Raw genomic sequence first — 56150 nt, 5'->3', positions numbered from 1 at the left:
ACATGTCGGCCCCGGTGGGGAACGACGGATCGGTGAATCCCTCGCTGAAGTCGACGACGACCACGGCCGGGCGGTGGCCGCGACGTACGGGCCGTCCGAACCCGGCCTCGGTGTAGGTGGCTTCCAGCATGTCCCGCTCTCCTCACTCCGACGGAACGTAGGGCCAAAGTGAACACACTTCATCCAGCGAAGTCAACCCTTTGGCCAACAAAGTGGATCCACTTAATCTACTGGCTCGGAGGTCGCGGTCGCCGCGGGCGCATCGCCGAAGACTCGGCCGCCACGCCGGAGCCGAGTCGCGAAGGTACAGGTCAAGGGAGTGCGGGAGGCGGGTAGGGCGCCAGGGAGTAAAGGTGAGAGCCCGCTCCGTAACCGCCCATGGACGGTGACGGAGCGGGCTGTCAGTCCTGCGCGGTGCCCAGCACCATGCGCAGCGCCGTCCGGACGCCGACCGGCTCGTACTCGGGCGCGGTGTGCGCCATGGTCGTCAGGACGGTCCTCGCGAGATGCCTGACGATCGACTCGACCGCCGTGGACTGGTCGCCGCTCTCCAGCGCCTCGAGCAGCTTCGTGTGCTCCCGGTGCGCGACGTCCAGTGTCTGCACCTCATGAACCCGGTTCTGCGTGATGTACCGCTGGCAGTGCTCCGCCAGGCTCGACATGATCTGCCGCACCTGACCGCCGACGCGCGCGCTGTGTACCGCATGGAAGTCGTGGTGCGCCTGCTGCCACGACTTCCAGTCGCCGGCCTCGGCCAGCGTCTCCATCCGCTCTAGGAGCGCCCTCATCTGCGCAAAGCGCTCCGCGTTCAACTCGGGAAGGGTGAGCGCGACGCCCAGGGACTCCAGGAGGATCCTCGCGCCGTAGACCTGGTCGACGTAGGCGATGTCGATGTCGCTGACGCGTGCGCGCTGGTTGGGCGCGATCTCGAGCAGCCCCTCCTCCTGCAGCATCCGGAAGGCCTCGCGCAACGGCGTGCGGCTGACTCCGAGCGTCCTCGCCAGCTCGGCCTGGGCCACGGTCGACCCCGGCGGCAGCGTCCCGTCGAGGATCAGCCGGCGGACGTGGGCGTGGATGTCGACGACCAGCCGTCGGCCGTCGGCTCGCTGGGGCGACCCGATTTCAACGCTCATCACCATGTCTCCCGGTACGTGGACGGCACACCCGAGCACGGCGAGTCACGGCCGCGTCGTTTCGCGCCCCCAACTGTACTCAACTCTCCACCGTTCCGGAGGAATACTTGACTTTCTCCACGCAAAGTGGATCCACTTCTCCCATGAAACATCAGTTGAAGGCGCCGGTCGGCTCCGATCGCCGGGCCCCGCAGTGACGGGGGAGGGAGGTCCCGCGCCGGAGCCGCGCGGGGACAGCCTGCCGGTGGACGCCGGCGGCCTCCGGCTGCGGGTGCTTCGCTACGGCGGCGGCGGAGGCGCCCCGCCGCTGCTGGTGCTGCCGGGGATCACCACCACGGCGCACGCGGCGGAGTTCATCGCCCTCGCCCTCGCCGACCGGTACACGGTTTACGTGCCGGACCTGCGCGGCCGCGGCAGATCCGGGCGGGCCCCCGCGGGCCACTACACGCTCGGCCACCATGTGGACGACGTCGCCGCCATCGTCGCGTCCCTGCAGCTGGACGCGCCGGCGCTGCTCGGCCACTCGTTCGGCGCGCGCATCGCGGCGGCGTATGCGGTGCGGCACCCCGGACGGCACGGCCGTGTCGTTCTGGTCGACCCGCCGCTGTCGGGTCCGGGCCGGCGGCCCTACCCGACCACCCGGGAGGACTTCCTCGCGCAACTCGGTGAGGCCCGCCGGGCGGCGGGCCTTACCGAACTGATCCGAGCGCGCTACCCGCGCTGGCCGCGGCGTGAGATCGCCATCAGGGCACGGGAACTGCCGACCTGCGACCCCGTTGCCGTCCTGGAGACTCTCGACGGCTTTCACCGCGACGACTTCCACGACCTCTGGCGCCGGCTGCTCCCACCGGTCGCCCTGGTGCGCGGCGAGGCGAGCCCGGTCGTCACCGCCGCCGACTCCGCCGAGCTCGCGCGCGCCAACCCCGCACTCCCGGTGATCTCCGTTCCGGACGCCGGTCACATGGTGCCGTGGGACAACCCGGACGGGTTCTGGGCCGCCCTGCGGAACCACCTCTGAGAGGAATGACGATGTACGACCAGAGCCTGATCCAGGGACTGTTCCGCGGCCAGCTGACACTGTGCGGCGTCCACGAAGGCGAGCGGGTGACCGTGCTGTCGCGGGGGCGCGAACGGCTCGACTACGCCGACGCCTTCATGTACGCGGCCAGAAGCCTCGGCGCCACCACCTTTCACCTGCGCCTGCCGCACCCGCTCCCGGACACGGGAACCTGGTCGGTGGGATCGACCGAGCTCGCCGCGAGCCCCCAGGCGGTCGAGGCGCTGAAGCAGTCGGACATGCTCGTCGACCTGGCGTTCCTGCTCTTCTCACCCGAGCAGTTCGCCGTCCAGGCGGCGGGCACCAGGATCCTCACGGTCGTCGAGCCGGTCGAACTGCTCGCGCGCCTCGCCCCCAGCCCGGCACTGCGCGAGCGGGTCGAGGCCGCCGCCGGACTGCTGGAGAAGGCATCGACGCTGCGCTTCACCAACGAGCACGGCACCGACGTGACCTACCGGCTCGGCGCGTACCCGACCGTTCCCGAATACGGGTACACCGACACACCGGGACGGTGGGACCACTGGCCGGCGGGATTCGTGTTCACCGGGGCCGCGGACGACGGCGTCGACGGCCGGATCGTCCTCGGCCCCGGTGACGTGCTCCTGCCACAGAACCTGTACGTGACCGGCCGCGTCGAGTTCACGATCGAGAAGGGATTCATCACCGACATACGCGGAGGGTTCGACGCGGACCTGATCCGCTCCTACATCACGTCGTTCAACGACCCGCGCGGCTACGGGATGTCCCACATCGGGTGGGGTCTCGACGAACGCGCGCACTGGCACGGGCTCGCACAGCCGTCGTTCCCAGGCGGAATGGGGATGGAGCTGCGCTCCATTTACGGCAACGTCATGTTCTCGATCGGCCCGAACAACGAACTGGGCGGTCCCAACGACACCGCCTGCCACCTCGACATTCCGATGCGCGGGTGCAGCCTGTTCCTCGACGACGAGCCGGTCGTCATCGACGGCGACATCGCGGACCCGGATCTGCGGGCGCCGTCCCGCCGGTGATCCGGACGTCTTCTCGCTCCTCGTCCCCCTCCCCCCGGGACTCTCACCGACACCAACGGAGGTAAGACATGACCGTGGTCGACAGCCAATGGCACTGGTACCCCACCGCGTTCCTCGACGCGCACATCGGAAGGGCACACGGCCCCCGAGCGGTACGGACCGCGGAGGGGTACGTCTATGAAGTCTCGCCCGACGAGGTCTGGAAGTACGACCGGCGGTTCACCGACCTCGACCATCAGGTCAAGGTGCTGGACGAGGCCGGGATCGACATGGCCGTCGTCAGCGTGGCGGCAGCGGGCGACGTCAACGACCGGGAGCGCGAGGAGGCGCACGACCTGTGCCTGCTCCTCAATGAGGAACTGTCCCGGGCCCAGGCGACTCATCCCGGGCGCTTCGCAGGGCTGGCGCACCTCCCGCTCAAGCATCCCGACCTGGCGCTCGACATGCTGGAGGACGCCGTCGGCCGGCTCGGCCTGCGCGGGATCTACCTGCCGGGCAGCATCGACGGGATGTCGGTCGCGGACGAGCGGGTGTGGCCGGTCTACGAGCGGGCGGAGGAACTCGGGCTCCCCCTGTTCCTGCATCCGACCCGCTCCTTCCGGGAACCGAGGGTCACGCCTTACAAGATGGAAGTGACGATCGGATACATGTTCGACACGAGCTTCGCGTCGATGTCCCTCATCGTCGGAGGCGTCCTCGATCGCTATCCACGGCTCAAGATCGTCCATCCGCACGTCGGGGGGACGCTGCCGTATCTGCACGGCCGGATCGACGTTTACCGGGGTAAGGGATGGTGGCCCGACCTGGACCGGCCGTTCGCGGACTACCTGCGCCGGATGTGGTTCGACACGGTCTGCAACCAACCCGAGTCCCTGAGCCTGCTGGCGGAACTGGTCGGGCCTTCGCGGCTGCTGTTCTCCAGCGACTACCCGTACTGGTCGACCCGGCACGGAATCGATCTGGTGCGGAAGGTCATACCGGACGACCAGGTCGCGGGCGTCCTCGGTGGGAACGCCATCGAACTGCTGTCTCCGACGGCAGGGGCGGTGACCTCCCCCGCCTCACCGCCGGCGCCGGTACCGGACTAGGGCGCCCTCCTGCGCCGCGGCCGGTCACTCCACCAGTTCGCGCATGACCAGAGAGGTGTTGGTCCGCTCGACGCCCGGGACCGCGAGGATCTCCCCGGCGATCCGGTAGAGGTCGTCTGCGTCGATCCCGCCCGCTGGGCCAGCGCGATCATGGTGGCCCGCGGCGTGTCGTTCAGGGCCATGAGCAGCCGCGCATCGGTCTGGTCGATGCGGTCCTCACTTCGCATGATGCTCACTTTCTACGCAGGAGATGCCACACGAGCGTGCATTCTGCCCAATGCCTATCGCACATGTTGTGCACCACTGACCTTCATGTTCTTCTTCTAGCAGTCGTATGCACGGTCAGGAGAACGCTGATGAAACAAATGGCAAGCGTGCCGGTCGCCGCGCGGCAGCCCGCCGGGGACACGTTGCGGGAGATCGAGCGCCGGGTGCTGTGGCTGGCGAGTTCGATGATCCACGAGGCCAACCGGGTGCGCCCGAACCCGTCCGGTCTCAAGGTCGGCGGCCACCAGGCCTCGTCGGCGTCCATCGTGTCGATCATGACCGCGCTGTGGTTCGGCCACCTGAGGCCGCAGGACCGGGTGTCGGTGAAACCGCACGCCTCCCCGGTGCTGCACGCGATCAACTACCTGCTCGGCGAGCTGGAGGAGTCCCACCTGCCGACGCTGCGCGCGTTCGGCGGGCTGCAAAGCTACCCGAGCCGCACCAAGGACCCCGATCCGGTGGACTACTCGACCGGCTCGGTCGGGATCGGCGCCACCGCCCCGATCTGGGGTGCGCTGGCCCGCCGCTACGTCGACCATGCGTTCGGCGGCGCCGGGACCGGCCGGCAGTACTCGCTGGTGGGCGACGCGGAGCTGGACGAGGGCGCGGTGTGGGAGGCGATCCTGGAACCCGGCGTGCGCGAGCTCGGGGAGATCGTCTGGATCGTCGACCTGAACCGCCAGTCGCTGGACCGGGTGATCCCCGACATCGCCGCCGAACGGTTGCGCGGGATGTTCGCCGCCGCCGGGTGGCAGGTGCTGACCGTGAAGTACGGGGACCTGCTGGAGGATCTGTTCGGCCGGCCCGGCGGGGACGCGCTGCGCGAGCGCATCGACCGGATGTCCAACCCGGAGTACCAGCGGCTGCTGCGCTGCGGGCCCGGCGAGCTGCGCGAGCGCCTCCCGGGAACCGGTCCGGGGCGCGAGCGGCTCGCCTCACTGATCACCGGGCTGGACGACGCCACCTTGGCGGCCGTCATCGCCGACCTGGGCGGGCATGACCTGGCGGCACTGGACCGCGCCTACTCCGCCATCGATGACGATCGGCCCACGGTCGTCTTCGCGTACACCGTGAAGGGGTACGGGCTGCCCACCCACGGCCACCCGCAGAACCATTCCTCGCTGCTGACCACCGCCCAGATGGAGGAGCTGGCGGCCGAGGTCGGCGCCGACCCGGCCCATCCCTGGACGCGGTTCGACCCGGACAGCGCCGCGGGGCTGCTGTGCGCCGAGACGGCGCGTCGGCTGCGCCGCCCCGGCGTCCGGGCGCCCAAGGTGCCGGACCCTCCCCACGACTTCGGCCGCACCCCGACCGGAACGGCGACGACCCAGGCGGCACTGGGCCGCGTGCTGATGGACCTCACCCGTTCGGCGCCCGAGATCGCCCGCAGGGTGGTGACGGTGAGCCCGGACGTCAGTTCCAGCACCAACCTGGGCGGCTGGGTCAACAAGGTGGGCGTCTGGTCGGCTCGGGAACGTCCCAACTGGTTCGCCGACGACTCCGAGACGATCCTGCACTGGCGTGAGCGACCCACCGGACAGCACATCGAGCTGGGCATCGCGGAGACCAACCTGGTCGGGTTGATCGGTGAGCTCGGCACCACCTGGAGCCGGTGGGGCGAGCCACTGCTGCCGATCGGCGTGCTGTACGACCCTTTCGTGCAGCGGGCGGCGGAGCCGTGGTCGTTCGGCATCTACGCGGGCGGCCAGTCGATCCTCGTGGGGACGCCGTCCGGCGTGAGCCTGGCACCGGAGGGCGGCGCGCACCAGTCGATCACCACCCCGTCGCTGGGCATCGAGCAGCCGGGCTGCGTCTCGTACGAGCCGGCGTTCGCCATCGACGTCGAATGGACGCTGCTCGCGTCCATGGCCCGGCTGGGGCGGCCGGACGGCGGCTCGGCGTACCTGCGCCTCTCCACCCGGCCGGTGGACCAGTCGCTCGCCGGCGTTCCACGGGATCCGGCGGCCCGCGAACGGCGCCGGGCGCAGGCGGTCGCGGGAGGCTACCTCCTGAGGCGCACCGAGTCCCCCGCGGTCACCATCGCGGCGATGGGCGCGGTGGTGCCCGAGGCCCTGATCGCGGCGGACCGGCTGGCCGGCCACGGCGTCGACGCCGACGTGGTGTGCGTGACCAGCCCCGGCCTGCTCATGAGCGCGGTGCGCGCCCGCCAGGGCCACGAGGAGGCGTCGAGCTGGATCCTCGACCGCCTCTTCCCCGCCCACCGGGCCGCCCCGCTGGTCACCGTGCTGGACGGCCATCCGCACACGCTGGCGTTCCTGGCGACGATCAACCGGGTGCCGACCACCTCGCTGGGCGTCACGCGGTTCGGCCAGTCGGGGTCCATCGAGGACGTGTACCGCCATCACGGCCTCGACGCCGACGCCATCGTCCGCGCCGGACTCGACCTGGCCGACGGCTGACGCCGGGGCGAGCATCAGCGTCGCGGCGTGCTCTGGGTCATGACCAGCAACCGCGACGGCCGGCGGCGAAATCCAGCGCGCCGCCCTCGCCCGCGCCCTCCTCGCCCGGCCCCGGATCCTCATCTGTGACGAGATCACCTCCGGGCTGGACACGCTCACCCAGGCCACCATCCTCGACCTGCTCGCCGCCTCACCATGGCACTGCTGGGCGACCCGACCGGAACCGGAGTGACCACGTGACCTACGAGATCCGCCCCGCACGCGTCGACGACCTCGACGGCGCGCAGCGTCATGCTCGACACCTTCTACCGCGGGCTCGCCCCTAGTCGCTCTCCGGCCCGAGGCGTGACCAGATCCGCGTGAGGTCGCGCAGGTCGTCGTCGTCGAGACGGTCGAGGAAGAATCGGCGCACGTCGGCATGCTGCTGCTTCCATGCCCTGCGCAGGAGGTTGCGCCCATCGGGTGTCAGGACGGCGACGTAGCCGCGCCCGTCCTCGGCCGCACGCCGGCGCTCGATGAGCCCGCGGCGCTCCAGCCGGTCGGCGAGCCGGGTGAAACCGCCGGTCGACATCAGCCGATCCCTGGCCAGCTCGGACATCCGCATGCCGGAGCGGCCGGCTCGGCCGAGCAGGGACAGGACGCTGTACTCGGCCATGCTCACGCCCAGCGGCGCGATCCCCGCCTCGATCTCACGCCAGATGCGGTCGTGGGCATACAGGAAGCCCTGCCAGGCCTCGTTCTCAAGGTCGCTCAGACGTGGAGTCGCCACGTCCGGAGCGTACCGCGCGCGACCGCCGTCCTCATCGCCGGGCATACATGTCTGCGCAGGCAGCACGCCGGGGTGGAATATCTGCCTGCGCAGACATCTTGTTATGGGTCGGGACGCCGAACGGCGTCCGCACAAGAGACCGTAAGGAGAGCACGTTGCCTACCACCGTCACCGGCGGGCGATCCCCCTTCGAGATCGGCTTCATGACGTTCGCCGAGATCACCGCCGACCCACATACCGGCACGCTTCCCTCCGCACACCAGCGCGCCCGGGAGACCATCGAGCAGGCGCGGCTCGCCGACGAGGCCGGGCTCGACCTGTTCGCCGTCGGCGAGCACCACCGCACCGACTTCGTCGGCTCGGCCCCCTCCGTCGTCCTGGCCGCGGCCGCCCAGGCCACCACGAACATCAGGCTGACCAGCGCGGTCACCGTCCTCGGCTCCGACGATCCGGTGCGGGTCTGGGAGCAGTTCGCCACGCTCGACCAGATCTCCGGGGGCCGGGCCGAGATCATCGCCGGCCGCGGCTCCTACACCGAGTCCTTCCCCCTCTTCGGCTACGACCTGGCCGACTACGCCGACCTGTACCGCGAGAAGCTCGACCTGCTGCTGCGGATCCGCGCACAGAACCCCATCACCTGGAAAGGACGGTTCCGCCCCGCACTGGACGCCGCCGACGTCGGTCCCCGCGCGCTGCAGGAGGAACTGCCGATCTGGGTCGGCGTCGGAGGAACCCCCGCCTCCGCCATCAGCACCGGCCGGCTCGGCCTCCCCATGGCCATGGCGCTGCTGCTCGGGCCGATCACCCACCACCGGCAGACCGTCGACCTGTACCGAGAAGCCGCAAAGCAGGCCGGGCACGACCCCGCCGCGCTGCGCACCAGCATCAACCTTCACGGCCACGTCGGGCGTACCAGCCAGGGCGCCCGCGACACGATGTACCCCTACTTCGCGAAGGGCATGATGGCCAACAACCACCAGCGCGGCCGCGGGTTCGCGATGCCGCGGGCCGCCTTCGAAGCCCAGACCTCCCCCAGCGCCGGTCTCGTCGTCGGCAGCCCGCAGGAGGTCATCGAGAAGCTGCTGGCCTACCACGAGCTCTACGGCCTGGACCGCGCCCTGATCCAGATCGGCTTCGGCGGGATGCCGCAGAAGGACGTCCTCGATGCGATCGAACTGCTCGGCACCGAGGTCGCCCCCGTCGTACGCCGCGAGGTCGGCGCCCGGAAGGAGCAGGCGGCATGACCACCACCGCGAGCGACCAGCGGGCTCTCACCGGCGGCCGCACCGGCCGTGCCCCCTCCCAGGAGGAGGCTCGGACACTGCGGGTGGTGGTCGTCAACGGCAGCCCGAGCGAGAAGTCCAAGACCGCCGGACTGGCCGGCGTCGTGCTGCAGACGCTCACCAGCGTGCTCGCCGTCCACGACGTCGCGGTCGAGCACACCCGGATCGACGTCTACCGGCTCGGCCCCGCCTTCACCGGAGCCTTCGAGAGGGAGGGCATCGCCCCCGAGATCGAGGACGCGCTCCGCCGCGCCGAGGACGCCGACCTGCTCATAGCCGCCACCCCGGTGTTCCGCGGCTCGTACACCGGCCTGTTCAAGCACTTCTTCGACCTGGTCGACCAGTACGCACTCGCGAACAAGCCGGTCTTCCTCGCCGCCACCGGCGGCGGGGATCACCACGCGCTGGTCCTGGAGCACGCCCTTCGCCCGTTGTTCGGGTTCTTCCAGTCGATGACCCTCCCGGTCGCCGTCTTCGCATCCTCCGGCGACTTCGACGGCACCACGCTCCTCACCCCGCGCGTCTACGGCCGCATCGAGATGGCCGTCGAGGACGTGAGCGACATCCTCACGCTCGTGGCGACTCGCGGGAAGCCGGCTGACTGACAGGTCACTTGCTCGGCTGGGGAACCTTGCAGTTGCGGTGGGGTCTCCCCGGCGACGCGCTAATCCTGCTCTCAGGTTGATCGGGGACAATGAGCGGCAAAAGCATCGACTGGAGGGGGCGGGCCGGCGTGCGGATCATGATCGCGGATGATGAGAGGGCCATCCGTGAGTCGCTGGAGCGGGTGCTCCAGGTCGAGGGTTACGACACCAGCACCGTCGCCAACGGTCTCGCCGTGCTCGACGGGGTCGGGGGGGCCGGCGGCGGCACGCTGGATCTGCTGATCCTCGACGTGATGATGCCCCGCCTCGGCGGGTTGGAGACCTGCCGGCGGTTGCGGGCCGCGGGCCGGGATCTGCCGGTGCTGATGCTGACCGCCCGTGACCAGGTCTCCGACCGGGTCGCGGGACTGGACGCGGGCGCCGACGACTACCTGCCCAAGCCGTTCGCCACCGAGGAGTTGCTGGCCCGGGTGCGGGCCCTGCTGCGCCGGCGCACGCCGCCCGACGGGGAGTCGCAGGTCCTGTCGTTCGCCGACGTCCGGCTCGATCCCGACAGGTTCGAGGCGTGGCGGGGCGAGCGGCCGCTGCGCCTGACCCGGACCGAGTTCTCCCTCCTGGAGGTCCTCCTGCGCAACGCGACCCGGGTCTTGACCCACGACGCGCTGTTCGAGGCGATCTGGGGCTTCGACATGTGCGCCAGCGCCAACAACCTCCAGGTATACGTGAGCTACCTGCGCCGCAAGATGGAGGCCGAGGGTGAGCCGCGATTGATCTACACGCTGCGCGGCCTGGGATACACGTTGCGGGAGACTCCTCCGTGAGCAGGCCCGCCGGCCGGGAACCGCGCCGGCTGACCCGATGGTGGCGCCGGCGGTCCCTGCGGACCAGGCTGACGATGATCGCGGCGACGGCCATCGCGGTCAGCGTGTTCGTGGCCTTCCAGGTGGGCATCGAGCTCCTGAACTGGGAGCTGCAGGACACCGCCGAGAATCGGCTACGCGCCGACTCCCGCGTCCTGGCGACGGACGCGGAGCGCGCCGGTCTGGCGCAGGTCCAGCTACCGCCGTATCCCGGATCCGGTCAGCTGGTGCGGGTCATCCTGCCCGACGGCTCGACCCGGACGCCGGCCGGCCAACCCGCGCTGCCCCCGGTCAGCGAGCACGCCGGGCGCGTGGCGCAGGGCGCGTCGGCCGGCCTGATGGAGTCGAACGACAGCGACGGCTACTTCATCTACACGTTGCGGGCGGGCGACGGCGCGGTCCAGGTGGCCCGCATCGCCGACGACGACAGCCCGATCACCCGGTTCGGGTTGGGCATGCTGCTGATCGGGCTGCTCTGCGTGGTCGGCGGCGCCCTTGTCGGGCGGGCCGTGGCGCGGACCGGGCTGGCACCGATCGACCGGCTGACCGCCGCCGCGGTACGTGTCGCGCACACCCGGGATCTCGACGCCGACATCCCGGATGAGGGCGGTGGGGAGATCCGGCGGCTGATTCAGTCGATCAACGACATGCTCGCCGCGCTCCGGGACTCCCGGCGGGCTCAGCGGCTGCTCGCCGAGGACGCCGCCCACGAGCTCAAGACCCCGCTCACCAGCCTGCGCCTCAACGTCGAGCTGCTGATCCGGCTCGATCGGCGCGGCACCCTGGACAGCGCACTGCCGGCGGAGAGCCGGACCCGGCTGCTCGACGATCTCGGCGCCCAGGTGGCCGAGTTGAGCACCCTTGCCGCCGAGCTGACCGACCTGGCGCGCGGTGACGTCAGCGACGAGAGCACCGAGCTGCTCGACCTCGCCGACGTGGTGGTGGCCGCCGCGACCCGGGCGCGTTCCCGCGTGCCCGACATCGAGGTCGCGCTCGACGAGACCTCCGTGTGGGTGAGCGGGCGTCCCGCCGCGCTCCAGCGGGCGGTGCTCAACCTCATCGACAACGCCGGCAAGTGGTCCCCCGCGGACCAGCCGGTCCAGGTCCGGCTCCGAGCCGAGGGCGCGTCGGCGGTGCTCGAGGTCGACGACGCCGGGCCGGGCATCGACGCCGCCGACGTACCGCGGGTGTTCGACCGGTTCTACCGTGCCGACAGCGCCCGGGCGTTGCCGGGATCCGGTCTGGGGCTGTCGATCGTGCAGCGGGTCGTCGACGCCCACGGCGGCCGGGCCACCGTCGCCCGCTCCGCACGCGGTGGCGCGCTGCTTCGGGTCGACCTTCCGGCCGCGGCCCCGCCCGCCCCGACCGCGCGGCTCACCGCCGGATAGGACACCGCGGTGCGCTGACCCGCCCCGGCGCGTGGCGCAGGCCCGAAGGGCGGCCGTCGGGCCCATGACGAGATCCGGGACGGGCCTGGGTCCCCGTCCCGGATCTCGTCCGTGCCGACGCGCTCACCGTTGCAGCGTGGGCTCCTGGTCGTCGGCGAGCGGCTGTCGACCGTCCGGCAGTTCCGCCGCTGGACGGGACAGCCGGTTCGGCCACCAGATCCGCCGGCCGATCAGCAGGGTGAGGGCGGGCACCAGGACCGACCGCACCAGCAGGGCGTCGAGCAGCACGCCGAAGGCGACCAGGAACCCGACCTCGATCAGCATCACCAGCGGAAGTGTCGTGAGGACCGCGAACGTGGCCGCCAGGACCACGCCTGCCGAGGTGATGACGCCACCGGTGGCGGAGAGGGCTTTGAGCATGCCCTCCCTGGTGCCGAGACGCACGGTCTCCTCCCGGGCCCGGCTGGTCAAGAAGATGTTGTAGTCGACGCCGAGCGCCACCAGGAACAGGAATGCCAGCAGCGGCACCGAATAGTCGATGCCCTTGAACCCGAGGATCGTGTCGAAGACGAACACGCTGCCGCCGAAGGCCGCGGCGAATGAGACGATCACGGTGGCCATCAGGACCAGCGGGGCCACGATCGCGCGCAGCAGCAGCCCGAGGACGATCAGGACGACGGCGAGCACCAGCGGCATCACCAGCCTCTCGTCGCGGCTGGTGGTCACCTCGGTGTCGAGGTTCTCCGCGCTCGGCCCGCCGACGATCGCCTCCGCCCCGCTCACCGCGTGCACGGCGGTGCGCACCCGCTTGATCGTGTCGTACTCCGCGGCGGTTTCCGGCGCGTCCGCCGGGAACGCGGAGATGTTGGCCCAGCCACCGCTGGTCTCCTCCGGGACGGCCAGGGCCACACCGCGAGTGTCCTTGACGATGTCGAGCACCCGCTCCTGGTGCGCCGGCCGCGTCAAGATCGTCATCGGCTGGCCGCCGAGCTCCGGGAAGTGCTGGCTGAGAACGGTGAACCCGGTGACCGACTCCGGCGCGGACAGGAACTGGTCCTGCTCCCGCAGGGTGCCGGTGTCGCCCGCCAGCCCGATGGCGAGCATGCCGAGGATTCCGAACGAGCCGAGCGTCGCAACCCACCGGCGGCGGTTGATGGCGGTGCCAAGCCGTCCCCACAGCCCCGGCTTCTCCTCCACGGCCGTGCTGAACCGCGGGATGGCCGGCCAGAAGATCCGCCTGCCGAGCACCACGAGCACCGCCGGGAACAGCGTCAGCATGGCCACCAGCGCGCACAGGATGCCGGCCGCACCGATCGGGCCCAACCCGCTGGTGCTGTTCAGGTCCGCGACGAGCAGGCAGAGCAGGCCGGCGACCACGGTGGCCGCGGACGCGACGATGGCCGGCGCCGCGCTGCGTAGCGCGTGGACCATCGCGACCCGGACGTTCTCGTGGTGGTGCAGTGTCTCCCGGTACCGGGAGATGAGCAACAGTGCGTAGTCCGTGCCGACGCCGAATACCAGGATCGTCAGCAGCGCCGAGTTCTGGCTGTTGACCACGATGCCGAAGCCCTTGACGAGCAGGTAGACGGTCGCCATCGCGGTCAGTGCGGCCGCGCCCACGGCCACCAGCGGGATCAACCACAACACCGGGCTGCGGTAGGTGAGGATGAGCAGGAGCGTGACGACGACGACGGTGGTGAGGAGGACCTGCAGGTCGATGCCGTCGAAGACGGCGTCCATGTCGCCGTCGATTGCGGCCGGGCCGGTCACGTCGAGTTCCAGGCCGGCGGGGCGGTCCTTCGCGGCGTCACGCAACGGGCCGACGACGGCCTCCGGTTCGCCGTAGGTCGTGCTCACCGGGAGGGTGAACATCATCGCCTCGCCGTCGGTGGAGGATCTCGTCGGTGGGCCCTCGTCCTCGCCGCCGGCGGGGTCCGCCTCCTTCGGCGGGTACCGCTTGGCAAGGGTGTTGTAGTGGCGCTCGACCGTCGTGCGGTCGGCGTCGGTCATGCCGCCGGCGCGGTGGTACACGAAGACGAACGTGTTGTCGTCACCCCCGGGGAGACCGTCCTCCAGCACCGCCACCTTGGTGGACTCTGCACTGGCCGGCAGGGTGTCCGCGGCGCTGTCGGTGGTGACCGAGCTCAACTTTCCGCTCAGCGGCACCATGAACGCCGCCAGCACCATCCACAGGCCGATCACCAACCACGGCACCCACCGACCGGCCAACCGACCGGCCGGCGCTTTCCCGGACGGCGCTGCGTTGACTGCCATCACTGGCCTCCTACATACGGGTCACTCCGCTGATCTGATGCCTGATTCCTACCGAGCGAACCTGAGACGACCGTTAATACCGAGGTGCCCCGGCTTCTGTGATGGGAGGCGAACCAGGAGGAGCTCGTGTCGCCCTATCCCGAGGCTGCGCTGTCGTGCTCGGCAGCCCAGAGGCGTTGGTGCGGTTGCGTGGTCCGGCCGGGAGTCCGCTGACGGTGGCCGAGTGGCTGGTGCGCTGGCCGGGCGGATGTTCCGAAACCCGCGGCGGACGCGGGCGGGGGTGAGGCGGCCGGGCTCGGCGGGTTTCTCCCAGGGCCGTCGTAGGTCCTTGGCGAGCCGCCGAGCGAGCCGGAGCTGTGTTTGGGAAGGATCTTGTCGCCGGGTTGCGCCGTGAGGACGTCGCCGTCCTGGCCGGGGTGAACGCCGACTACTACACCCGCCAGGTACCGGCTCCGCCGTATCGTTGAGGGATGCGGAGCGGGCGTGAGTCGCCGCGAGGTGCTAAGCCGACGCGTCCGGGACCACGTCGGTGCCCCCAGACGCCCGGTCGAGGGCGGACAGGTCCGCACTCCCTGCGCTGGTCACAGGTCGACCGGTCACTCGGGGAGGAGGATGGGCTCCGGATAGTCGAGCGTGCGCCGCACGGGCGCGGGTAGGGCCCATGGGCGGTGGACGCGCGAACCCTCGACGCCGGCGAGTTCGGGCACGTACCTGCGGACGTAGTCGCCGCGCGGGTCGAAACGGGACGCCTGCCGGAGCGGGTTCATGACCCGTTCCGGCCGGGTGCTGTTTCCGGTGCCGGCGACCCACTGCCAGTTCCCCGCGTTGTCGGCGATGTCACCGTCGGCGAGCCATTCCTCGAAGTGCCGCAGGCCGGCGCGCCAGTCGATCTGGAGGTTGCGGGTCAGGAAGGAGGCGGTGATGAGCCGTGCACGGTTGTGCATGAAGCCTTCGCGGTGCAGTTGGCGCATGCCAGCGTCCACGATCGGGATTCCGGTTCTGCCGGCGCGCCATGCGGCCAGGGCGTCCCGGTCGTCGTTCCAGTGCTGTCCGCGCGGCCGGTAGTCCTGGTTGCGCAGTCCGGGGAAGGCCGAGGCGACCTGGTGGTGGAAGTCGCGCCATGCCAGCTGGCGGCGGAACGCGTCCGGCCCGGCGCCCGCCAGTTCCCGAGGTGAGACGCAGCCGAATTTCACGTACGGGCTGAGCCGGGACGTCCGGTCGGCGGCGAGGTCGTCGTGGACCTTGTCGTAGGCGGCGGCGTCCCGGTGCAGCCAGTCGGCCACGCGCCGGCGTCCCTTCCGCTCGCCGCCGGGCGCGAGGTCGGGGGAGGTCTGGCCCGGCGTCAGCTCGGCGAGCGGCGGCAGCCGGCCCGCCTCGACACCGGACGGCAGGCGGACCGCCCCGGGCACGTCCGCGAGCGGACGCCACCGGGCCGCCTCCCAGGCCCGCCAGTACGGGGTGAACACCCGGAAGTGGTCCCCGCTGAGGGGCGTGAGTTCGCCCGGCGGGACGACCGTGATGCCGGGGTGCACCGAAATGTCCAGTGCGAGTCGGCGCAGCTGGGCGAGGCGCCGGGTCGCGTACGCCGACCGCTCGTCGGCCAGGAACAGTGACCCGGCGCGCGTGTCCTCGGCCAGCCGGGCGACCTCGGCGACCGGGTCGCCGCGCGCCACCACCAGGTCGCCGCCCAGCTCGCGCAGCGACCCGCGGAGGTCCGCGAGGCAGTCCAGGAGGAACCGGACGCGGTTGGGCGCGGCGAACGGACCGTCCAGGATCGCCCGGTCGAAGACGAATACCGGAACGACGCGGCCGGCCTGGCAGGCGGCGGCCAGCGCCGGGTTGTCGCGCACCCGCAGATCGCGGGTGAAGAGCATGATCGAGGTGCTCATCGCCGGCGATCGCGACGGTTGCGGTAGGCGATGTCGCCGTTCAACGCCGTGGCGAACGCGCACCACACCGCGTACGGGACCAGCGCGGCCCCCGCGGCGGTTCCCCCGTACGTCCTCCACCGGCTCCCCATCGGCCCCCACCTTGCTCGACCTCCAGTGTCATGCACCCGGCCCTTCCCACTGAGGCGGCGTCCTCACACCCGCGCCACCACTTCACGATGACGCGGTCGCAGAGCCCGACGTGTCATGTGCTCGGCTGGGGGACCTTGCAGTCGGCGGTGGGGTTGAGACCGATGTAGTTGAGCGGACCGGAGGCCAGGGTGATTCCGATCGTGGCGATTCTGGCGCAGCTGCCGTCGAACTGGGTGTAGTAGTGGCGCTGTCCCGCGGCGAGCGCTCCTATGATCAGCCAGGCGACGAGCATCCACCGTCCGGACCTCATCACTACCTCCGGTGACCGCTTCGCCGACTCTGGGGGTACGACAGTAACGACAAGGTCGTCCATAGTTAAGCAAGTCGGGCCGGGTGTGTCATGTCGCCAACGTCTCGCGCGGCCCGGCGACGGGCTCGGGAACCCGGATGGTCAGGCGTTGGTGCGCTGCTGCTTGAGGCGGAGTTCCTCCTTGCGGACCTCGGCTTGGACGGCCTGCTCGCGTTCCAGCCAGTCGGGCCCTTCGGCCTTCAGGTTCTCGATCTCGGCCGTGGTGAGCGGGCCCGTGATGCCGCCGCGGGCCAGACCTGAGATGGAGACGCGGAGCCTGGCGGCCACGACCTGGCGGGGGTGGGGCCCCTCACGGCGCAGGTTCGCCAGCCATGAGGGCGGGTCGGCTTGGAGCGCGTTCAGTTCGTCCCGGGAGACAGGACCTTCCTGGAACTCGGCGGGTGCTGCCGACAGCAGGATCCCCAGCTTCTTGGCCGCCGTCGCGGACTTCATGGTCTGCGGGGTCTTTGCTTTGGACGTGCCCATGTCTCAAGGGTAGCCAGCGAAAGGGAACCGTCTGGACGTGACTAGGGTGGCGGAGTGACCGATGGTGAGTTCCGGCTGGCCTACGTGCCGGGGGTGACGCCCGCGAAGTGGGCCGGGGTGTGGGCCGAGCGGGTCCGGGAGGTGCCGCTCCGCCTGCTGCAGATGCCGGCGGCCGAGGTCGTCCCCGTGCTGCGGAACGGCGGCGTGGACGCGGCGTTCGTACGCCTGCCCGTCGACCGCGAGGCCCTCCATGTGATCCCGCTGTACCTGGAGACGACCGTGGTCGTGGTGCCCAAGGATCACGCGGTGGCCGCGGTGGAGGAGGTGGAGCTCGCCGATCTCGCCGACGAGGACGTTTTCGAGCCGCTCGACGACGTCCTGACCTGGGACGGCCGTCCCGGGCAGTCTGCCTTCACCCGTCCTGAGAGCACCGCCGGCGCGATCGGGTTGGTGGCGTCGGGAACCGGCGTCCTGCTGCTCCCGCAGTCTCTGGCCCGCCTCCACCACCGCAAGGACCTCACCTACCGAACCGTGACCGACGCTCCTCAGTCCCAGATCGGCCTGGCCTGGCTCGAGGCCGAGACGACCGACCTCATGGAGGAACTGATCGGCATCGTCCGCGGCCGCACCCCCAACAGCTCCCGCGGCCGCAATCCCCGGCAGCAGCCCGCCCGTAAGAAGCCACCGCAACAGCGCCCCGCCTCCAAGCACCGCCGCCAGAAGCGCCGCCGGAGATGAGGAACCCGTAGCTTGGAGCGGACGGCATGCCGGCCCGTGGATCGGGATCTGAACTCCGGTGGCGGCCGGGGAAGGGCCCTCCTATCCTGCTCTTGATCTTGGAACAGGGGGGACGCGTGGAGGCTTTGAAGCCCGGCGATCCGCAGACGATGGGCGAGTACCGGCTCCTCGGCCGGCTGGGCGCCGGCGGCATGGGACGGGTCTTCCTGGGCCGCTCCCGCAGCGGGCGGACGGTGGCCGTCAAGGTGGTGCACCCCGAGTTCGCCCGGGACCCGCAGTTCCGGCGGCGGTTCCGCCGCGAGGTGAAGGCGGCGCAGCGCGTCGGAGGGGCCTGGACGGCGCCGGTCCTGGACGCCGACACCGACTCCGACACCCCCTGGGTCGCCACCGGCTATGTGCCGGGTCCCTCGCTCGAAGACCTGGTGGAGCGGCACGGCCCGCTGCCCACCGCGTCCGTCCTGGCCCTGGCGTCCGGGCTGGCCCACGCGTTGCAGGCCGTGCACGCCGTAGGGCTGATCCACCGCGACCTCAAACCGTCCAACGTGCTGGTGACCATCGACGGGCCGCGGGTGATCGACTTCGGCATCGTCAAGTCGGTCGATGACAGCGTCGTCACCCGCACCGGCGCCCTGGTCGGCACGCCCGCCTTCATGTCGCCCGAGCAGGTGCGCGGTAGCGAGCTCGGCCCCGCCAGCGACGTCTTCAGCCTGGGCTCGGTGCTGGCGTACGCGGCGACGGGCCGCCGACCGTACGGGACGCGCGTGCACGGTGTGCACGCCCTGCTCCTCCAGGTGACGCAAGGCCGCCCCGACCTCGGTGATCTGTCCGGGCCGGTCGGCGATCTCGTGGAGTCCTGCCTGGTGCAGGCACCGCAGGAGCGCACCACGCCGGCCGCGATCCTGGACGCGCTACCGCCGATGCCGCCCTCCTGGCTGCCCGCCGAGGTCGTCAGCGAACTGGGCCGTCACGCCGTCGGCCTGCTCGATCTGGAGAACCCCGCGGCTGCGCCGTCCACACCGGACCCGGCGCCGGCACCGTCCCGACCGGTCCCGGAGTCTGCCGTGGACCAGTCCTCCGCAATGGCCGTGCCCACGCCGGAGGGGTTCCCCACGTCTTCGGGCGGGCCCGCGGCCGCCGTCCCGCCCGCCGTGCGCCGTACCCCGCGTACCAGGATCTATCTGGCGACCGGGGCCGCCGCGACGACCGCCGTCGTCGCGATCGGAGCCGCCATCGCCCTCAACAGCGACCGGACCGCCGCCGATGGGGCTCCGCGGCCGTCCCGTACGGTCCGGGGCGACGTCCCGGCGGGCATGCTCGGGACCTGGGAAGGATCCACCAACAAGGCCGACACTGAGTCGGGAACCCTGAGCCGCGTCCGCCGCAACTCGGTGCCCGGCGCCCTGCGCGGACGCTGGACCGGGACCTCCGGTGCGATCACCGCCGTCCCCACCGAAGGCGCGGGCATGCGCCGGACATTCGTCCTGACCGACGGCACCGTCGGCACCGAAGCCGTCAGAATCAGCACGACGAACGCCGTCGGGCTCACCTGCGAGTCGACGGCCCTGCTCGTCTCCGCCGAGGACCCCATCCTCGCTTTTCCCAACCGGCTGCTCACCCAGGACCCGCGCTGCGTGCTCGGCGAGCTGCAGAGCCTGACACCGCGAGGTCAGGGCCTCGTCTGGGAGGATCCCGAAGTAGGTGAAAGCGCCAACCTCCAGCGTTCCTGACCGGCCTCGGTCACACCCCGCCACGCCGGAGCAGACTGTCGCGACCGTGCTCGCCCCGCTCCCCGAACCCGCCCGCGCCGCCTACACCACCCGGTGGCAGCCCACCTGCGCCGCCCTGAACCGCTAAAGCGCCGTCGCGTAACCGGGCCCTGGCGCGCCGACCGCGTTCTTCGTGCAAGCGTCCCGATGATGCCAAGCCAACGCGTCAGGTCCAGGTTGTGGAAGCCGCACCAGGATCCCGACTTCCGGGCTGCTCGGCGGTCGCGGGTCGCCGGCTCAACTCGACCGGGGGCCGCGTTCGTCGGATCGGTCGCCGGTGAGTTCGGCGGTGAGTCGTTCGATGCGGGCGCGGATTTCGTCGCGGATGGGGCGGACGGCGTCGACGCCCTGTCCGGCGGGGTCGTCGAGTTCCCAGTCGAGGTAGCGCTTGCCGGGGAAGACGGGGCAGGTGTCGCCGCAGCCCATGGTGATGACGACGTCGGAGGCCTGGACGGCGTCGGTGGTGAGGATCTTGGGTGTTTCGGCGGAGACGTCGATGCCCTCCTCGGCCATGGCCTGCACGACGGCGGGGTTGACCTGGTCGGCGGGGGCCGATCCGGCGGAGCGGACTTCGACCCTGTCGCCGGCGAAGTGGGCGAGGTAGGCGGCGGCCATCTGGGACCGTCCGGCGTTGTGGACGCAGACGAACAGGACGCTGGGCTTGTCGGGCATCGGTTTCCTCGCTGGTCGAGCATGGTGAGCAGGCCGGTGGTGAGCACGTCGGTGGTGAGCACGTCGGTGGTGAGCTGGCCGGTGGTGAGCACGTCAAGTCGTCCCCGCCTGCGCCGGTCGGGTGGTGAGGCGGCGGCGGAGCCACAGGGAGACGTACACCAGGGCGACCAGGACGGGGACCTCGATGAGGGGGCCGACGACACCGGACAGGGCCTGGCCGGAGGTGACGCCGAAGGTGCCGATGGCGACGGCGATGGCCAGTTCGAAGTTGTTGCCGGCGGCGGTGAAGGCCAGCGTCGCGGTCCGGGGGTAGGGCAGCCGGACGGCGTGGCCGAGGGCGAACGACCCACCCCACATGAGCGCGAAGTAGACCAGCAGCGGCAGCGCGATGCGGGCCACGTCGGCGGGCCGGCCGGTGATGGTGTCGCCTTGCAGGGCGAACAGGATGACGATCGTGAACAGCAGCCCGTACAGCGCGACCGGGCCGATGCGGGGCAGGAACCGGGTCTCGTACCAGTCGCGTCCGCGGGCCCTCTCGCCGGCGCGACGGGTGAGGTAGCCCGCCAGCAGCGGGACGCCGAGGAACACCAGCACGTTCACCACGATCGTGCCGGTGGAGAAGTGCACCTCGTCGGTGGCCAGGCCGAGCCAGCCGGGCAGCACCTTGAGGTAGAACCAGCCCAGAGCGCCGAACGCGACGACCTGGAAGATCGAGTTCAGGGCGACCAGGACGGCGGCGGCCTCGCGGTCGCCGCAGGCCAGGTCGTTCCAGATGATGACCATCGCGATGCAGCGGGCCAGCCCGACGATGATCAGCCCGGTGCGGTACTCGGGCAGGTCGGGCAGGAAGATCCAGGCGAGCGCGAACATGAGCGCGGGGCCGATCAGCCAGTTCAGCACCAGCGAGGAGACCATGAGCCGGCGGTCGCCTGTGACGGTGTCGAGGCGGTCGTAGCGGACCTTGGCCAGCACCGGATACATCATCACCAGCAGCCCCAGGGCGATCGGCACCGAGATGCCGCCGACCTCGACCTTGGCCAGCGCGTCGTCCAGGCCGGACACCGTGCGGCCGAGCCCGAGCCCGACCGCCATCGCGGCGATGATCCACACCGGCAGGAACCGGTCCAGCGTGGACAGCCTGCCCACCAGGCCGGACTCGGCGGTATCGGTCTGCGGCGTCGCCGGTTCGGTGGTGGTCACGGGCAGGGCCTCCTGGTGTCGCTGTCACGAGTGGTGCGGGCCTTCGTCGCCAGTTCGCCGAGCCGCTCGGCCAGGACGTCCAGTGCCTCGGGGCGCAGCCGGTAGTAGGTGAACCGGCCGCACGGCTCGGTCTCCACCACCCCGGCGTCCTTCAGCACCCGCAGGTGGTTGGAGATGTTGGTCTGTTTCGCGCCGGTCTCCTCCACCAGGTGGCACGTGCACAGCGCCTCACCGGCGAGCAGGGTCACGATCCGCGCACGCAGCGGATCCGCCAGCACCCGCAACACATCAACTTCTACTGACATCACCCTGGAATGATACAGGCCAGGGCATCGGACTCTCGCCCCCTACGACGAACGAGCAGCCGCATATGGGACATCACCGATGCTCCGAATTCCGGTGCTCCCAGGGGCTCGTCGCCAATCCGGTGCGGGCCCACCCGGGGCCCGCACCGCGGTCAGCATGTCGGCGTTGCGGGCCGGTGATCGGCGGTGGTGGCGTGCGGCGGTGCGGTGCCGGCGGCGAGCAGTGCCGCGAGGACGGCGGCGGCGGTCAGTGCCAGGAACATGTGGGGGTAGCCGCCGAGCCATGCGGCCAGGGCGGCTCCGGCGAAGGGGGCCAGCGCGGCGGCGATGGTGACGGGGGCGGCGAGGATTCCGGACAGGGCGCCGTAGGACGCGGCGCCCCAGCGGTCGGAGACGGCGGTGGCCTGCAGCAGGGTGGCGATGCCGCGCGTCGTGCCGGCCAGGAACGCCACGGCGATGAGCAGTGCGACCGGGCCGGGGATGACCGCGAGAGCGGCGGTGGTGGCGGCCGACAGTGTCAGGATCCAGACGGTGCGGGCGCGGACGCCGGTACGGCGCACCAGGGCGCCGTAGCCCAGGCGTCCGGCGACCTGGCCGATCCCGCCGAGGCCGAGCGCCCAGGCGGCGGTGCCGCTGGCGGCGCCGCGGGAGGTGAGCAGCGGGATGAGGCTGATCATCACCGCGTACATCGCGAACGCCGACAGAGTGAGCGCGGCGGCCAGCAGAAGGAACGGCCTGCTGCGCACGGTGCCCGAAACACCGGCGCGGTCACGGGCGCGTCCGGCCGGTCCGTCGCGTCCGCCCGAGGCGGCTTCGGGTGGTGGGGGCCAGGGGCGTCGCAGGGCCAGCAGGTGCAGCGGGATGGTGACGAGGGCCAGCACCGCTGCGAGTACCAGGTAGACGCCGCGCCACGACAGGTGGGCCGAAAGGGCGTCGGTGAGCGGCGCGAAGACGGTGCTGGCCAGTCCGGCGACCAGGGTGAGGGTCGTCAACGCGCGGAGGTGGTGGGGCGCGTAGTAGCGGGTCAGTGCGGCGAAGGCGGGCTGGTAGAGCACCGCGGCCATCGCGACGCCGGCGAGCAGCCAGGCGGCGGCGAAGCACACCAGGTTCGGCGCCGCCGCCACCGCGAGGACGGCGAGGACGGCCAGCAGCGAGCCGCCGGTCATCAGTGCCCGGGGACCGTGCCGGTCCAGTGCCCGGCCGACCGGGATGCCGGCCAGCGCGGCCACGATCAGCGCGGAGGAGAACGCGGCGGTGATGGCCGCGGTGGACCAGCCGGTATCGCGGGTGATGTCCCGTGCCAGGACCGGGAAGGCGTAGTACAGCACGCCCCAGCTGGTGATCTCGGTGACGCACAGCGCGGCCAAGGGGCTGCCGGTCGTTCTCGAGGCACGGCCGGCCAGTCCGCGGGCACCGGCGGCCGAAACCGCCGGTGCCCGGTCTCGCGTGACCGGTTCCGCCGCGTCAGGCATCGCCTCGTTCGGCCTCACCGGAGTGGCCGTGGAGGCGGCCGGTCGCGAACCCCGCTCCGGCCGGGGCGCCGACACCGACGGTGACCGGTTCGGATGCCGAGGTGCCGCAGCAGGAGGCGCTGTCGGGCCCGGCCTCAGTGGCGGCCTCCGGTCCGGTGGAGCACGAGGTTCCGCATCCGGCGTCCTCACCGGTGGCGCCGGGCAGCAGGTCCTCGGTGACCAGGCCGGTGGAGCAGACGCCGGTCTCGGGGAGGTCGAGCTGGACGGTGTCGGCGGCCTCGCGGTCTCCGGCGAGCGCGGCGGCGATGGAGCGGACCTGCTCGTACCCGGTGGCCATCAGGAAGGTGGGGGCGCGGCCGTAGCTCTTCATCCCGGCCAGATAGAAGCCGGTCTCGGTGTGGGTGAGGTCGCGTTCACCGTGCGGCGGGACCGTCCCGCAGCTGTGGAAGTTGGGGTCGATCATCGGGGCGAGTCTGGCCGGTGCCTCGGTGGCGGGGTCGAGGTCGACGCGGACCTCGCGGAGCATGTCCAGATCGGGCCGGAACCCTGTGGCCGCGACCACGTTGTCGGCCGGGAGGGTGCGTGCGCCGTCCGGGGTGTCGCCGGTGACCTGGACCGGTCCGGCGGCGGGGCCGCCTTCGGGCGCGGTGAAGCCGGTGATGGTGAATCCGCGGACCAGGTCGATCTCGCCGTCGTCCACCGCCTGCTTGAGGCGGGTGCCCAGGGCGCCGCGCGCGGGGAGGCCGTCGGCGTCGCCGCCGCCGTACAGCCGGGCCGCCGACGCGCCCCGCACCGCCCAGGTGATGCGGGTGCCGGGCTCGGTTCGGGCGAGTTCCGCCAGCGCGAGCAAGGTGTTGGCGGCCGAGTGCCCCATCCCGACCACCAAGGTGTGGCGGCCGGCGAAGCGGTCACGGTCACGGTTCAGGACGTCGGGTAGCGGCCCGGTCAGGTACGGTGCGGCCTCCTGCTCGCCTGGCGCGGGGAGACCGGAGTGCCCCAGCGGGTTGCCGCGTCCCCAGGTGCCGGACGTGTCGATGACGGCGCGGGCGGTGACGTCCTGGACGGCGCCGTCCGGGCCGACCGCGCGGACCAGCAGCGGACGCTCCTCGCGGCCGACCGTCCGGGTGACGTCCACCCCCTGACGGGCGACGGCCACCACGCGGGTGCCGGTGCGGATCCGCCCGGCCAGCGCGGGTACCTTCGCCAGCGGAGCCAGGTAGTCGCGCACCAGTTCGGCACCGGTCGGCAGCACCTCGGCATCGGGCAGGCGCCAGCCCGCCGGCTCCAGCAGCCGCCGGGCGGCGGCGTCGGTGTCGTACCGCCAAGGCGAGAACAACCGGACATGTCCCCACTCGGAGATCGCCGCGCCCGCCTCGGCCCCGGCCTCCAGGACGAGGAAGTCCTGGTCGCGTTCGGCCAGATGCGCGGCCGCGGCCAGCCCGACCGGTCCGGCTCCGATCACCACGACCGGCAGACCGTCGAACCGCCCGTCAACGGCCGAGCCGCGGCCGGCGTCGGCCTTTGCCTGCTGGACCGCCACCGCGGGGTTCTCGGCCACCGCGCCGTCGGTGCAGCAACCTCCCGTACCGGTGGGCTCGGGTTGCGGCCGTCCAGTCTCGTCGTTCACTCTGACTCCTTACGCGTTCGGGAGGGTTCGGGCGAGCAGCGCTCTCATCACAACCCTTGCTTAGATGTCTGTCTAAGCAGAGGTCAGTTTGCATCATTGCATAGATGGATGTCAATTTAGAGGCATGTCTAAGTCTCTGGCGCTTGAGAACCTGACAGAGCCCGCCTGCTGTGCACCGCTGAGCGGCCCGGCATTGAGCGACGCGGACGCGGCCGAGCTTGCCAAGGTGTTCAAGGCGCTGTCGGACCCGGTGCGGCTGCGCCTGCTGAACATGATCGCTTCGGTGGACGGCGGCGAGGCGTGCGTGTGCGACCTGACCGCCGCGTTCGAACTCACCGCGCCGACCATTTCCCACCACCTGAAGGTGCTGCGCCAAGCCGGGCTCATCGAGGGTGAGCGACGCGGCACATGGGTGTACTACCGGGTGGTGCCGGACAGGCTGACCCGCCTGTCCGGCCTGTTCACCCTGCCGACCCTGACACCGGCCTAACTCCGTCCCCTGCCTCGTACCCCGGCCACACGTGCCCGCGGACCGGTGCCACCATCGCCTTGGACCAGCTGACGTGGATCTCGGGACCTTGGCCTCTGCCTTACGGGTGGGTTCCCAGTGGAGCATCGAAATGACAGTGCCATCGATGTCCCCACGGCCGACATGCGGACGCCGTGCCCTCACGGCGCCGCGAACACCCGGAGTCCGCGATGAACGACACCACCACCCAGGCGGCGCCCACCAGCTATCAGGTCACCGCCTCCACCACCTCGGCCGGCCGGTCCCGGGTCACCGCCGGGCGCGAGACGATCACACTCGACACGGCCTGGGCGAGCGCACCGTCCGGGCTCCCAGGACCCGCCGAACTGCTCGCCGCGGCGCTCGCCGCCTGCCTGCTCAAGAACGTCGAACGGTGCGGCCAGATCCTGCCCTTCCGGTACCGGCATGCCGAGGCCGTGGTGACCGCCCACCGCCAGGACTCCCCACCGACCTTCACCCGCTTCACCTACGAACTGCGGCTGGACACCGACGAACCCGAACACCGGGTCGCTCTGCTGCACCGTAACCTGCGCCGCCACGGCACCGTCTACAACACCCTCGCCGCCACCTGCGAGGTGCAGGGCGGCATTGTCACGAGCCCACCGGCCGCGACGCCATGATGCGCGGGCCGGAACGGCCAGCCTGGACGCGCTGCTCGGCGACGTTCGCGCTGAGTGAGAGACCCATCGGGTTGCCGTCCCGCCCTTGGCAGCGGTAAGGCTGCCGCCCGTCCAAGCTCAGCAGACCAGCCGCCACCTTAGCTGCGCTGCCACTTATGATTGCGCGATGTCGCTCGCAGTGCGCTGGACTCGACTTCTGATGGTGGTATCGGCAACCGGCTTCACAGGCGCGGCCTTCGCAATCCGCGCTGCGATGGACGGGCCCATCGAACAGTACTCAGGCGCCGCCTTGTCCGCGGCCATCGTCTACACGATAGTGATCTTCATATGGCCGCTGATCTCCCCACTGCCCGCCGGCAGTGCCGCGATCGCATACTGCTGGTTCATCGAGTTTGCACAGCTCACCCCCATACCCGCGGCACTCTCCCAACGCAGCTGGTTCGCGCGCCAACTGCTGGGCGCCCGGTTCGACCTCATTGATGTTGCCTGGTACCCCGTCGGCGTCATCCCATTGGTCGCCGCACATTGGTTCCTCCGGGCCCGCACACGTTCCCGAACAGACCCGACACCCACCCTCACATCATGATCCTGGAACAGCCGTGCTCGCCCTGCACCGTCCGTGAAGTAGAAGCTTGGGCAACGGCAGCGATGAGCGTGGGAACTGGTCGGGAGGCGCAACCGCCTCTACTCCGGCCGAAGTAGCCGGGGACCCGAGGAAGCAACTGGGCGGCGGCGCGGTCGGGGAAGACGCCGACCACGTCGATGAACGGGTCTAAACTGACGTCGTGGACGACGGCTTGACGGTTGAACCGGTGCGGTTTCTGACCGAGGAACTGCAGAGCCAGGACGCGATGACTGGTTCGTATTTCGTGATCGGCTACGACGACCCAGAGCGTCGCGAACAGTGGCTCGCGGCCGTGGACCAGATCGCTGAGATTATCGGATGTCCGATCGACGTCATCGACAGCGGATTCTTCGAAGACGGTTTCGGCCACCTGAAGATCAGACGATCCGATGTTGGCCGCGGCTTCACTCAAGACCCGTCCCGCCATATACCGCAGACGGTGATCGACGCTTACGAAGCGGCGAATCGTCCGCCAGACCGGGACGGCCGACCCAAGATGTAAGGAGTTTCCGGTCGTCCCGCACGTGATCCCCGGGTCTGGGCGCCGACCAAGGCGACCTATGGGTCGGCGCCGCCCTCCGCAACCTTTTGCGGCCGCTCGCGCACCTCGGCAAGCAGTGGAGGGCTTCACCGTCGAAGCGGAGTTGAGCACGGTCGAGGGCGGGCGGCTCACCTTCGCCGTGCGCGCCTTCGACGACGCCGCCACCAGCTGCCGAGGCACGTTCAGGTGCCATGGGCGTCAGGACGGCGGCCCTCCGCTCGCCGGGGGTCTTCGGGGCTCGTTCTGCGGCCGGCGGGGTCGTCAGCCGGACTGTTCGGTGTAGTCGCGGGTGTACCAGCGCTCCGGACGCACCCGCGTCAGGACCATCGTCTCGGCGACGTCCTTCGTCGCCTCCAGATACTCGGCGCCGCCCTCGACGCCGAGGTAGCGCTCGGCCAGCGAGCGGCGGTCCTCTGGACGGGCCGGATCCTCGAACCCGACGACCGGTCCCTCCACCGAGGCGTACCGGTAGGGCAGCGCGGCCTCCTGGACCACCAGGCTCACCCGTCCCGCCGCCCGGATCAGGGCCATCTTGCGGCTGTCCCGGCCGGTGATGAAGGTGATCTCGCCGCCCGGCTCGTAGGTGTACCAGACGGGCAGCGCCAGCGGCGCCCGGCCCGCCTCGTCCGCGACGCTCAAGATGCCCACGTACGTGCCGGCGAGAAACGCCTCCCGCTCGGCCGCGCTCATCACCAGGCTCATCACGGCTCCTCTCCGCCGATCTCCCAGCATGCCCGACACCCGGCGGTCCCGGCGAGACCGGACGCTCGGCCCGGACGCCCTCCGCATCCGTCATGGCGGGCAAAGCGAACCAGGGAGACCCCGAGCTCCCGACTGCCGGACTGTAGTTGCCGGGCCCGTGCCGGCCTCACGGCGGACGGCGGCGGCGGCCGGTTACGCAGGAGATTTCGTGGAGACGTCCAGCAACCGGGTCGCCGCGTGGGCGAGAGGAATCGCTTCCTGTTCGATCCGGCGGAACGGGGTGGGGCCTGCGGTGGCGATGGTGTCGTAGGCGGTCGTCTCGGCTTCGGTGAGGTGCCTCAGGGTCGCCGGGGACGGCCTGATGGGACGGCCGGCCTTGTCGTGGTTCACCCCATGATCGGCGTAGCGGTGCAGGTCGGTGGCGTCCATCAGGATCGAGGTGACCGGTTTCGGTGGTGCGCCGTCCGGTGCGGGCTCGGCCAGCGCGGCGCGGAAGCCGTCGAGGATCGCGTATCCGTCCGCGTCGATGTCTCCCCAGTAGACGATGTGGTCCGCGGCGCGGATCCACGGCACGTTCGCGAGCAGGGCCGCGGCCGCCTTGCCGCCGCCCTCGACCACGATCGTGTCCCGCGCCGGTGGGAACCAGAGCCGGGAGTCGCGGTTCTCGACGACGAGGACGATCCGCGGCCGGTAGGCGATGTCGTGCATGTCGCCGGTCGTCCAGGCGTCATGTCTGCGGCGGCCCGACGCGGCGTGACCGGGGTCGACGTAGGTCAGGTGCAGCACGGCCGGACGGGGCCGGACCTCGTCCCGGACGTCGCGCCCGGCGACATCGCGCAGCAGCGCGCCATGGGTGTCGAGCCACTTGGTGTGCATCCCGGGGACCGGGAGCTGACGTGCGGTCCATGCGCCGGCGTCCGGGTTCCGATGCAGCCAGGCGACCGCGCTGAGCAGCACGTCGGCGTCGTCGGCTCCGAGTTGGCAGGCGGCCCGGAGGGTGGCCGGGGTGAGGACCGCGCCGGTGGACCGGAGCGACGACGCGAGCGCACGGGCGCGGGCGACGTCCACGGCCGGCGGCCCGGTACCGGAGACGAGGGCGACGGCGGCGTCCAGGTCCGCGACGAGTGTGGCGGGGTAGTCGTCCGTCACGCCTTGGACGGACACCGGCCTGCGGACGATCAGCACGCCCGTGGGGTGCCGGTCGGCGAACTCACGCCAGCGCATGTGCCACTCGTGCCACGCGGCGTACCCGATCCGCGCGACCGCGCCTCCGGTCGACACGCCGGGACGGAGCGGGACGGAGAACGTGACCGGGTCTCCGACGCCGATGTCGGCGCACACTGCCGCCGCCCATTTCCGGTGGACGTTGCGGCGAAGCGACTCGGCCGCGTCGGCCGGGTTGATCAGCCGGGGGGTCATGCGCCGGGAACCGCCACGATGGGTTTCGCCCATGACCGCCCCTCGGTGTTCTTGAGGATCAGGTACTCGGCGTCCACATGGGGTTCGATCGCGCTGTGCTTGTCGTTGGGGGCGCTGATGATGAGCTGGAAGCCCAGCCCGCGCCATGCGCCGATGGCCCGGCCGGTGAAGTGGGCGTCCGCCTTGATCAGCGCCTCGTCGAGGAAGACGGGGGCGTAGCGTGGCCGTTCGGCGCCCGCGTCGCCCAGCTGGTAGCGCAGCGCGGCGCCGACGATGAACGCGACCAGTTCCTGGGACTCGCCGCCCGACTTCTCCCCGATGTGGTCGTAGACCGCGACATGCTCGCCGGCGAGGTCGCACTTCTCCGCGCTGATCCGGACGTGGTTGCGCACGTCGATCAGGTCGGCGAAATCGGGGGCCGTGCGGCGGATGTGGTCGATCACCTTGGCCATCCGGTGGTAGGCGCGTTCCCGGTCGGCGTCCGCGACCGCCTTGTCGATGACGGCGCGGACGTCGCGCAGCTCCTTGCGGAACCGGGCGCGCACCGCGGAGTGGCTTTCCTGCGGGTCGATGCGCAGCCGGTGGTGGTCGTCGGCGAACGGCAGTTCCGCGAGGATGCGGTTGACCGGGTCGATCCGGTCGCGGATCTCCCGGACCGCGGCGGCGAGCTCGCTGTCCAGGCTGGTCAGGTCGTTGCCGGAGAGTTTGAGCAGGCTGTCGCGCCACTCGGTCTCCAGCTCGTGCAGGCCGCTGGTCTCCAGATCGGTGAGAAGGCGGTCGAAGTCGCGGTAGGAGGCGTCCGGGTCGGTGCCGAGGTTCGGGTTCGGCCAGCGCTCGACGAACGTCGAGAACGTCTCCTGCAGCGACTTCCGTGACCGGCCGATCTCATCCTCCGCCGACTTCCGGTCGTCGTGCATCCGTTCGACACCGCGCCGGTGCGCGGCGTCGAACTCCCCCAGCGCGGTCGCGGGGGCGGCGCCGTCCGGGGCGTCGTCGAACAGCCCCGCGAGGTACTCGCGGTGTTCCGGGCTCACCACGGTGCCGGTCGCCGCGGCGGTGTCGAGTGCCCGCTGGGCGCCGTCCACCTCGTCGACGATCGACTCCCAGTCCTCGCCGAGCCGCTCTGCCTGCTGCTTCTGCCCGCCGACGCGCTCGGTGAGCTTCCTGATCCGCTCCTTGAGGTCCTCCGACTCCTTCTGCAGCCGGTCGATCTCCGGGTTGCCCTTGCGGACGTCGGCGATGACCTCCGCCCAGCGGTCCCGTTCGTCGGTGACCGATTCGACGTCCACCTGGTCCCAGGACAGTTCGGTCACGGTCTGGTACGCGGTGCGTCTCTCCTCGAACGAGTTGAGGGCCTGCTCCGCCTCCGCCGCCTGTGCGACGGCGTCATCGTGACGTTCCTGGGCGCGGCGGATCCGGCCGTCGAGGTCGGCGAGCAGCCTGGTGTTGCTGAAACCCAGCAGGTTGGCCCGGCCGTGACCGCCGTGCGCCCCCCGGCCGCTCTGCGACGTCTGGCCGGTGATCGTGAGCGCCTTGGAGTACTGCCCCAGCAGCTTCGGCGTCTCGACGCAGACGAAGTCGAAACCGCGGACGAGTTCGCTCTTGAGCCAGGCGGTGAACGGCGACGGCCGGTAGTCGAGCCGGCCGGGGAGCGTCTTGTCGTTCAGCCCGATCTCGTCGCGCATGCCGGTGCGGACGCCCTCGAAGTGGATGCGCCGGGCGAGCTTCACCGCGTTGATCGCCTCGCGGAACGAGCTCAGCCGGCCGGCGTCGATCAGCATCCGGGTGGCGAACCCGCCGAGCGCCAGGTTGAACGCCTCCCGCCACGGTTCGAACTCCGTGCGCACCTCGATCAGCTCACCGACGAACGGCAGGTCGTCCGGGGTGAGCCCGGCCGCGTCGGCCAGCAGGTCGCGGGCGGCGTGCATGTCGGTGGGGATGTTGCCGCGGCGGGCCTTGACCGCCTTGTGCTCGGCGCGCAGTTCGGCCAGTTCACGTTCGGCGGCCTTGCGTTCCGACGTCGCCTCGGCGAACTCGTTCTGGGCGGTCTTCCTGGCATGGGAGTCGGCCAGCGCCCGGCGCGCCGTTTCGACCAGCGCGGCGAAGTCCCCACCGGACGACACGGTGGCGTCGATGGCGCCCAGGACGCGGTCCAGCCGCTCCCGTGCGCGTTCGACGTCGGCCAGCCGCCGCTCCACGTTGCGGATCTCCCGGAGCGCGTTCTCCAGGCGGTCGCCGCCGGACGCGCGCAGGGTGTCGAGGACCGCCTCCCGCTGGGACTCCGCCGACGTGATCAGCGCGGCCGTCTCCTGCGCCTCCTGCTCGGCGCGGCGGCGCCGTCCGGTCAGGTCCTTCTCGGCCGCACGCAGCAGGTCGAGCCGGCGTTCGTGCCGCCACAGCGCCGCGGGGGACGCCGGGTCGGTGAACGATCCGACGTCGTCGATCACCAGCAACCGCGCCACCGCGCGGTCGATGGCGTCCCGGTGGCCGCGGATCGGGGTCAGCGCCCGCACCTGCCGGCGGGCGGTGATCATCCGTTCCCGGGTTCCGGACAGCTCGTCGAACTGCTGCACCACCTCGTCCGCGGTGGCCAGGGTGGACGGCTCCTCCAGGACCATCGTCTTGTACAGCGCGTCGACGGTGGTGATCTGCTGCCCGGCCTGGATCCGGCCGAGCAGCCCGACCGCCTTGTGCCCGTCACCGGCGGCGCCGATGCCCAGAGCGGTGTGCAGCCGGGCGGTGAAGTCCCGGTCGGTGTCGAAGCAGGCCGGCCCGGTCGCGGTCACCGCGGCGCGGGAGAGCCTGCTGGCCGCGGCGGCGTCCAGCTCGCGCAGGTCGTAGGCGTCGTCGCAGGTGGCGCGGACCGGGACGACATCGTCGAGGGTGCGCGCGGACGACGGCACGTACCAGGCCCGGAGCGCGGTGAACATCGCACCGCCGTGGTCTGCCCACGTCACCGCGATCGCCGACCAGGTGTCGCGGCCGTCCCCGCGCAGCACCCGCAGCCTCGTCTCGCCGTCCGACCGTGACTCGTCGAGTTTCCCGCGCGCGTAGGAGAGGATGTTGCGCTGGTCCTTGCCCCGGGGCCGGCCGACCACCCCGCCGTTGGACGCCCCGTTGAACGGCGTGGTGTGCGGCATCAGCAGCGCGATGTAGGCGTCCATCAGCGTCGACTTGCCCGACCCGGAACCGCCGCTGAACAGGGTCGCACCGGGGGCGAGCCGGACGCGGTGGTACCCGTCGTAGCCGCCCCAGTTGACCAGCTGCAGATCCCGCGCCACCCACTGCTGCCCCCGCGAGGCCGCCGGGATCAACCCGAACAAGGTGTCGAGCATGCTCATGGCGCGGCCCCGTTCTGCTCCCGTAGCCACTCGTTCAGTTCGGTGAGCCTCTCGATGCTCAGCACGACCTCGACCAGCGGCGTGATGCGGTACCGTCCCGCGGACTCCTCCGCGAGCAGCCCCTCGGTGACCAGCCGCTGCACGGCGTTCTGGATCTCGCGCTGGCTGCGGGCGAGATTGTGGTCGTCCGGATCGAAGTAGGTCAGGACGGTCTGTTCCAGCTCCTCGATGTCGACCCGTGCGGACGTCTCACCCGCGCCGCGTTCCCGCTGGAAGACGGTCCGCAGGTGGACCAGGACCAGGGTCTCGGCCCGATTGTAGGGATCGTCCCTCAGCAGGATCGGGACCTCCGACTCCGCCGAGCGCACCTGCTGCTTGTAGGCGATGCCACGGTCGTGGTCGACCACGAGCCGGACGAACAGGTCGTGCAACCGCGACTCGATGATCTGCTGGTTCTCCAGCAGCGTGCGCCACTGGGCCGGGGTCTTCTCGGCCAGCAGGAACCTGCGTTGCAGCAGCCGCACCAGCACGCGCCGCACGTCCACGTCCAACGTGCCGGTGTCACCGGCGAACAGTTCGGCCGGGTCGTCCTCCATCGGGACCGGCTCGATGAAGCCGGCCGCCGCGCCGGCCGCCGGGCCGTCGTCCGCGCCGCCGGTTTCACTCATCGCCGTTCCCCGCCGGCTCGTCCGCGGGGCGGGCCGGTGCCGGGTTCACCGCCAGCACGCCGCCGAACGCGAGCCGCCGCCGGGTCCGGTCGGGCCGGACCGCGTCGACCACCGCGACCTCGGCCGTGTCGATCAGCCCGAGGTCATCGTGCGCGATCTCCAGCAGGCCGAGCAGATCCACCGGCCGCCGTATCCGCTCGGCCGCCGCGCGGAACGCCGCCGCGACATCGACCTCGCCGTCGTCGCCCGCGAACGCCGCCAGATGCGCGCGCAGTTCGGCGTACTGCGGACCGCCCCACGCCCGGGTGTCGGCGGACGGCACGTCCTCGGCCTCGTCCCATTCCCGCAGGGGCGTGGGCGGCCGGGGCGGACGCGGGTCGCTCGTGGTCTGCCGCAGATGCCCGACGTCGGCCACGGGCAGGCGGCGCAGCGGGGCGACGGCCGCGCTGCGGCGCGACGCGGGCACCCAGGTGTGGAATCCGGACATCACGTCGCGCAGCAACTCGTCCACCTGTCGGTCCCGCATCGGGTCGTGATTGCGGACCTGGGTGGTGATGACGTGCGACGCCTGCCGTTGCGCCGCCAGCACCTCCTTGACGCCCTGCTCGATCCGGCGTGCGATCTCGGCGAGTTCCCGGCGCTGCTGCTCCGGCATCAGGTCGGTGAACCGGTGCCGCAGCACGGTGCGCAGCAGACCCCACAGGTCGTCGATCTGCGCCGGGTCACCGACCAGGCGCAGCGCCCCGGCGAACGCGCGGCCCTCCGGTGTCGCGTCCATGATCTGCCGGCCGCGCTCCAGGTACTCGCGCAGCACCTCCCCGGTCGGCCGCACGTCCTGCCGCAGGTCGGCGACGACGTCCCGCTGCATGGCCTTGATCGACTCGGCGACGCGGGCGAAGTCGGCGGGCAGCTCCCGCGCCAGATGCAGCACGTTCTCCGCCGCCTCGAGCAGCTGGTCGTCACCGACGGTGTCGACGACGCCGTCCCGTTCGAGCCGCCCGAGCTCCCTCCGGCGCTGATCGATCTCCGTCTGGAGGCGCGCCATCCGGGCCATCACGTCCGGGTCGGCGTCCTGCGCGAGCCGCTCGACCGCCTCCAGCAGCGTCCGGACCCTGGACTCCGACACTCTGGTCCGCGCCCCGCCGACCCGGCCGGCCACCTCGAGCGCACCCACGCCGTGGGCGGACAGCCGGTACACCTCGACGTCATCGGAGACCTGCCGCACCAGCCAGCCGGCCTGCACCCACTGCCGGCACAGGTCACGGGCGTTCCCCGAAGGCAGTGGCTGGTCGCCCTCGCGGCCGTAGCCGGCGGCCCGCAACCGGTCGAGGGCGTCGGCGATCTCCGCATGGGCGTCCGCCACCGCCACCGTCGGCCGCTCCGGCGTGAACATCATCGCCAGCACCGTCACCACGAACGGCGCGTAGGTCCGGTGGAGCAGATCGAGCATCGGGTTCTGGAACGCCCGGAGCGCACCCTGATATGCGCCCTCCACTCCTCGTGTACCCATCGCCGACCAGGGTACGGCCTGCGGCCCCTTCTCTCAGCCGCAGTAATCGACCGCATCGGGATCGGCGGCTTCGCGGCCGCGTGCCCGGCGGCGTCGTTTTCCGGGTCGGTCATCGCGGGGCCCGTGTTCGTTCCGCCTCCGGCAGGACGGCCGACTCCAGCCAGTCCTCGATCCGGCGGGTGATGGCGGCGCCGTCGTAGGTGCGGGTGTCGACGTTGCCGGTGTGGATCTCGATGACGGGAATGCCGGCGCGGCGCAGGGCCTGGGTGGTGAAGTAGCCGCCGCGGGCGTCGTCCTCGATCAGATGGACGACCCCGTGGACGCCGTGCAGGCGGGCCTCCTTGACGTACCACTCGGATGACCACGGGGGTGTGTAGAGCTGGTCGGTGAAGGCGGCGAACCGGGCGGCCAGGGCGCGCAGCGGGTCGTCGCCGTACCGGATGTAGCCGTCGGCGGCGATGGCGAGGTACATCGACCAGACGAACACGGCGCCATGGCGTTCCTCGAAGGACCGGTAGAAGTCCATGTCGAACCACAGCCCGCGTCCGATCCACATCAGCCTGGCCCGCTCGTCCGGGCACACGGCGTGCCCGGACTCGACGCGCTCGCGCACCTCGTCGTGGAAGCGCCGCGCTGCGTCCCGGGCCCATTCGGTTCCGCGATGCCACTGCGGGATCATCACGCTGGGGATGCCGTCGGCCACCCGCAACGGTGTGGGACGGGCGCGGGCGACGAGGTCCCGGGTTCGGCGGTTCCACTCCTCCTGCTCGTTGATGAGCGCCATGACCTCACGGAACCTGGTCTCGCTGAAGGTGAGCCCGGTGGTGGTCTCCAGGAAGCGGATCAGGCCCTGCAGCTCGGCGGTCATCAGGTCCACCCGGGCGGTGCCGATGGCCTGCTCCCACTGGTAGGGCATCAGCTCCCACCAGGAGGGCGGCACCAGGTTCTCCGCCGCGATCTCCAGGGGGTAGTAGGTGATGCCGGGTTGCCGGTCCCAGACGTCGAACACCTTGCGGGAGGTGTCGCCGGTGGTCTCGCCGAGCACGATCGTGGGACGCGGCAGCCCGCCCCAGGGCGCCGATTCCGGGTCGTCGTCGAACAGGGAGGCCAGCGAGGTCGCGCTGTACTGCTCGGTGTCGTCGGGGTAGCCGTGTTCGCGCAGCAGGGCCAGGTAGCGGCCGGTCTGCTGCTTGGCCGCCACGATCGAGGCCCACCACTGGTTCACCACGTACGGGATGCCCATCGTGCGGAAGATCTCCTGGGGGGCGTCGGCGTTCACCAGGGCCAGCGGGCGCCCCTCCCCCGCCTCCGCGTGCAGCCGCCGGAACCACTCGCGCTGGTGGCGCGACGCCTCCAGCGCCGAAGCCGGCCGGTCACCGGTCACCGGTACTCCTCCATGGGGGACAGGTCGATCTCGCCGTAGGGCTGGTGGTCGATCAGGACGGCCGGGACGCCCGCCGCGTCCCGCTGGGCGGCGAAGTCCCACGCGGGCGCGTCGTCCTGGGCGCGCGCGTAGGAGACCAGCAGGTCGGCGCGGCAGCGGCGGACGGCCCGCGCCGTGTGCGCGGCACGGGCCCGGATCGAGGCGCGGGGGGCGGAGGGGCCGTTGTGCTGGTAGCGCTCGGCCAGCGCCTCCAGGGTCGGGACTCCGGCCGTACGCTCGAAGAGCAGGTCACCCCAATCGTGGTCCTCGCCCACGACGAGGAATCCGGACGACTCCAGCAGCCTGTGGACGTGCGGGGTGTCGTGCCCGCTGCCGGTCAGGAAGACCCGGGTGCCCCGATGTCCGGGGAGCGCGCCGGCCTCGGCGAGCAGCTGCTTGAGAAGCCCGGAGTACTCCTCGGCGGGCATGACGGTGCCCGCGCCCACGACGGCCAGCCATTCGGTGCCGGTCAGCCGCGCGGGCACGCGCCGCCGCAGCCCGGCGGCCTCGGCCAGCAGCCGCCGGTTCTCGTCGTGCGCGCCGATCGCCGCGGCGAGGGCCTCATCGGTGACCGGGCGTCCGGTCCACGACGACAGCCGGTCGCGGAACTCCCGCAGCCGCACCAGGTTGTAGGCGGTGGTGGTCCGGTGCGGCAGATGCAGGACGTCCGCCAGATGGACGGGCGGCAGCGCACGCTCGGGTTCGGTTCTGCGCAGCTCGCGCAGGGCGTAGAAGAGCCGCAGCGACGCCTCACGGTCACGCGAGACGACCAGGGCGTCGAGCCCGTCCCAGACCCCGGCGAGGATCCGGGTGAGCACGGAACGCGCGGACGGGTCCACCCCCCGGCCGAGGTAGCGGTCCCCGTCGTCCGTGCTCGCGCCCGGATCGCCGAAGAGCCGCACCGGCAGCGCACCGGCGGCCGTGATCAGCTCGACGGGGGTGTCCGCGCCCACGTACCCGACGGTCCAGGCCGAGCGCGCCGCGGCGAGCCGGTCGCCGTAGCGGGCGGTGAGGGCGTCCAGCGCGCTCATATGACCGCGTCCCCGGTCAGGTCCGCGATGCGGACGTCGTCATAGCCGAGCAGGTCCCGCAGGACGGTCAGGTTGTGCTCGCCGAGGTAGGGCGGCGGCTCGCGCAGCCCGGCGTCGGCGTCCGAGAAGCGGATCGGCAGGCCGGTCCCCGACAGCTCGACCGCGTCGGGGTAGCGGGGATGCCGGACGGGGACGACCTCCTCCCGCGCCCGCACCGTGGGGTCCCGCACGGCCTGGACGGGATCGCGCACCTCGGCGGCGGGCACACCGTGCCCGCTCAGCCGCTCCACGACCTCGGCCAGCGGACGCCGCCTGGCCCAGTCGGCGATGAGGCCGTGCAGCTCCCCCGCCCGGGCGACGCGGGAGTCCCGGTCCCCGAAGCGGCGCCGCCATTGCTCGTCCGGGACGCCCATGGCCGCGAACACGCCCTCGGCGAAGCGGTCGGTGGGGGCGCACAGCGCGACCCAGCCGTCCTCGGCCTCGAACACCCCGAACGGGGCGAGTCTCGGCACCGTCGCCCCGGTGCGCTGTTCCAGCCCCACCGCCTCGTAGACGTCGAACGGCTCGCAGGCCACCAGGGACGTGAGCGCCCCCAGCATGGACACGTCCACGTGCTGGCCCACGCCGGTGGCGTCGGCCTGGATGACGGCCGTCAGCGTGCCGATGACCGCGTACAGCGGAGCGAGCAGGTCGCCGATCGGCAGCCCGAACCGGACGGGGCCGTCGCCCTGGGCTCCCGCGGTCGTCATCACCCCGCTCAGCGCCTGGATGATCGCGTCCATCGCCTTGCCCGTCCCCGGCCCGCCGCCCTGGCCTCCGAAGCCGCTGATGGAGGTGTACACGAGCCGGGCGTTGAGCGCGTGCACGTCCTCGAAGCCGATGCCGAGGCGGCCGGTGACGCCGGGGCTGAAGTTCTCCACCAGGATGTCGGCGCGCCGCACCAGGTCGGCGAAGACGGGACGCGCCCCCGGATGCTTGAGGTCGAGTGTCACGCTCTCCTTGCCGCGCCCCCGCAGCAGATGGGAGACCGACAGGTCGTCGTCGTGCCGGCGGGCCAGGCTCAACCCGTCCCGGCCCAGGTAGGGCGCGTTGCCCCGGGAGGAGTCGCCGCCCGTCGCCGGATTCTCGATCTTGATCACCCGGGCGCCCAGGCCGGCCAGCAGCAGCGTCGCGTACGGGCCCGCCAGCGCGGTGGTCAGGTCGAGGACGACCCGTCCCGCGAGAGGGCGCCCGGCCGGTGAGCCGCCGGTCACCGGGCACCCCGTCCCGCGCACGGCCGGATCGGATTCCCTACCTGGCTCATGATCTCCCCCCGACGGCCTCGATGATCACTTCGTCGCCGCGCCGGACGAACTCCGTGCCGAATCCGGCGCGTTCGCTGATGTCGCGGATGTAGCCGGCCACCCGCTCGGCCCTCCCGGGATCACCGGTCTCACCGGCGGGGACCGGGCGTCCCCCGTCGTCGATCCAGCACGGGACGAACCCGGCCTCGGCCAGAGCCCCGTCCGGGCCGAACCGGCATACGGCGATCGCGGTGTTCCTGCTCTCGGGGTGGAACGGGTAGAACGGCATGGCCGGATCGGGAGCGAACCCGTAGAGCTCGACGCGGCGCCGGGCCCACGCCTGCCGTTCGGGACTGTCGGCGTTCCCGGGATCGAGGGCGCGGGTGACGGTGACGAAGTTGCCCAGCCCGTGGTAGATCGGACGCCCCCGGTAGACCTCGATGCCGCGCATGATGTGGGCGTGGTGGCCGAACACCGCATCGGCCCCCGCGTCGATCGCGGCCCTGGCGACCTGCCGTTCGTAGTGCTCCACCTTGGCCGGGGTGTGGCCCACTCCCTTGTGGAACGACACGCAGACGGCGTCGGCCCGCTCGCGCAAGGCGGCGATGTCGGCGGCCATGGCGTCCAGCCCGTCCGGATCGGCGAAGGTGTAGATCTTGGGAGGGCCGCCAGGACTGGCGTGGTCCAGTTCGTAATGGGTCAGGACGTGGACGTAGGCGCATCCCGGTTTCGCGGAGGTCGCCCATGACTCGCGGGGGCCCACGCAGTTGTAGCTGAGGAATCCGATGCGCAGGCCGTCCCTCTCGACGATGGCGGGTCTCCTCGCCTCCTCCAGGTTCGGGCCCGCGCCGACGGGCGTGAGCCCTGCCGCCTCGGCGTGGCGGACGGTGTCGAGGACGCCGTCGTCACCGCAGTCGAAGATGTGGTTGCCCGCGAGCGTCACCACCCCGAAACCCGCACCGGCCAGGGCCTTCAACGCCCGCGGATCGGCCGGTTCGGCCGGGACGTCGGTGCTCTGCCGGGTGGTGGTGTCGGTGTGCGGAACCTCGACGTGCCCGACCACGAACTGTGCCCGGGCCAGTGCCGGGCGAGCCGGTTCCAGGTACCAGGCGGGCTCGGGCTCGTCCAGGATCAGATCACCGACCGCCATCAGTGTCACCTGCGTCATCGGCGTCGCCTCCCTTCTCGGCGGACCGCGCGGGGCCCTGCTCGGGGTCCTGCTCGGGGTGCTGCTCGGAGATGCGCGAAAGGAAGGAGCGGAGCCGTTCCGAGCGCGGCCGGGCGAAGATCTCCTCCGGGGTGCCCTGCTCGACGATCCGGCCCGCGTCCATGAAGACGCACCGGTCGGCGACCTCGCGCGCGAACGCCATCTCGTGGGTGACGACGACCATCGTCATCCCGGCCTTGGCCAGCTCCTTGATCACCGCCAGGACCTCGTCGACGAGTTCGGGGTCCAGCGCGCTGGTCGGCTCGTCGAACAGCAGGATCCGGGGACGGGGGGCGAGCGCCCGGGAGATCGCGACCCTCTGCTGCTGGCCTCCGGACAGCTGCTGCGGATAGGACTGCGCCTTGTCGGCGAGCCCCACCCGCTCCAGCAGGTTCCGCGCGCGCCGCTCGGCCTCCTCCCGCGTCTGGCCGTGCACCCGCGTCGGGCCCTCGGTGATGTTGCGCAGGACGGTGAAGTGGGGGAACAGGTTGAACTGCTGGAACACCATGCCCATCCGGCGGCGCTGGACGGCCCGTTTGGACTCGGGCAGCGGGTGCAGGCGATCGCCGCGCCGCTTGTAGCCCAGCAGTTCTCCGTCCAGGTAGACCGACCCGCCGTCGATCGGCTCCAGCATGTCCACGCAGCGCACCAGCGTGGACTTGCCCGAGCCGGACGGCCCGATGACCACGACGACCTCGCCGTCCGCCACGTCCAGGTCGACGCCGGCCAGGGCCTGGTGCGACCCGAACACCTTGCGCACGTCGCGTATCCGCAGGACCGGCGGCGACGACGCGCCCGCCGGCGCCGCGGTGCCCGGTCCGCCTGTCGCGCTGGTCGCGCTCATCCGATCCCCCTCGCGAAGTACCGCTCCAGGTGCCGCTGACCCACCGACAGGACGGTGACCACGACCAGGTACCAGAAGCAGGCCACCAGCAGCAGCGGGATCACCTGGTAGGTGCGGCTGTAGATGGCCTGGACCGAATGCAGCAGATCCGACATCGCGATGACGCTGACCAGCGAACTGCCTTTGAGCACGGTGATGAACTGGCTGCCTGACGGCGGGATGATGAACCGCATGGCCTGCGGAAGGGTGATCCGCAGGAACGCCTGGGCCGAGGTGAAGCCGACCGACCGGGCCGCGTCCCGCTGGCCCGGCGGGACGCTGAGCAGCCCACCGCGGATGATCTCCGACATGTAGCCGGCCTCGTGCAGGGACAGGGCGACCATCGCGGCGGTGAGCGAGGTGATGACGTCGTTGGTCGGCCACTGCGCGAAGGTCGGCCCGAACGGGATCCCGATCGAGATCTCCGGCAGCAGGTAGGCGAGGTTGAACCAGAACAGCAGTTGCACCAGCGGCGGGACGCCTCGGAACAGGGTGATGTAGGCGGCCGAGATCCAGCGCGCCGGAGCGAAGCCGCTCAGCGCGGCGACGGCGAGGCACACCCCCAGCAGCGAGCCGGCGAGCATCGCGACCACGGCCAGCAGCACGGACATGGCCAGTCCGCGCAGCACCGAAGGCTTGAACAGGTGCTCGGCGACGACGCCCCATTCGAACGCGGGATTGCGCACCAGGAACACGGCCAGTTGCGCGGCGAGGACCGCGAACACCGCGCCCGCCACCCAGCGGCCCGGCCTGATCCGCGAGCGCGCGCGGGCCGCGTCGTCGTCCCCGGTGGGCGGTCCGGTGGGCCGGGGCGCCCCGGCGGGCCGCGCCAACGTGGCGGCGCCCGCTCTCAAGCCCTTGATCTTCGCCACGCTCATGCGCCGGAGGCGACGTTCATCTTGGGCTCGGGGACCATCACCTGCTCCATCCCCCACTTCTTCATGATCTTCTGGTACTCGCCGGTGCGGAACAGCTCGCGGAACGCGTCGAGGACCACCGGGCCGAGCTTGTCGCGCTTGGCGGCGAGCAGCGCGAGCTGGGCGGTGCCGGCCCCCTGCTCCTCCGTCTGGGTCACGATCCCGTAGGTGTTCTTCTCCTGGCGCATGGCGTAGAGAGCGGCGTTCTGCGTCATCCCGGCGGCGTCCGCGCGTCCGGCCTTGACGGCCAGCAGGGTGCTGTTGGTGTCGGCGAGTCCCACGGGGGTCAGCGCTCCCTTGCCGAGCTTGCGGCAGTGATCGTCCAGGCCCTTCATGTGGTTCTCGACGACGCTGCCCGCCACGATCGCCACGCGTTTGCCGCACAGGTCCGCGGCGCCCTTCACCGCCTGCCCCGAACCGGCCGGGATCAGGTAGGAGGTCCCGGTGGTCATCCAGACCACGGCGTCGAACTGCTTCTCCCGCTCGGCGGTGTCCTGGACCGGGCCGTTGAAGATGTCGTGGCGGCCCGCGAGCATCCCGCCGAGCGACGCGGCGAGGCCGCTGACGGCCACGATCTCGGTGCGGACGCCCAGCACCCGGCCCAGTGCCGCCTGCACGTCGAGGTCGAGCCCCGTCGTGATCTTCCCGTCGGCTCCGACGATGCGGTACGGCGGGTGCGGGTCGCCGGCGAACCGGATCACTCCGGACTTCTTCATCGAGTCGGGGAGCTTCTGGTGCAGGGCCGGGACCGCTCCGGCGGGGAGCTTCTCGGTGTCCGGCTCCGCCTCGGAACCGCATCCGCTCAGCGTCACCACGAGTGACGCGACCGCCGTCATCACCAGGGCGGACAGTGGACGGCCTGAGATTCTGGTCACAGCGGCCTCCCGGCACTGTTGCCTTCATATCTCATGTCGGGCGACATGAATTGTGACTATCTTCAACGGCCACCTGGGGCGCGTCAAGAGCTAAATTCGCCTGATCAAGAGAGATCGTCCATGGTCAGCCACAAGGTGCTGCCGCCGCCTCGGGCGTGAACTCTAACCAACAAGATCATTCCGATCGTCATGACAAGCGTCATGAATGATCGATCGCGACCTCCCCGAGCAGGGGCGCGACGGATGGATCCGCTCCCGGTCCGATCAGCGACCGGGCCTTGACGCAGCCAAGTTACGGACTGAAACTTACGGCACGTAACTTAGTGGGAGGTGGGCCGTGCGCAGGGTCGTGGTGATCGGTGGCGGGCTGGCCGGGCTGGCGTCCGCGGTGTGGCTGGCCGAAGCCGGCGACCAGGTGACGCTGCTGGAGCGCAAGGGGCGCCTCGGCGGGCGGACGATCGGTTTCCCGCTGGCGGAGGCCGGCGGCGAGATGGTCGACAACGGGCAGCACGTCATCGCCGGGTCGTACGACCACCTCCTGCGATACCTCCGCTCGGTGGGCACTCGTCAGTTCGTCGAGTTCCCCGACACGTTCGGGGTCAGGGCGGCCGACGGCACCGCGGCGACCCTCGGGGTCCGCGCCCGCGACGTGCTCAGGCTCGTGACGGGCCGCGTACCCGGGATCGGGTTCCGCGACGTCGCGGCGAGCGCACTTCCGCACCTGCGGATGCTCGCGGCCTCCGCCCGCCCCGGCGACGAACTCGACGAGATCACGGTCGAGCAGTGGCTCGACCGGATCGGCATGCCCCCGGCGCTGCGCCGGATGCTGTGGCGCCCGGCGGCCTTGGGCGTCCTCAACGAACTCCCGCACCTGGCGTCCGCGCACGCGCTGGCCTCCGCGCTGCGAACGGGCAACAAGAAGATCCCGCGCCTTGGACGCCGCGCCCTGAGCATCGGATACCCGACCGTCGACCTGCGCACCCTCTACCTCACCGGAGCCGAGAAGGTCTTCGCGGAGAAGGGCGTCGAGGTCCGGTTGCGGGCCAAGGCCGCACGGGTCGAGGTGGACGGCCGGAAGGTGCGCGGCGTGACGACGGCCGACGGCGAGCTGATCCCGGCCGACGCCGTGATCGTCGCCGTCCCGGCCTGGGACGTCGGCGGCCTGCTCGACCTCGTCCCCGGCGCCGAGGAGATCGCCGCCGCGACCCGCAGGCTCGTCCCGATCCCGATCATGTCGGTCAACCTCTACCTCGACCGCCCCATCGGGACCTCCCACCCGTGGGAGACCCTGCTGGACGGCGACGTCCACTGGGTGTTCGACCGGACGCGCATGCACGGGAGACCGAGCACGGCGGGACACCTCTACGCGCTGACCACCTGCGCGTCCTACGACCTCATCAAGCTCCGGGCCCCCGAGGTCGTCGAGCGGTGCATGGCGTCGCTGCGCGCCATCTACCCCCTGGCCGAGGACGCCGACGTCGTCCACGCCCACGTCGTCCCGTGGCGGAAGGCCACGTTCTCCTCACGCCCCGGCACCGGCACCATCCGCCCCGATCAGCGCACCGCCGTCGAAGGCCTCGCCCTCGCCGGGGACTGGACCCGCAACGACTGGCCCACCACCATGGAGGGCGCCGCACAGAGCGCCTCACGTGCGATCGAAGCCCTGCGTATGGTCGGCTGACCACCATGGCAAGAATGAGCGCCGACCGGCGGCGGGACCAGATCCTCGACGCGACCCGCACGATCGTCGACACCGAGGGCTTCGCCGCCGTCACGATCACCCGCGTCGCGGAAGCCGCCGGCATCACCCGAACCCTGGTCTACCACCAGTTCACCGACCTCCCCGGCCTCCTCACCGCGCTCATCGACCGCGAAGCCGAACGCGCCATGGCCGGCCTCCTCACGGTCATCGCCGAGACCCCGCCGGCCGGCCGCGACCCGTTCACCGCCGCCCTGCAGGGCCTCATCAGCGCCGCCGACGCCGACCCCGCCGCCTGGCGCATGTTCCTCATGCCCTCCGAAGGCGGCCCCCCGGAACTCTACGAACGCATCGACCAGGGCCGCGCCCTCGGCCGGGCCCGCATCATCGAAATGCTCACCACCCCCGACCACCCCGTCCCCACCGGCCCGGACCCGTCCCTGACCGTCCACCTCCTCCACCTCGTCGGCGACGAACTCCTCCGCCTCCACCTCCAGGACCCCCAGACCTACCCCGCCGACCGCATCCTCGCCCAATGCGCCCACATGGCCGCCCAACTCAGCCTCCCCCCGAGCCCGGGCCACGGCCACGCCCTCCCCGCCGGCCGGACCTGATCACGGTTCGGCGCGCAGGGCCCGGTCCGCGAAGTCGATCAGCCATTCGAAGCTGTCGTCGATGTCGGCGCTCCACTGGAAGCCGTTGGCCGCCTGCAGCGTGGCGAAGCCGTGGCAGAGGCTGCGGAGCGTGCGGAGGGCGTGGTCCGCGTCGGATTCCCGGATCTCGTAGCCGCGCAGGACCGCCGTGAACGCGCCGAGCAGCCGCTGACCCGCGGTGGCCAGCGGATCGTCCGGGCCGGACGGTTCCACGCCGATCGTCGCCGCGTACCGGCCGGGGTGCTCCACGACGAAGGCGCGGAAGGCGCGCGCCGCGGCGGCCAGGGCGTCGCGGCCTGCGTAACCCTGGACCGCGCCGCCGACGGCGTCGGCGGCCTCGCTCAGTGCCAGGGCCGCGATGCGCCGGTTGAGGTCTTCCTGGCCGCCCACGTGCTTGTACAGGGAAGGGGTGCGCACGCCCAGCCGCTGGGCCAGCGAACCCATCGTCAGGTTGGCGAAGCCCACCTCGTCGGCGAGGGCGGCACCGGCCGCGACCACGGCCGCCGGGTCCAGGCCGACCCTAGGCACGGACGGCGTCCGATCGGAGGAAGGCGAGGATGAGCGAAACCACCTGGTCGGGGAACTGGTCGTGCGGGTAGTGCCCGGCGCCCTCGATCATCTCAAGGCGGCCGAGGCCGGACGGCAGGGCGTCGACGACCGCCGACCCCTCGGCGTGCGGGTCGGCCCAGTCGGGGTCGAGCGTGCCCATCACGACCAGGACCGGGGAGCGGACGTTGCCGAGTTGCGCGCCGGCGTCGGTCGGGGCGCTGCGGCCCATGCCCTGCATGGCCTTCATCCGGCCCGGCTCGCGCAGCATGGAGTCGATGCGGCCGAGCCGCTCGGCCCAGCCGGCCGGCTTCACGCCGGGGTAGGCCACGTCGAGGTAGGAGCGCCAGAGCGGCACGCTGCCGAACGCGGCCGTACCGAGCAGCCGCAGCATGCCCTGCCGGAAGCGCTTCACCCGGAGGTCGCCGAGGCGCATCGACTGCTTGCGGGTGAACGGCGCCAACTCGACGACCGCGGTGATCAGCGAGGGTTCCTGCGCCGCGGCGATGGTGGCGGCGCCGCCGGAGACCGAGTGGCCGACGAGCACCGCCGGGCCGCCCAGGTGGCGGATGACGGCGAGCAGGTCGCCGGCGATGGCGGTGCGGCTCCAGGCCGGCCAGCCGACGCTGGACTCGCCGAAACCGCGGAGATCGACCGCGGCGACCCGATGGCCCGCCGACACCAGCGGCGGGATCACCGCATGGTAGGCGGCGCGGCTGTCGCCCATGCCGTGCGCGAGGACGATCAGCGGGCCCGACCCCGCCACCTCGTAAGCGATCGTGCCGCCGTCGACGGCAAGGTACTCGGTCATGACATCCCCCAAGCTGGCTAATTCAGTTAGCTACAAGCTAATCTTATTAGCCAACCCCGTCAACGGGAGGTCGGCGGCACGTCCGGTCGGGCGGGTCGCGCGGCGCGGCCGCGGTTGTATGTCCGCCGGACGCCCATGGCAGGATCGGCGGGTGCAGGTCGGGATGCTGGGTCCACTCGAGGTCCGCACGGACGGCGGCGGCTTGGCCGACGTACCGGGCGCGCGGCTGCGCGGGCTGCTGATCGCCCTTGCGCTCAGGCCCGGCCAGGTGGTGCCGAAGGCGTCGCTCATCGACTGGATCTGGGGAGAGCACCCGCCCGCCGATGCGGCGAACGCCCTGCAGCGCCTGGTTTCCCGGCTGCGGAAGGCACTGCCGGACGGAGTGATCGAGGGGCGGACGGACGGCTACCGGTTGACGGTCGAGCCCGACGCCGTCGACGCCGTGCGCTTCGAACGGCTCCTCATCGCGGGCCGGGCCCGCACCGAGGACGGTCACCGGCGGGTGCGGTCGCTGCGCGAGGCCCTCGGACTGTGGCGCGGCGCGGCCATGCAGGACGTCGGCCTGCAGGACAGCGCCGCGTTCGACGCCGCGGTCGCCCGGCTCGAGGGGTTGCGCCTGACCGCCGCGGAGGAGCGGGCGGACGCGGAGATCGCCCTCGGGCGCGGTGCGGAGATCGTCACGGAGCTGACCGACCTGGTGGCCGCGCACCCGGTGCGGGAACGGCTCGTCGCCGCGCTGATGCGCGCCCTCGCCGCGACCGGCCGCGACACCGAGGCGCTGCTCGTGTACCAGCGCACGAGAGAAGCCCTGGCCGACGCGCTGGGCGCCGACCCCTCACCGGAGCTGGCCGCGTTGCACGTCGCGCTGCTGCGGGGCGGAACAGGACGCCGGAAGGAGAACCGGAAGACCAATCTGCGGGCCGAGCTGACCAGCTTCGTCGGCAAGGACGCCGATGTCGCCGCGGTCGCCGGCCTCGTCGCCGGGCACCGGCTCACCACCCTGATCGGGCCGGGCGGCTCGGGCAAGACCAGGCTCGCCACCGAAACCGCGCGCACGCTGCTCGGCGACCTGCCGGACGGGGCATGGCTGGTGGAACTCGCCGCCATCGGCGCGGACGGCGACGTGGTGCAGGCGACGATCGCCGGGATCGGCCTCCGGGACGCGCTGCTCGGCGAGGCGCCGAACATGGAGCCGGCGGACCGGCTCATCGCCGCGATCCGCGACCGTGAGGCGCTGCTGATCCTGGACAACTGCGAGCATGTGATCGAGTCGGCGGCGGCACTCGCCCATCGGCTGCTCGGGGAGTGCCGGCGGCTGCGGATCATGGCGACGAGCAGAGAACCGCTCGGCATCACCGGAGAGGTGCTGTGGCTGGTCGAGCCGCTGGCCCTGCCGGCGGGGGACGCCGGTCCCGGCGAGATCGAGTCCGCGCCGGCCGTCCGGCTGCTGCGGGACCGGGCGAGCGCCGTGCGCAAGGACCTCGCGGCCGACGCCCGCACGCTGTCGACGATGGTGCGCGTCTGCCGGGCGCTGGACGGGATGCCGCTGGCGATCGAACTGGCCGCGGCCAGGTTGCGCACCATGTCCCTCGACCAGCTCGCCAACCGGCTCGACGACCGGTTCCGCCTGCTGACCGGCGGCAGCCGTACCGCGCTGCCGCGGCACAGGACGCTGCGCGCGGTGGTCGACTGGAGCTGGGAGCTGCTGACCGACGCCGAACGGACCGTCCTGCGCAGGCTGTCGGTGTTCGCGGGCGGGGCGAGCCTGGAAGCGGCCGAGCGGGTCTGCGGCGGCGACGCGGTCGAGCGGGAGGAGGTCCTCGAACTGCTCACCGCGCTGACCGAGAAGTCGCTGCTGGTCGCCGAGGGCGGCGGAGCGCCGCGCTACCGGATGCTCGGCACGGTCAAGGAGTACGCCGCGCACCGGCTCGCGGAGGCGCGGGAGTCGGACCTGGCGCGCCGCGCGCATCTCGCCTACTTCACCGAGCTCGCCGAGACCGCGGAACCGCGGCTCCGCCGCGCCGAGCAGATGACATGGCTCGCCGCGCTCGATGCCGATCACGACAACATCGGTTCCGCGATGCGCGGTGCGCTCGCGGCCGGCGAGGCGCAGGCGGCGATGCGGCTCGCGGCCGGCGCCGGCTGGTACTGGTGGCTCAGCGGGCACCGGGCCGAGGGCATCGAGCTGATCATCGCGGCCACGCAGACACCTGGCGAGGTGACCGACGAGATCCGGGCCGTCGTGTACGGGCTCGCCGTGCCGTTCGCCAGCGCCGGGGCGTCCGCCGACCAGGAGCAGGTCGCGGAGTGGGTCCGCAAGGCGTACCGGTTCGCCCGGCTCAGCCGGTCCCGCCACCCTGTGCCGGCCCTGGTCGTCCCGCTGGAACGCATGCTGCGGGAGCCGGACGCGTCCCTGTCCGCGTGGGAACCGCTGCTGGACCACGAGGACGCCTGGGTTCGCGCGCTCGCCCGGCTGCACCTCGGCAAGTCGCGGGTCACGCTCGGCCACGCCGGGCGGGAGGCGGACACGGACCTGGAGACGGCGCTCACCGAGTTCCGGGCGCTCGGCGAAAGGTTCGGGATCTCCTTCGCCCTCTCCGAGCTGGCGGACCGCATCGCCACGCGCGGCGAGTTCGCCGCCGCGTGCGAGTACTACGAGCAGGCGGCCGGGGTCGTGACCGAGGTCGGCGCCATCGAGGACGTCATCCCGATGCGGGCACGACAGGCGCAGCTGTACCGGCTGCTGGGCGACGAGGACGCCGCCGCGGCCGCGATGGCCGAGGCGGAACGGTGTGCGGAGCGGGTCACCTGGCCGGACGCGCTGGCGGAGCTGGCCATCTCGAAAGCGGGACTGGCCCGCTGGGCCGGTGACGCCGGGGAGGCTCACCGGCACCTCGATGTCGCGACGGCCATGCTGGGCGACAAGGCGGAGCGGGCGACCGTCCGCGCGATGCTGCACAACCTGCGGGGCCTCCTCGCCGACGACCTCGACGAGGCCCGGGAGCACCACGCCGCGGCCTGCCGGGCGGTGGCCGAGACATGGCACGCACCCCTGATCGCGCAAATACTCGTCGGGGTCGCCGATCTGGCCCTGCGCCGCGACCGGCCCGAGCAGGCGGCGCGGCTGCTCGCGGCGAGCACCGCCGTGCGCGGGCTGCCGGACCGCTGCCTCCCGGACACCGCCCGCATCGAGCGGGCGGCGCGGAGCCGCCTCGGCGACGCGGGGTTCGCCGAGGCGGCTCGGGAGGGGACGGAGACCGGCTGGGATCAGCTGGTCGCGGTCACGCTCGCTTCGTGAACGTGGAACGCGCCCACAGGTAGCCGGCGAGACCGATGCCGACGCACCAGGCGACGGCGGTGATCGCGTCGCCGGTGTCCGGTGCTCCGGCGAGGAGGCCGCGGACGGTCTCGATGATCGGCGTGAAGGGCTGGTACTCGGCGAACTGCCGCAGGCCCGGCCCCATCGTCTCCGCCGGCACGATCGCGCTGCTGAAGAACGGCAGCATGACCAGCGGCACGGACGCCATGCCGGCCGTCTCCGGAGACTTCGCGAACAATCCCAGGGCGACCGTGAACCAGCCGGCCGCGAGACCGAGCAGCACGACGATGCCGGCGACGCCGAGCCAGTCGAGGAGACTCGCCGACGGGTCGAATCCCAGCAGGAAGGCCACCCCGACGAGGGCCGCGATGGCGATCAGGTTGGTCAGCAGGCCGGCGACGACGTGCCCGGTCAGCACCGCACCCCGGGAGACGTCCATGACCTTGAAGCGGTTGATGATGCCCTTCGTCATGTCGGAGTTCACGGACGTCGCGGTGGCTCCCAGCCCGTAGCAGACGGCCAGCAGGATCAGTCCCGGCGTCACGTAGTCGATGTAGTCGACGCCGACGTCGAAGGCGTCTCCCATCATGTACACGAACATCAGCAGGATGATGATCGGCATCAGGACCGCGTTGAACACCGAGGTCGGGTTGCGGGCGATGTGTTTGAAGTTGCGGCGCAACATCACCATCGAATGGGACGTGGTGCTCATTTCGCTGCCTCCGTGGTGCGGCCCGTCAGGGCGAGGAAGACGTCGTCGAGGTCCGGTGTGTGAACGGAGAACTCCTCGGCGCCGAGTGAGTGGTCATCGAGCCTGTCCAGCAGGGCACGGAGCGATTTCGTCCCGGCGTCGCTGGGGACCCGCAGGGTCAGTGCCTCGTCGTCGCGCGTGGAGCCGGGGAACAGGCGGGCGGCCCCGTCGAGCAGGGAGACGGTCGTGAACCGGAGCCGGACGTGCGTCCCGGGGACCTGGCGCTTGAGGTCGCCGGGAGTGCCCTGGGCGACCAGCCGGCCCTGGTCGAGGACCGCGATCCGGTCGGCGAGCTGATCGGCCTCCTCCAGGTACTGGGTGGTGAGGAAGACGGTCGCGCCGTCGGCCACCAGGTCGCGGATGATCGACCACATGGTGCGGCGGCTGCGCGGGTCCAGGCCCGTCGTCGGCTCGTCCAGGAAGATGATCCGCGGGCTGCCGACGAGCGTCATCGCCAGGTCCAGTTTCCGGCGCATCCCCCCGGAATAGGTCGACGCGGGCTTCCGCGCCGACTCCACCAGGTCGAAGCGCTCCAGCAGCTCCGTGACGATCCGCCTGCCGCCGCCGGAGGACGCCCGGTTCAGGTCCGCCATCAGCTGCAGGTTCTCCTGCCCCGTCAGCAGTTCGTCCACCGCCGCGAACTGGCCGGTGACGCCGATCGCCGCGCGCACCGCCCTGGCCTCGGTCGCGACGTCATGGCCGGCGATGCGCACCGTCCCGCCGTCGGCCTTCATCAACGTGGTCAGCACGTTCACCGTCGTCGTCTTCCCCGACCCGTTCGGGCCGAGCAGGGAGAAGACCGAGCCCGAGGCGACATCGAAGTCGATGCCGTCGAGCACGACCTTGTCGCCGAACGCCTTGCGCAGCCCTGAGACCGCAATCGCCGAATTCTTCATGGCTCCACGATCACCGCCGGGCCTGTCACCCCCCCTGTCACACCGCTGACACGGCCGCTGACACGGCCGCGGCCTCCACGCCCGGCTATTTTTCACAGTGTCAGTTGTATTAATATGGCCGCCGCAGGGTCTTCGAGGGCCCTCCTGGTGCGTATCGAGGTGGCGGAGATGGGGATCGAGTCGCTGGCGGCGGCCCTTGAACGGGAACATCGCGAGATCGACGACGGGATCGGGGCCTTCACCGCCGAACCCTCGTCCGAGGGCCGGGACCGGCGCCCGCTGACGCGCGCGATCCGTGCCCTCCGCCGCCACATCTACATCGAAGAGGAGTTCCTTTTCCCTGCCCTGTACGGGGCGGGGCTGACGGCCCCGGTGCTCGTCATGCTGCGCGAACACGCCCAGATGTGGCGGACGCTCGCAGCGCTGGAAGACGAGCCGGACACCGGTGCGGCGCTCACGCTCTGCCGCCGGCTGTCCGTCCAGCTCCTTCACCACAACCTGAAGGAGGAGAAGGTCCTCTACGCGGAGGTGGACCGGATCGTGCCGGAGCCGGCGGCCGGGCGGCTGCGCTCCTTCCTCGGCTCCGGAGAGCTTCCGGAGGGGTGGGTGTGCCTGAGAGCACGCACCTGAGCACCAGCGGAAACCACATGCCCGGTTCGACAGCTACGGAGATGACGATGGAGAAGAAGGCGGTAGTCGGAAGCGCGTCCGAGCTCGCGGAGTTCAGCGACGAGTCGTTCCGCCCGAAGGTCCTGTCCGCGACCGACCTCACCAGGGTGATGATCGTCGGCATGGAGGACGGGCAGGAGATCCCGCTCCACACGCCGGGCGTGGAACTGGCGCTGGCGATCCTGGAGGGCGCGGGAGAGGTGTGGATCGGCGACGCTCCGCACGCCGTGGCGGCGGGTGACGTCGTGGTGGTCCCGGCCGGTACCACCCGGGGCGTCCGCGCCCGCGGCGGCCGGATGGTCTTCATGAACGTCGTGTCGCCGCCCCCGACCGCGGCGGACCACGAGGTCGCGCGCCGCCCGTGGCCGGCCGAGGCCGTGGGAGCCGACGAGAGCGGTACCCGGCAGTAGTACCGGGAGAGCGAGATCACAGCGGGCGGGGGTGGATTTTTATTTTCTACTAGTAAAAACTATTACCACTATCGGTCGCGGCCTGCCGGCCTCATCGAGGAGGGATGCGAGATGACCTACATCGTCTACGGGGACTTCAACTGCCCCTACTCCTACCTGGCGAGCCTGCGGGTCGACGACCTCATCCGGCGGGGCCGGACCGACGTCGAGTGGCGCGCCGTGGAGCACGAGCCGCGGCTGCCGCTGACCGGCCTCCCCAGCGCGGCCGCGAAGGACGAGTGGGACCGCGAACTGCGCGAGATCGCCGGCATCGCGCGGCCCGGTGAGCGGGTGCCGGACGCGCCGCCGCCCGTGGTCAGCAACACCGGCGCGGCCGTGGCGGCCTACGCCGAAGCGCTGACCGACGGCCTGGCCGACGAGGCGCGGCGCGCGATCTTCCGTGCCGTCTGGGTGGAGGGGCGCCACGTGAGCAGTCCGTATGAGATCCGCCGGATCATCGCGGAGCTGATGTACCCGCGCACGCCGATGGACGTGCACCGGTACGCCCCGGGCCTCGCGATGCCGGTGGACGCCGGTCGTGTGGCGTCCGGGACGGAGCGGCGCTTCGGCGCCACCGTCAGCACGCTCGGCGGCGCCCTGACACTGACCGGGCAGCTGCGGATCGAGCAGTGGCGCGCGGACTGGGAGGGCTTCACGCAGGTGGTCCCGGCCGTCGTCCGTCCGGACGGCGGCGCCCTTCCGGGCCTTTCGGGCCTGAGCCACCTGGCGGAACTGCTGGACGGACCGCAGCCGTCGAAGCGGCGCCGAGCACAGGACGCCCCGCCCGTCCTCGCCGCTTAGGCCGGGCGCCCCGATGAAGCGCAGCATCTGATCGCCCCTCTACCCCGGGCGGCGCGCGGGTCGCCGGCCGTGAAAGATTGGCGCCCATCGAAGCCGACGATGGGGGTGCCGTGGGGGATCCGGTTCTGATGGATGATCTGCGCTCCTCCGTCCGCGCGTTCCTGCGGTCGTACGACTTCACTCCTGCCGTCGACGCCTGGAACGGCGGCTGGGACGAGGACTTCACCCGGGCGCTCGCTGCGCGCGGCTGGGTCGGCATGACCATCCCGCAGGAGTACGGCGGCGCCGGGCGGACCTTTCTCGAACGCTACGCCGTCACCGAGGAACTCCTCGCCGCCGGGGCGCCGGTGTCCGCGCACTGGATCGCCGACCGGCAGACGGCCCCCTCCCTGCTGGCCCATGGAACCGAAGAACAGAAACGCGAGTTCCTGCCCGCGATCGCGCGGGGCGAGTGCTTCTTCGCCATCGGCATGAGCGAACCGGACTCCGGCTCCGACCTGGCCAGCGTCCGCACCGCCGCGGAACGGACCGGCGGCGGCTGGCTCCTCACCGGGACCAAGGTGTGGACGTCCGGGGCGCACCGCGCCCACGCCATCCTCGTCCTCGCCCGCACCGAGCCGCACGACCCGTCCGCGCGGCACGACGGCCTCAGCCAGTTCATCGTCGACCTGCGCGCCCCCGGCGTGACCATCCGCCCGATCCTGACGATGGGCGGCGAACACCACTTCAACGAGGTCGCGTTCACCGGCGTGTACGTCCCGGGCGACCGGCTGCTGGGCCGCGTCGGGGACGGGTGGCGGCAGGTGACGTCCGAACTGGGATACGAGCGCAGCGGCCCGGAGCGCTTCCTGTCGACACTTCCGCTGCTGGACGAGGCGGCCGCGGCGACACGGCGGGGCGAACTCCCCCATCACCCCGACCTGGGCCGTCACATCGCACGGATCACGGGGCTGCGGCACATGTCGCAGGGCGTCGCGCGGGCCCTCGAAGCCGGGGAGACCGCCGACGTCGAGGCCGCACTGGTCAAAGTGCTCGGAACGACCCTGGAGGGCGACATCGTCGAGTTCGCCGCCCGGCTCGGCATGGCCGACCCGCTCCTGACCGCCGCGCAGCTGCGACGTGCCGGGTTCACCCTGCGCGGCGGCACCAACGAGATCCTGCGCGGCGTGATCGCGCGGGGGCTGGGGCTGCGATGACCATCGATCCCGCGCTCCAGGACATGATGGCCTCGGTCTTCTCCGACCACGACCCGGCCGCCCCGGCCGGTTCCCTGTGGGGGACGCTGGAGTCCCTGGGCCTCGCCCGCCTCACCACCCCGGCCGGACGCGGCGGCAGCGGCGCCGGATGGGCCGAGGCCGCCGCGCTGCTCCGGACGGCCGCCTCCCACGGCGTGTCCGTCCCGCTGGCCGAGAACGACCTTCTGGCGAACTGGCTTCTGGCGGAGGCGGACCTGCCGTCCGACGAGAGCCTCCGCACCGCCTGCGTCCTGGACGGGACCGGCACGGCCAAGGCGGTGCCCTGGGCCGGCGACGCCGACCGGATCACGCTGCTGTGGGCCGGAAGCGACGGCTGGCGGGCAGCGGACGTCCCCGCGTCGTCACTGCACATCGAGCGCGCGGCGAACCTGGCGGGCGAACCACGCGACGCCGTGCACGCCCCCGTGGACACCATGTCCGGAACCCGGGTGGGCGAACACGTGGCGGAGGAGTTCATGCTCCGCGGAGCCCTGGCCCGTGCCCTGCAGACGACCGGCGCGATGGACGGCATCCTGCGGCTCAGCGTCGAACACGCCGCGACACGGACCCAGTTCGGCCGCCCCCTGGCCCGTTTCCAGGCCGTCCAGCACCTGATCGCCGACATGGCGGCGGAGGCCTCGCTGGCGAAGGCGGCGACGGACACCGTCCTGCGCGACGGCCTCACACCGTTCAACATCGCCGTGGCGAGATCCTGCACCGGCCACGCGACGGCGACGGTGGTCCGCAACGCCCACCAAGTCCACGGCGCCATCGGGACGACGGCAGAGCACCCGCTCCACCGCTACACGCTTCCCGCTCTGGCCTGGAGCGCGGAGTTCGGCTCGCTCCACCACTGGGACGAACTCCTCACCCGGGCGGCGGTATCGGCGGACCAGGGCATCTGGCACCTCATCACCAACCCGTAGCCGGATCCGCGCGGGGCGGGATCAGAGCCAGCCGGCGTTGCGGGAGATGCGGATGGCGTCGATGCGGTTCCGGGCGTTGACCTTCGCGATGGCGTTGGACAGGTAGTTGCGGACCGTCGCGCGGGACAGGGACAGGGCGGTGGCGATCTCCTCGGTGGACAGGCCGCTTTCGGCGGCGCGGAGGACGTCGGTCTCGCGCGGGGTCAGGGGGCTGCTGCCGGTCTCCAGGGCCGCCGCGACCAGGTCGGGGTCGATGACGCGTTCGCCGGCGGCCACGCGGCGGATGCCGTCGGCGAGGGTGTCGGCGGGGGCGTCCTTGATGATGAAGCCGCGGACGTGGACCTTGAGCGCGCGCAGCAGGTTGCCCGGCTGGCTGAGCCCGGTGAGGACGAGCGCCCGGCATTCGGGCAGCCGTTCGTACAGCTCACCGGCGGCGGCGAGCCCGTCCAGGCCCGGCAGGTCGATGTCCAGGACGGCCACGTCGGGCCGGACCTCCAGGGCCGTCGCGACGATCTGGTCGCCGCGCTCCAGTTCGGCGACGACCTCCATGTCGTCCTCCAGCGAGATGAGGGCGACCAGCGCACCGCGGATCATGTGCACGTCCTCGGCGATCAGCACCCTGATCATCAGATCGTCTCCTCGGGGACCTCGACGAGCAACCGGAACCGGCCCCTGGAGCCGTCGGCGGACACCGAACCGGACAGCGCCCGGGCGCGTTCGACCAGCCCGGCCAGTCCGCTGCCCTCGCCCGCCGGGCCCTGCGCGCCGTCGTTGACGATCTCCAACCGTACGGTGCCGCCGTGGCGCCGCGCGGTGATGGAGCACCTGCGGGCGCTGCTGTGGCGCAGCACGTTCGTCACGCCTTCGCGTACCGCCCAGGCGAGGACGTCCTGCACGGCCGGGTCGAGGCCGGGCAGCCGCACGTCGACGCGGGCCTCGATGGACGCGGCGGTGAGCAGTGCGGTCACTCCCTTGGTCTCCTCGTCCAGCGACACCGCGTGCTCGTCCCTGGTCACGGCCCGCATCCC

54 protein-coding genes (2 of these 54 cut by a window edge) are annotated in these 56150 nt (G+C 71.6%); 23 read left to right on the top strand and 31 right to left on the bottom strand.

Annotated elements, in window-relative coordinates; translation table 11 throughout:
- Together ACGFIS_RS01025 and ACGFIS_RS01020 are read right to left on the bottom strand one after the other, a co-directional pair.
- Positions 1 to 130, bottom strand: partial view of an isochorismatase family protein gene (locus tag ACGFIS_RS01025; RefSeq protein ID WP_392907275.1) — the beginning only. It extends 497 nt beyond the left edge of the window; only the first 130 of its 627 coding nucleotides appear in the window; it begins with the start codon at positions 128 to 130; its stop codon lies beyond the left edge, outside the window.
- Positions 131 to 401: 271 nt separating this feature from the next.
- Positions 402 to 1133, bottom strand: coding sequence for a GntR family transcriptional regulator (locus tag ACGFIS_RS01020; RefSeq protein ID WP_392907278.1), 732 nt, complete (start codon positions 1131 to 1133; stop codon positions 402 to 404).
- 244 nt (positions 1134 to 1377) lie between these two features.
- Here ACGFIS_RS01020 and ACGFIS_RS01015 point away from each other — a divergent pair, with 244 nt between their 5' ends.
- From ACGFIS_RS01015 to ACGFIS_RS00995, 5 genes are all read left to right on the top strand, one after another.
- Entirely contained in the window at positions 1378 to 2151 is a 774-nt protein-coding gene (locus ACGFIS_RS01015) for an alpha/beta fold hydrolase (protein WP_392907281.1), read from the top strand.
- An 11-nt stretch (positions 2152 to 2162) separates the two neighbouring features.
- On the top strand, positions 2163 to 3203 hold the full coding sequence (locus ACGFIS_RS01010) for a leucyl aminopeptidase (protein ID WP_392907284.1): 1041 nt from the start codon (positions 2163 to 2165) through the stop codon (positions 3201 to 3203).
- A 68-nt stretch (positions 3204 to 3271) separates the two neighbouring features.
- Positions 3272 to 4291 carry an amidohydrolase family protein gene (locus ACGFIS_RS01005; RefSeq protein WP_392907287.1) on the top strand — a complete coding sequence of 340 codons (1020 nt, stop codon included), beginning with the start codon at positions 3272 to 3274 and terminating at the stop codon, positions 4289 to 4291.
- Between the two features lie 356 nt (positions 4292 to 4647).
- Positions 4648 to 6978: a pyruvate dehydrogenase gene (locus tag ACGFIS_RS01000; protein ID WP_392968886.1), complete on the top strand. Its 2331-nt coding sequence runs from the start codon at positions 4648 to 4650 to the stop codon at positions 6976 to 6978.
- A gap of 70 nt (positions 6979 to 7048) precedes the next feature.
- Positions 7049 to 7210, top strand: a complete 162-nt coding sequence (locus tag ACGFIS_RS00995) for a hypothetical protein (RefSeq protein WP_392907612.1) — start codon at positions 7049 to 7051, stop codon at positions 7208 to 7210.
- Between the two features lie 90 nt (positions 7211 to 7300).
- Here the strand turns inward: ACGFIS_RS00995 and ACGFIS_RS00990 are convergent, their stop codons facing one another.
- Positions 7301 to 7747 (bottom strand): MarR family winged helix-turn-helix transcriptional regulator, encoded by a 447-nt coding sequence (locus tag ACGFIS_RS00990; RefSeq protein ID WP_392907293.1) that lies wholly within the window; start codon positions 7745 to 7747, stop codon positions 7301 to 7303.
- 155 nt (positions 7748 to 7902) lie between these two features.
- On the opposite strand from ACGFIS_RS00990, the gene ACGFIS_RS00985 reads away from it, so the two are divergent.
- The 4 genes from ACGFIS_RS00985 to ACGFIS_RS00970 all read left to right on the top strand — a co-directional run bounded on the left by ACGFIS_RS00985 (position 7903) and on the right by ACGFIS_RS00970 (position 11883).
- Positions 7903 to 8991: an LLM class flavin-dependent oxidoreductase gene (locus ACGFIS_RS00985; protein WP_392907296.1), complete on the top strand. Its 1089-nt coding sequence runs from the start codon at positions 7903 to 7905 to the stop codon at positions 8989 to 8991.
- A complete protein-coding gene (locus tag ACGFIS_RS00980) occupies positions 8988 to 9635 on the top strand; it encodes an NAD(P)H-dependent oxidoreductase (RefSeq protein WP_392907299.1) in 648 nt (215 codons plus the stop codon). The genes ACGFIS_RS00985 and ACGFIS_RS00980 overlap by 4 nt, the downstream gene beginning before the upstream one ends.
- Before the next feature lie 128 nt (positions 9636 to 9763).
- The gene (locus tag ACGFIS_RS00975; RefSeq protein WP_392907614.1) at positions 9764 to 10456 is read left to right on the top strand and encodes a response regulator transcription factor; all 693 of its coding nucleotides are present in this window, start codon (positions 9764 to 9766) and stop codon (positions 10454 to 10456) included.
- Positions 10453 to 11883, top strand: coding sequence for an ATP-binding protein (locus ACGFIS_RS00970; protein WP_392968883.1), 1431 nt, complete (start codon positions 10453 to 10455; stop codon positions 11881 to 11883). Before ACGFIS_RS00975 ends, ACGFIS_RS00970 begins: the two co-directional genes overlap by 4 nt.
- Before the next feature lie 123 nt (positions 11884 to 12006).
- On the opposite strand, the gene ACGFIS_RS00965 is transcribed toward ACGFIS_RS00970, so the two are convergent.
- The 5 genes from ACGFIS_RS00965 to ACGFIS_RS00945 form a co-directional block, all read right to left on the bottom strand.
- Positions 12007 to 14085, bottom strand: coding sequence for an MMPL family transporter (locus ACGFIS_RS00965; protein ID WP_392969300.1), 2079 nt, complete (start codon positions 14083 to 14085; stop codon positions 12007 to 12009).
- A 668-nt stretch (positions 14086 to 14753) separates the two neighbouring features.
- Positions 14754 to 16046, bottom strand: a complete 1293-nt coding sequence (locus tag ACGFIS_RS00960; RefSeq protein WP_392907308.1) for a cryptochrome/photolyase family protein — start codon at positions 16044 to 16046, stop codon at positions 14754 to 14756.
- The gene (locus ACGFIS_RS00955; protein WP_392907312.1) at positions 16043 to 16177 is read right to left on the bottom strand and encodes a tryptophan-rich sensory protein; all 135 of its coding nucleotides are present in this window, start codon (positions 16175 to 16177) and stop codon (positions 16043 to 16045) included. The genes ACGFIS_RS00960 and ACGFIS_RS00955 overlap by 4 nt, the downstream gene beginning before the upstream one ends.
- Before the next feature lie 113 nt (positions 16178 to 16290).
- Positions 16291 to 16488 carry a hypothetical protein gene (locus ACGFIS_RS00950; protein ID WP_392907315.1) on the bottom strand — a complete coding sequence of 66 codons (198 nt, stop codon included), beginning with the start codon at positions 16486 to 16488 and terminating at the stop codon, positions 16291 to 16293.
- 141 nt (positions 16489 to 16629) lie between these two features.
- Positions 16630 to 17013 (bottom strand): DUF5997 family protein, encoded by a 384-nt coding sequence (locus tag ACGFIS_RS00945; RefSeq protein ID WP_392907318.1) that lies wholly within the window; start codon positions 17011 to 17013, stop codon positions 16630 to 16632.
- 54 nt (positions 17014 to 17067) lie between these two features.
- On the opposite strand from ACGFIS_RS00945, the gene ACGFIS_RS00940 reads away from it, so the two are divergent.
- Both ACGFIS_RS00940 and ACGFIS_RS00935 read left to right on the top strand, forming a co-directional pair.
- Entirely contained in the window at positions 17068 to 17751 is a 684-nt protein-coding gene (locus tag ACGFIS_RS00940) for a LysR family substrate-binding domain-containing protein (RefSeq protein WP_392907321.1), read from the top strand.
- A 116-nt stretch (positions 17752 to 17867) separates the two neighbouring features.
- Complete coding sequence (locus ACGFIS_RS00935; RefSeq protein ID WP_392907324.1) at positions 17868 to 19478, top strand: protein kinase; 1611 nt, start codon at positions 17868 to 17870, stop codon at positions 19476 to 19478.
- A 276-nt stretch (positions 19479 to 19754) separates the two neighbouring features.
- Here the strand turns inward: ACGFIS_RS00935 and ACGFIS_RS00930 are convergent, their stop codons facing one another.
- From ACGFIS_RS00930 to ACGFIS_RS00910, 5 genes are all read right to left on the bottom strand, one after another.
- On the bottom strand, positions 19755 to 20189 hold the full coding sequence (locus ACGFIS_RS00930) for an arsenate reductase ArsC (protein ID WP_392907327.1): 435 nt from the start codon (positions 20187 to 20189) through the stop codon (positions 19755 to 19757).
- Positions 20190 to 20282: 93 nt separating this feature from the next.
- The gene (arsB, locus tag ACGFIS_RS00925; RefSeq protein WP_392907330.1) at positions 20283 to 21389 is read right to left on the bottom strand and encodes an ACR3 family arsenite efflux transporter; all 1107 of its coding nucleotides are present in this window, start codon (positions 21387 to 21389) and stop codon (positions 20283 to 20285) included.
- The gene (locus ACGFIS_RS00920) at positions 21386 to 21694 is read right to left on the bottom strand and encodes an ArsR/SmtB family transcription factor (RefSeq protein WP_392907333.1); all 309 of its coding nucleotides are present in this window, start codon (positions 21692 to 21694) and stop codon (positions 21386 to 21388) included. The genes arsB and ACGFIS_RS00920 overlap by 4 nt, the downstream gene beginning before the upstream one ends.
- Before the next feature lie 152 nt (positions 21695 to 21846).
- Complete coding sequence (locus tag ACGFIS_RS00915) at positions 21847 to 23061, bottom strand: MFS transporter (protein WP_392907336.1); 1215 nt, start codon at positions 23059 to 23061, stop codon at positions 21847 to 21849.
- 97 nt (positions 23062 to 23158) lie between these two features.
- The gene (locus ACGFIS_RS00910; RefSeq protein ID WP_392968880.1) at positions 23159 to 24793 is read right to left on the bottom strand and encodes an FAD-dependent oxidoreductase; all 1635 of its coding nucleotides are present in this window, start codon (positions 24791 to 24793) and stop codon (positions 23159 to 23161) included.
- Positions 24794 to 24917: 124 nt separating this feature from the next.
- On the opposite strand from ACGFIS_RS00910, the gene ACGFIS_RS00905 reads away from it, so the two are divergent.
- The 4 genes from ACGFIS_RS00905 to ACGFIS_RS00890 all read left to right on the top strand — a co-directional run bounded on the left by ACGFIS_RS00905 (position 24918) and on the right by ACGFIS_RS00890 (position 27069).
- Positions 24918 to 25283, top strand: a complete 366-nt coding sequence (locus ACGFIS_RS00905; RefSeq protein WP_392907342.1) for an ArsR/SmtB family transcription factor — start codon at positions 24918 to 24920, stop codon at positions 25281 to 25283.
- Between the two features lie 209 nt (positions 25284 to 25492).
- Complete coding sequence (locus ACGFIS_RS00900; protein WP_392907345.1) at positions 25493 to 25942, top strand: OsmC family protein; 450 nt, start codon at positions 25493 to 25495, stop codon at positions 25940 to 25942.
- 166 nt (positions 25943 to 26108) lie between these two features.
- Complete coding sequence (locus ACGFIS_RS00895; protein ID WP_392907348.1) at positions 26109 to 26528, top strand: DUF2809 domain-containing protein; 420 nt, start codon at positions 26109 to 26111, stop codon at positions 26526 to 26528.
- Between the two features lie 199 nt (positions 26529 to 26727).
- Positions 26728 to 27069, top strand: coding sequence for a hypothetical protein (locus tag ACGFIS_RS00890; RefSeq protein ID WP_392968877.1), 342 nt, complete (start codon positions 26728 to 26730; stop codon positions 27067 to 27069).
- Positions 27070 to 27369: 300 nt separating this feature from the next.
- Here ACGFIS_RS00890 and ACGFIS_RS00885 read toward each other — a convergent pair whose 3' ends face one another.
- The 12 genes from ACGFIS_RS00885 to ACGFIS_RS00830 form a co-directional block, all read right to left on the bottom strand.
- On the bottom strand, positions 27370 to 27810 hold the full coding sequence (locus tag ACGFIS_RS00885) for a pyridoxamine 5'-phosphate oxidase family protein (RefSeq protein WP_392907354.1): 441 nt from the start codon (positions 27808 to 27810) through the stop codon (positions 27370 to 27372).
- Positions 27811 to 28002: 192 nt separating this feature from the next.
- Positions 28003 to 29229 (bottom strand): Wadjet anti-phage system protein JetD domain-containing protein, encoded by a 1227-nt coding sequence (locus ACGFIS_RS00880; RefSeq protein ID WP_392907357.1) that lies wholly within the window; start codon positions 29227 to 29229, stop codon positions 28003 to 28005.
- Entirely contained in the window at positions 29226 to 32570 is a 3345-nt protein-coding gene (locus ACGFIS_RS00875) for an ATP-binding protein (protein WP_392968874.1), read from the bottom strand. Before ACGFIS_RS00875 ends, ACGFIS_RS00880 begins: the two co-directional genes overlap by 4 nt.
- Entirely contained in the window at positions 32567 to 33238 is a 672-nt protein-coding gene (locus ACGFIS_RS00870; protein WP_392907363.1) for a DUF4194 domain-containing protein, read from the bottom strand. Before ACGFIS_RS00870 ends, ACGFIS_RS00875 begins: the two co-directional genes overlap by 4 nt.
- Positions 33231 to 34748, bottom strand: coding sequence for a DUF3375 domain-containing protein (locus tag ACGFIS_RS00865; protein ID WP_392907366.1), 1518 nt, complete (start codon positions 34746 to 34748; stop codon positions 33231 to 33233). The genes ACGFIS_RS00870 and ACGFIS_RS00865 overlap by 8 nt, the downstream gene beginning before the upstream one ends.
- A 109-nt stretch (positions 34749 to 34857) precedes the next feature.
- Positions 34858 to 36132, bottom strand: a complete 1275-nt coding sequence (locus ACGFIS_RS00860; protein WP_392968871.1) for a 2-hydroxyacyl-CoA dehydratase — start codon at positions 36130 to 36132, stop codon at positions 34858 to 34860.
- On the bottom strand, positions 36129 to 37202 hold the full coding sequence (locus tag ACGFIS_RS00855) for a 2-hydroxyacyl-CoA dehydratase subunit D (RefSeq protein ID WP_392907372.1): 1074 nt from the start codon (positions 37200 to 37202) through the stop codon (positions 36129 to 36131). Before ACGFIS_RS00855 ends, ACGFIS_RS00860 begins: the two co-directional genes overlap by 4 nt.
- Positions 37199 to 38455, bottom strand: coding sequence for a CaiB/BaiF CoA transferase family protein (locus ACGFIS_RS00850; RefSeq protein WP_392968868.1), 1257 nt, complete (start codon positions 38453 to 38455; stop codon positions 37199 to 37201). The genes ACGFIS_RS00855 and ACGFIS_RS00850 overlap by 4 nt, the downstream gene beginning before the upstream one ends.
- 46 nt (positions 38456 to 38501) lie before the next feature.
- The gene (locus ACGFIS_RS00845) at positions 38502 to 39653 is read right to left on the bottom strand and encodes a CapA family protein (protein WP_392907378.1); all 1152 of its coding nucleotides are present in this window, start codon (positions 39651 to 39653) and stop codon (positions 38502 to 38504) included.
- Positions 39622 to 40536 carry an amino acid ABC transporter ATP-binding protein gene (locus tag ACGFIS_RS00840; RefSeq protein WP_392968865.1) on the bottom strand — a complete coding sequence of 305 codons (915 nt, stop codon included), beginning with the start codon at positions 40534 to 40536 and terminating at the stop codon, positions 39622 to 39624. The genes ACGFIS_RS00845 and ACGFIS_RS00840 overlap by 32 nt, the downstream gene beginning before the upstream one ends.
- A complete protein-coding gene (locus ACGFIS_RS00835; RefSeq protein WP_392907384.1) occupies positions 40533 to 41453 on the bottom strand; it encodes an amino acid ABC transporter permease in 921 nt (306 codons plus the stop codon). Before ACGFIS_RS00835 ends, ACGFIS_RS00840 begins: the two co-directional genes overlap by 4 nt.
- The gene (locus ACGFIS_RS00830; RefSeq protein ID WP_392907387.1) at positions 41450 to 42367 is read right to left on the bottom strand and encodes a transporter substrate-binding domain-containing protein; all 918 of its coding nucleotides are present in this window, start codon (positions 42365 to 42367) and stop codon (positions 41450 to 41452) included. The genes ACGFIS_RS00835 and ACGFIS_RS00830 overlap by 4 nt, the downstream gene beginning before the upstream one ends.
- A gap of 337 nt (positions 42368 to 42704) precedes the next feature.
- Here ACGFIS_RS00830 and hpnE point away from each other — a divergent pair, with 337 nt between their 5' ends.
- Together hpnE and ACGFIS_RS00820 are read left to right on the top strand one after the other, a co-directional pair.
- A complete protein-coding gene (gene hpnE / locus ACGFIS_RS00825) occupies positions 42705 to 44048 on the top strand; it encodes a hydroxysqualene dehydroxylase HpnE (RefSeq protein WP_392907391.1) in 1344 nt (447 codons plus the stop codon).
- Between the two features lie 14 nt (positions 44049 to 44062).
- On the top strand, positions 44063 to 44680 hold the full coding sequence (locus ACGFIS_RS00820; protein ID WP_392968862.1) for a TetR/AcrR family transcriptional regulator: 618 nt from the start codon (positions 44063 to 44065) through the stop codon (positions 44678 to 44680).
- Here the strand turns inward: ACGFIS_RS00820 and ACGFIS_RS00815 are convergent, their stop codons facing one another.
- Both ACGFIS_RS00815 and ACGFIS_RS00810 read right to left on the bottom strand, forming a co-directional pair.
- Positions 44681 to 45247, bottom strand: coding sequence for a TetR/AcrR family transcriptional regulator (locus ACGFIS_RS00815; RefSeq protein WP_392968859.1), 567 nt, complete (start codon positions 45245 to 45247; stop codon positions 44681 to 44683).
- Complete coding sequence (locus tag ACGFIS_RS00810) at positions 45240 to 46076, bottom strand: alpha/beta fold hydrolase (RefSeq protein WP_392968856.1); 837 nt, start codon at positions 46074 to 46076, stop codon at positions 45240 to 45242. Before ACGFIS_RS00810 ends, ACGFIS_RS00815 begins: the two co-directional genes overlap by 8 nt.
- 163 nt (positions 46077 to 46239) lie before the next feature.
- Here ACGFIS_RS00810 and ACGFIS_RS00805 point away from each other — a divergent pair, with 163 nt between their 5' ends.
- Positions 46240 to 49374 (top strand): BTAD domain-containing putative transcriptional regulator, encoded by a 3135-nt coding sequence (locus ACGFIS_RS00805; protein WP_392968853.1) that lies wholly within the window; start codon positions 46240 to 46242, stop codon positions 49372 to 49374.
- Here the strand turns inward: ACGFIS_RS00805 and ACGFIS_RS00800 are convergent.
- Positions 49358 to 50107: an ABC transporter permease gene (locus ACGFIS_RS00800; protein WP_392907408.1), complete on the bottom strand. Its 750-nt coding sequence runs from the start codon at positions 50105 to 50107 to the stop codon at positions 49358 to 49360. The two genes, ACGFIS_RS00805 and ACGFIS_RS00800, sit on opposite strands and share 17 nt — an antisense overlap.
- Positions 50104 to 51042: an ATP-binding cassette domain-containing protein gene (locus ACGFIS_RS00795; RefSeq protein WP_392907411.1), complete on the bottom strand. Its 939-nt coding sequence runs from the start codon at positions 51040 to 51042 to the stop codon at positions 50104 to 50106. The genes ACGFIS_RS00800 and ACGFIS_RS00795 overlap by 4 nt, the downstream gene beginning before the upstream one ends.
- Before the next feature lie 147 nt (positions 51043 to 51189).
- Here ACGFIS_RS00795 and ACGFIS_RS00790 point away from each other — a divergent pair, with 147 nt between their 5' ends.
- From ACGFIS_RS00790 to ACGFIS_RS00770, 5 genes are all read left to right on the top strand, one after another.
- Positions 51190 to 51672 carry a hemerythrin domain-containing protein gene (locus ACGFIS_RS00790; RefSeq protein ID WP_392968850.1) on the top strand — a complete coding sequence of 161 codons (483 nt, stop codon included), beginning with the start codon at positions 51190 to 51192 and terminating at the stop codon, positions 51670 to 51672.
- A gap of 47 nt (positions 51673 to 51719) precedes the next feature.
- A complete protein-coding gene (locus tag ACGFIS_RS00785; protein ID WP_392907417.1) occupies positions 51720 to 52121 on the top strand; it encodes a cupin domain-containing protein in 402 nt (133 codons plus the stop codon).
- A gap of 111 nt (positions 52122 to 52232) precedes the next feature.
- A complete protein-coding gene (locus ACGFIS_RS00780) occupies positions 52233 to 52961 on the top strand; it encodes a DsbA family protein (protein ID WP_392968847.1) in 729 nt (242 codons plus the stop codon).
- Between the two features lie 128 nt (positions 52962 to 53089).
- The gene (locus tag ACGFIS_RS00775) at positions 53090 to 54157 is read left to right on the top strand and encodes an acyl-CoA dehydrogenase family protein (RefSeq protein ID WP_392968844.1); all 1068 of its coding nucleotides are present in this window, start codon (positions 53090 to 53092) and stop codon (positions 54155 to 54157) included.
- On the top strand, positions 54154 to 55122 hold the full coding sequence (locus tag ACGFIS_RS00770) for an acyl-CoA dehydrogenase family protein (protein ID WP_392907425.1): 969 nt from the start codon (positions 54154 to 54156) through the stop codon (positions 55120 to 55122). The genes ACGFIS_RS00775 and ACGFIS_RS00770 overlap by 4 nt, the downstream gene beginning before the upstream one ends.
- Positions 55123 to 55143: 21 nt before the next feature.
- Here ACGFIS_RS00770 and ACGFIS_RS00765 read toward each other — a convergent pair whose 3' ends face one another.
- The gene (locus tag ACGFIS_RS00765) at positions 55144 to 55749 is read right to left on the bottom strand and encodes a DNA-binding response regulator (RefSeq protein WP_392968841.1); all 606 of its coding nucleotides are present in this window, start codon (positions 55747 to 55749) and stop codon (positions 55144 to 55146) included.
- On the bottom strand, positions 55749 to 56150 hold the end of the coding sequence (locus tag ACGFIS_RS00760; RefSeq protein WP_392968838.1) for a sensor histidine kinase. 762 nt of this gene lie beyond the right edge of the window; the window shows 402 of its 1164 coding nt (coding positions 763-1164); its start codon lies off the right edge, out of view; it ends in the stop codon at positions 55749 to 55751. The genes ACGFIS_RS00765 and ACGFIS_RS00760 overlap by 1 nt, the downstream gene beginning before the upstream one ends.

It is taken from the genome of Spirillospora sp. NPDC048824, from assembly GCF_043198455.1.
In the GTDB taxonomy this organism is placed as follows: Bacteria; Actinomycetota; Actinomycetes; order Streptosporangiales; family Streptosporangiaceae; genus Spirillospora.
The sequence above is the reverse complement of the archived record's forward strand: the minus strand, read 5'-3'. Positions and strand labels throughout refer to the sequence as shown.

Bases quoted from the DNA above. Each gene is read 5' to 3' on its own strand.
- ACGFIS_RS00895 (WP_392907348.1), top strand. From the start codon at position 26,109: ATGTCGCTCGCAGTGCGCTGGACTCGACTTCTGATGGTGGTATCGGCA.
- ACGFIS_RS00795 (WP_392907411.1), bottom strand. From the start codon at position 51,042: ATGAAGAATTCGGCGATTGCGGTCTCAGGGCTGCGCAAGGCGTTCGGC.
- ACGFIS_RS00820 (WP_392968862.1), top strand. From the start codon at position 44,063: ATGAGCGCCGACCGGCGGCGGGACCAGATCCTCGACGCGACCCGCACG.
- ACGFIS_RS00980 (WP_392907299.1), top strand. From the start codon at position 8,988: ATGACCACCACCGCGAGCGACCAGCGGGCTCTCACCGGCGGCCGCACC.
- ACGFIS_RS00905 (WP_392907342.1), top strand. From the start codon at position 24,918: ATGTCTAAGTCTCTGGCGCTTGAGAACCTGACAGAGCCCGCCTGCTGT.
- ACGFIS_RS00775 (WP_392968844.1), top strand. From the start codon at position 53,090: ATGGATGATCTGCGCTCCTCCGTCCGCGCGTTCCTGCGGTCGTACGAC.
- ACGFIS_RS00855 (WP_392907372.1), bottom strand. From the start codon at position 37,202: ATGAGCGCGCTGGACGCCCTCACCGCCCGCTACGGCGACCGGCTCGCC.
- ACGFIS_RS00945 (WP_392907318.1), bottom strand. From the start codon at position 17,013: ATGGGCACGTCCAAAGCAAAGACCCCGCAGACCATGAAGTCCGCGACG.
- ACGFIS_RS00870 (WP_392907363.1), bottom strand. From the start codon at position 33,238: ATGAGTGAAACCGGCGGCGCGGACGACGGCCCGGCGGCCGGCGCGGCG.
- ACGFIS_RS00840 (WP_392968865.1), bottom strand. From the start codon at position 40,536: ATGAGCGCGACCAGCGCGACAGGCGGACCGGGCACCGCGGCGCCGGCG.
- ACGFIS_RS00865 (WP_392907366.1), bottom strand. From the start codon at position 34,748: ATGGGTACACGAGGAGTGGAGGGCGCATATCAGGGTGCGCTCCGGGCG.
- ACGFIS_RS00780 (WP_392968847.1), top strand. From the start codon at position 52,233: ATGACCTACATCGTCTACGGGGACTTCAACTGCCCCTACTCCTACCTG.
- ACGFIS_RS00800 (WP_392907408.1), bottom strand. From the start codon at position 50,107: ATGAGCACCACGTCCCATTCGATGGTGATGTTGCGCCGCAACTTCAAA.
- ACGFIS_RS00785 (WP_392907417.1), top strand. From the start codon at position 51,720: ATGGAGAAGAAGGCGGTAGTCGGAAGCGCGTCCGAGCTCGCGGAGTTC.
- ACGFIS_RS00875 (WP_392968874.1), bottom strand. From the start codon at position 32,570: ATGAGCATGCTCGACACCTTGTTCGGGTTGATCCCGGCGGCCTCGCGG.
- ACGFIS_RS00835 (WP_392907384.1), bottom strand. From the start codon at position 41,453: ATGAGCGTGGCGAAGATCAAGGGCTTGAGAGCGGGCGCCGCCACGTTG.
- ACGFIS_RS00805 (WP_392968853.1), top strand. From the start codon at position 46,240: ATGCTGGGTCCACTCGAGGTCCGCACGGACGGCGGCGGCTTGGCCGAC.
- ACGFIS_RS00810 (WP_392968856.1), bottom strand. From the start codon at position 46,076: ATGACCGAGTACCTTGCCGTCGACGGCGGCACGATCGCTTACGAGGTG.
- ACGFIS_RS00930 (WP_392907327.1), bottom strand. From the start codon at position 20,189: ATGCCCGACAAGCCCAGCGTCCTGTTCGTCTGCGTCCACAACGCCGGA.
- ACGFIS_RS01020 (WP_392907278.1), bottom strand. From the start codon at position 1,133: ATGAGCGTTGAAATCGGGTCGCCCCAGCGAGCCGACGGCCGACGGCTG.
- ACGFIS_RS00765 (WP_392968841.1), bottom strand. From the start codon at position 55,749: ATGATCAGGGTGCTGATCGCCGAGGACGTGCACATGATCCGCGGTGCG.
- ACGFIS_RS00845 (WP_392907378.1), bottom strand. From the start codon at position 39,653: ATGACGCAGGTGACACTGATGGCGGTCGGTGATCTGATCCTGGACGAG.
- ACGFIS_RS00770 (WP_392907425.1), top strand. From the start codon at position 54,154: ATGACCATCGATCCCGCGCTCCAGGACATGATGGCCTCGGTCTTCTCC.
- ACGFIS_RS01010 (WP_392907284.1), top strand. From the start codon at position 2,163: ATGTACGACCAGAGCCTGATCCAGGGACTGTTCCGCGGCCAGCTGACA.
- ACGFIS_RS00955 (WP_392907312.1), bottom strand. From the start codon at position 16,177: ATGGGGAGCCGGTGGAGGACGTACGGGGGAACCGCCGCGGGGGCCGCG.
- ACGFIS_RS00900 (WP_392907345.1), top strand. From the start codon at position 25,493: ATGAACGACACCACCACCCAGGCGGCGCCCACCAGCTATCAGGTCACC.
- ACGFIS_RS00950 (WP_392907315.1), bottom strand. From the start codon at position 16,488: ATGAGGTCCGGACGGTGGATGCTCGTCGCCTGGCTGATCATAGGAGCG.
- ACGFIS_RS00920 (WP_392907333.1), bottom strand. From the start codon at position 21,694: ATGTCAGTAGAAGTTGATGTGTTGCGGGTGCTGGCGGATCCGCTGCGT.
- ACGFIS_RS00880 (WP_392907357.1), bottom strand. From the start codon at position 29,229: ATGACCCCCCGGCTGATCAACCCGGCCGACGCGGCCGAGTCGCTTCGC.
- ACGFIS_RS00960 (WP_392907308.1), bottom strand. From the start codon at position 16,046: ATGAGCACCTCGATCATGCTCTTCACCCGCGATCTGCGGGTGCGCGAC.
- ACGFIS_RS00885 (WP_392907354.1), bottom strand. From the start codon at position 27,810: ATGAGCCTGGTGATGAGCGCGGCCGAGCGGGAGGCGTTTCTCGCCGGC.
- ACGFIS_RS01000 (WP_392968886.1), top strand. From the start codon at position 4,648: ATGAAACAAATGGCAAGCGTGCCGGTCGCCGCGCGGCAGCCCGCCGGG.
- ACGFIS_RS01005 (WP_392907287.1), top strand. From the start codon at position 3,272: ATGACCGTGGTCGACAGCCAATGGCACTGGTACCCCACCGCGTTCCTC.